The organism is Nocardioides aequoreus (assembly GCF_000720335.1).
Lineage (GTDB): Bacteria > Actinomycetota > Actinomycetes > Propionibacteriales > Nocardioidaceae > Marmoricola > Marmoricola aequoreus.
The window spans coordinates 395,286-450,210 of sequence record NZ_JOJN01000001.1; the positions used below are offsets into that span (position 1 = coordinate 395,286).

The window sequence follows — 54,925 nt, forward strand, 5'->3', positions numbered from 1 at the left end:
GTCCCGGGCGCGCACCGCGACCTGCTCGGCGCCGTTGGAGTGACCGTCGAGACCGGGCTTGCCGACCAGCAGTCGCAGCCGCCCGCCCAGCTCCTCGCCGGTGCGTCGCACCTGCTCGCGGACGTCGGTCAGCTCCTGGCCGCCGTCGGCGAGCCCGACCGCGCCGGAGACCCCCGTCGGGGCGCGGAACTCGCCGAAGACCTCGCGCAGCGTCCCGGCCCACTCCCCCGTGGTCGCTCCGGCCCGCGCCGCCGCCAGCGTCGCCGGCATCAGGTTGACGTCGGTCTTGGCCGCCTCGGCCAGCGCGGCCAGCGCGGCCTCGACGGCGTGCTGGTCGCGCTGGGCGAGCCAGTCCTCCAGCGCGGCCACCGCCGCGCGCTCGGCCTCGGGGTCGGCGGCCTGGATGGCGGTGTCGAGGTCGGCGGTGAGCGGCGACGGCTCGGTGGTCTCGTAGCGGTTGACCCCCACGACGACCTCCTCGCCGCTCTCGATGCGGGCGCGCCGGGCGGCGTGGCTGCTGACCAGCTCCTGCTTCATGTAGCCCGACTCGACGGCGGCGATCGCGCCGCCCATCGCCTGCACCCGGTCGATCTCGGCGCGCGCGTCGTCGACGAGCCGGGCCACCCGGGCCTCCACGACGTGCGAGCCGTCGAAGAGGTCGTCGTACTCGAGCAGGTCGGACTCGAAGGCCAGCACCTGCTGGAGCCGCAGCGACCACTGCTGGTCCCACGGGCGCGGCAGGCCGAGCGCCTCGTTCCACGCGGGCAGCTGCACGGCGCGCGCCCGGGCCCCCTTGCTCAGCGTCACGCCGAGCATCTCCAGCACGATGCGCTGCACGTTGTTCTCCGGCTGCGCCTCGGTCAGGCCCAGCGAGTTGACCTGCACGCCGTAGCGGAAGCGGCGCATCTTGGGGTCCTGGACGCCGTAGCGCTCGCGGGTGATCTCGTCCCACAGCTGCACGAAGGCGCGCATCTTGCACATCTCCTCGACGAAGCGCACGCCCGCGTTGACGAAGAAGGAGATCCGGCCGACGACCTTCTCGAAGTCCTCCTCGGAGACCTGGCCGGAGTCCTTGACCCGGTCGAGCACCGCGATCGCCGTGCACAGGGCGTAGGCGAGCTCCTGCGTCGGCGTCGCTCCGGCCTCCTGCAGGTGGTAGCTGCAGATGTTGATCGGGTTCCACTTCGGGATCTCGTTGACGGTGTAGGCGATGACGTCGGAGATCAGCCGCAGCGAGTGCTCCGGCGGGAAGACGTAGGTGCCCCGGGAGAGGTACTCCTTGATGATGTCGTTCTGCGTGGTGCCGGCCAGCTGGGCGGCGACCTCGCGCGGCTCGAGCTCGGGGTTCTGCTCCTCCGCGACCACCTGGTAGAGCGCCAGCAGCCACATCGCCGTGGCGTTGATCGTCATCGAGGTGTTCATGCCCGTGAGCGGGATGTCGGCGAAGAGGCGACGCATCTCGCCCAGGTGCGGCACCGGGACCCCCACCTTGCCGACCTCGCCCCGCGCGAGGGGCGAGGTCGGGTCGTAGCCGGTCTGGGTCGGCAGGTCGAAGGCCACCGAGAGGCCGGTCTGCCCCTTGGAGAGGTTGGTGCGGTAGAGCTTGTTGGACTCGGTGGCCGAGGAGTGACCGGCGTAGGTCCGCATCACCCACGGCCGGTCCTTGGGACCGCGCTCGCTGCTCATGGCCCGAGGTTAGGGCGCATTCACCGGCCGCGACATGTCGATGTCAGATCAGTCACACCCGGCACATCTCACAGCGGGCGCTCCCGTGGGGGCGGTCGTCACACCGGTGCGACGGGGGCGGCCTCCGCGGCCGGCTCCTGCGGGGGCTCCAGCGGCAGCACCGAGCGCAGGTGGGTCAGGTGCAGCAGCCGGCGTACGCCGGTGCTCGCCCCGCGCAGCACCACCCGCCCACCGCGGCGGCCCGCCACCCGGTTGGCCACGGCCAGCAGCTTGAGCGTCGTCATGTCGACCGAGTCGACCGCGGTGATGTCGACGACGACGGTGCCGCCCACCTGGTCGATGAGGTGGTAGAGCCGCTCGCGCAGCTCGGCCGTGCAGCGCACGTCGAGCGCGCCACGCACCACCAGCACGTCACCGTCGTACGAGAACTGCATCCGCCCCACCCCTTCCACCATGAGTACCACTCGGGTGGGGCTCCCGGCGCGCGACTTTCCGCAAGCGCTGCCAAACCGAGACCTGGGGACTAGCCGGACGCGACCGGATCGCCCTCGAGGCGGCGTACCCCGGCACCGACCCCGGCCAGGGTCTCGGCGAACCACGGGTAGCCGCGGTCGACGTGGTGACCCTCTGCGACCACCGTGCGGCCCTGCGCGGCCATGCCGGCCAGCACCAGGGCGGCCCCGGCCCGGATGTCGTGGGCGACCACCGGCGCGCCCGAGAGCTCCGGCACGCCCCGCACGACCGCGTGGTGACCGTCGGTGCGCAGGTCGGCGCCGAGCCGGGCGAGCTCCTGGGCGAACATGAAGCGCGCCTCGAAGACGTTCTCGGTGATCATGGCGGTGCCGTCGGAGACGGCGGCCAGCGCCATCGCGAAGGGCTGCAGGTCGGTCGGGAAGCCGGGGTAGGGCAGCGTTGCGACGTCGAAGGCGCGCAGCCGCTGCTCGCAGCGCACCGTGAGCGCGGCGTCGTCGAGGTCGACGGAGAGCCCCGCGCCGACCAGCTTGTCGAGCACCAGCTCGAGGTGGTGGGCGCGACCGCCCTCGACACGCAGCGCCCCGCCGGCGATCGCGGTGGCGAAGACCCAGGTGCCCGTGACGATCCGGTCGGTCACGGTGTGGTGCTCGACGGGGGTGAGGCGGCGTACGCCGTCGACCTCCAGGGTGGAGCCGGAGATGCCCTCGATGCGGGCCCCCATGGCCACGAGCATCTGGCACAGGTCGACGATCTCGGGCTCTCGGGCGGCGTTGTCGATGACCGTGTGGCCCTCGGCGAGCACCGCCGCCATCAGCAGGTTCTCGGTCGCCCCGACCGACGGGAAGTCGAGGTAGAGCGAGGTGCCGTGCAGGCCGTCGGGACCGACCTCGGCCACCACCTGCCCGTGCTCGATGCGCACCCTGGCCCCGAGGTCGACCAGGCCGCGCATGTGCATGTCGAGGCCCCGCGAGCCGATCGCGTCACCTCCCGGCAGCGCCACGCTGGCCCGCCCGCAGCGGGCGGTGAGCGGGCCGAGCACGGCGATCGACGCGCGCAGCCGGCGCACCAGGTGGTACGGCGCCTCGTGGCCGAGGTCCTCGGGCACCTCGATGACCACGCGCCCCGAGCCGGAGCCGGCCGTGCCGTCGACCTCGTCGGGGAAGGTGATCTCGACCCCGCAGCCCAGCTGCGTCAGCAGGTCGCCCATGACCACCACGTCGAGGATGTGCGGCACGTTGTGCACCACGCTGCGACCCGGGGCCAGCAGCGCCGCGGCCATCAGCTTCAGCGCGGAGTTCTTGGCGCCCCCCACGTGCACCGTGCCCTCGAGCGGTCGGGTCAGCGGCCCCCCGGAGACGACCTCGAACCCGCTCATCCCGCGAGACTAGCGAGCAGCCGCTCCGCCTCGCGCGGGTGGCGGAGCACCAGCACGGGTGGACCCTCGGCGGCCTCGCACATCGCCCGGGTCGCCGCGCGCTTGCGGGGCAGCGCGCGCACGTGCCAGCGCAGGATCGACTCCGGGCCGAGCGCTCGGCGCAGGGTCTCGACGTTGCCGTGGCAGACCCGCTCACGGGTCACGACCCGGCGCACGGTGCGTCGCAGCAGGCGGCCCAGCGAGACGTGGGCGGCGTAGTCGAGCGCGACGACCACCTCGGCCCGGGCGAGCACCAGCGGGCGCACGCTCGAGTAGGCGGTGTCGAGGATCCAGCCCTCCCCCGCGACGATCCGCTCGACCTCGGCCCGCAGCCGCTCGTGCGGTGACTCGACCCACCCGGGTCGCCACGCGAGGTGGTCCATGTCGGTCCAGGGGAGGTCGAGGTGCTCCCCCAGCGCCGCCGCCAGCGTCGACTTGCCCGCCCCGGTCACCCCGTGGAGCAGGATCCGCCGGGCTCCCCCGAGCTGCTGCGTGACCGGCACCGGGTCAGGGTGCCACGTCAGCCGGCCAGGTGCCCCAGGTCGGAGTGCTCGCACGAGCAGGTCTCGCGCGCCAGCGACCAGCCGCGGCGTACGACGGCCTCGTGGGCGCAGCGCAGGCCGTGCCACTCGTGCGCGCAGTGCTCGCAGTGCATGCGACGGCCACCTCCTGGTCGGTCCGAGATCACCTACCCAACCGGACGGGTTCCCACCTGACCAGGTGGACGGGCCGCGAGGTTGCTCACACACGCCGTCGGCGTGGGGCGTACGGCGCCGCCTCCTAGGGTGAGCGCATGGTGAACCTGACGCGGATCTACACCCGCACCGGCGACGGCGGCCGCACCCGGCTCGGCGACATGAGCGAGACCACCAAGCTGGACCTGCGGCTGCAGGCCTACGCCGACGTCGACGAGACCAACGCCCACCTCGGCGTCGCCCTGGCGACCGGCGGCGTCGAGGACGACGTCGCCGCCGTGCTCCCCCACGTTCAGAACGACCTCTTCGACGTCGGTGCCGACCTGTGCACCCCCGTGGTGAGCGACCCGGCGTACCCCCCGCTGCGGATCGAGCAGGACTACGTCGACCGCCTCGAGGGCTGGTGCGACGCCTACAACGAGGGTCTCCCCACGCTGCGCTCCTTCATCCTCAACGGCGGCACGCCCGCCGCCGCCCAGCTGCACGTCGCCCGCACCGTGTGCCGCCGCGCCGAGCGCTCCGCCTGGGCGGCCTTCGAGACCCACGGCGAGCAGATGAACCAGCTCGCGATCACCTACCTCAACCGCCTCAGCGACCTGCTCTTCATCCTCGCCCGCCACCTCAACCGCGAGCAGGGCGACGTGCTCTGGGTCCCCGGCGGAGAGCGCGGCTGACCGCGCCGGCTCAGCCCCCGGCGCCGGCCCCGCGCGAGCCGGGAGGGCCGGCCTCGAGCCAGGACGAGAGGCCCGTGAGGGAGTCGGCGGCCAGGGCGAGCTCGAGCTCGCCGTCGCGGGTCCTGCAGCGGATCACGACCTGGTCGGCGTACAGCATGTGCCGCTCGTCCGGGCTGCGGAGCCGCTGCCCGAGGAGCACCAGGTCACGACGCTGCCAGACGCGGCTGGGCGAGGGGCTCGGGGAGAAGATCCGGAACCACTCGAGCGAGTCGGCGCGGTAGCGGCCGAGGCCGAGCGCCCAGCCGCCGTCGTCGCGCACGCTGAGCTCGAAGGTGCCGCCACGACGCTCGAGCAGCCGGCGCCTCAGGACGAGCCCGACACCGACGAGGAGGACCAGGAGCAGCACGGCGCCAACCGCGTCGAGCAGCCACAGCCACCAGGTCATCCGCACCTCGTTCCGTCGCCGACGGGTTCCCCTGGGCTCAGGGTAGGAGATGCGCGAGAACGCACGAGGGCCGCCCCGGTGCGACCGGGGCGGCCCTCGTGTGTGGTGCGGGTCAGCTGCTCCGCTCGGCGGCACGCACGCGCGCTTCGAGGCGGCGTACCTCGGTGCGCGCCTCGTCGTCGCCCTCGCCCGCCTCGTGGGCCCGCTCGAGGTCCTGACGTGCCTTGGAGAGGTCGATGTCGTGCGCCATCTCGGCGGTCTCGGAGAGGATGGAGACGCGGTCGTTGGCCACCGACAGGAAGCCGGAGTCGACCGCAGCCACCCAGGTCTCGCCGTCGGTGGTCTGCACGTCGACGACGCCCTCGACCAGCAGACCGAGCAGCGGCGCGTGCCCGGTGAGCACGCCGATGTCACCCTCGGCCGTGCGCGCGATCACGCGGTCCGCCTCCCCCGACCACACGAGGCGGTCGGCGGCGACGAGCTCGACGTGCAGGCTCACGACGACTCTCCGGTCTGCTTCTGGATCTCGGCCCAGCGGCGCTCGACGTCGTCGAGGCCACCGCACATGAAGAAGGCCTGCTCGGCGACGTGGTCGTACTCGCCGTCGGCGATCTTGTTGAAGGCCTCGATCGTGTCGGCCACGGGGACCGTGGAGCCCTCGATGCCGGTGAATTGCTTGGCCACGTAGGTGTTCTGCGAGAGGAACCGCTGGATCCGGCGGGCCCGGCTGACGATGATCTTGTCCTCCTCGGACAGCTCGTCGACACCGAGGATCGCGATGATGTCCTGCAGCTCCTTGTTGCGCTGCAGGATCTGCTTGATGCGGATCGCGCAGTCGTAGTGGTCCTTGCCGATGTACTGCGGGTCGAGGATCCGCGAGGTCGACGTCAGCGGGTCCACCGCGGGGTAGATGCCGAGCGAGGCGATCTCGCGCGAGAGCTCCGTGGTGGCGTCGAGGTGGGCGAAGGTGGTCGCGGGCGCCGGGTCGGTGTAGTCGTCGGCCGGCACGTAGATCGCCTGCATCGAGGTGATCGAGTGACCACGCGTCGAGGTGATCCGCTCCTGGAGCACGCCCATCTCGTCGGCCAGGTTGGGCTGGTAGCCCACGGCCGACGGCATCCGGCCGAGCAGCGTGGAGACCTCGGAGCCCGCCTGGGTGAAGCGGAAGATGTTGTCGATGAAGAGCAGCACGTCCTGGTTCTGCACGTCGCGGAAGTACTCCGCCATCGTCAGCGCGGACAGCGCGACCCGCAGCCGGGTGCCCGGCGGCTCGTCCATCTGGCCGAAGACGAGGGCGGTCTGGCCGATGACGCCGGCCTCCTCCATCTCCACGATCAGGTCGTTGCCCTCACGGGTGCGCTCGCCGACGCCGGCGAAGACCGACACACCGCCGTGGTCCTTGGCGACGCGGGCGATCATCTCCTGGATCAGCACGGTCTTGCCGACCCCGGCGCCGCCGAAGAGGCCGATCTTGCCGCCGAGCACGTAGGGCGTCAGCAGGTCGATGACCTTGATGCCGGTCTCGAACATCTCGGTCTTGGCCTCGAGCTGGTCGAAGGCCGGAGCCTTGCGGTGGATGCCCCACCGCTCCTTGACGTCGTACTCCTCCCCCTCCTCGAGGTTGAGCACGTTGCCGAGGGCGTCGAAGACGTGGCCCTTGGTGATGTCGCCGACGGGCACCGAGATCGGGCCGCCGGTGTCGCGCACCTGGGCACCGCGGACCAGGCCGTCGGTGGGCTTCAGCGAGATGGCGCGGACCATGCCGTCGCCGATGTGCTGGGAGACCTCGAGGGGCAGCACCGTGGTCTGGCCGCCGAGGGTGACCTCGGACTCGAGCTTGTTGTAGATCTCGGGCATCTCGTCGGACGCGAACTCCACGTCGACGACCGGGCCGATCACCCGCGCGATGCGGCCGACACCGCCCTGTCCCTCGTTGGTCTGGGTCTCTTCTGCAGTCGCAGTCATCTGTGTCTCACTCACTTCCGGCCGTGGCGTCGGCGAGCGCGTTGACGCCTCCGACGATCTCGCTGATTTCCTGGGTGATGCCGGCCTGGCGGGCCTGGTTGGCGATGCGGGTGTACTTCTTGATCAGCTCGTCCGCGTTGTCGGTGGCCGACTTCATCGCCTTCTGGCGGGCGGCGAGCTCGGAGGCGGCCGCCTGCAGCAGGGCGAAGAAGATCCGGCTCTGCACGTAGCGCGGCAGCAGCCCGTCGAGCACCTCGGACGGCGAGGGCTCGAACTCGTAGAGGGGCAGCAGCTCCTCCCGGGACGGCTTGTCCTCGCCCTCGACGACCTCCAGCGGCAGCAGCCGCACGGTCGTCGGCTCCTGGGTCAGCATCGAGCGGAAGCGCGTGAAGACCACGTGCACCTCGTCGACGCCCGCGAAGGAGACGGTGCCACCGTCGACCTCGCGCTCACCGGTCTCGTCGTCGTCGAGAAGGAACGCGTCGATCAGCGCCTGCCCGATCTCACGGGCGACCTCGTAGTGCGGCTGGTCGGAGTGACCCGTCCAGGCCTGCACCACCGAGCGGTTGCGGAAGCGGAGGTACGCCTCGGCCTTGCGGCCGCTGACGTAGGTCTCGATCTCCTTGCCCTCCTCGCGCAGCTTGCTCGCGAGGCGCTCGTACTCCTTGAGCACGCTGGAGGAGTAGGCCCCGGCGAGCCCGCGGTCGCTGGTCACGACCAGCACGGCGGCCCGCTTGGGGTCCTCGCTCTCCGTGGTCAGCGGGTGGTCGACGTGGGAGAAGGTCGCCACCGCGGAGACGGCCCGGGTCAGCTCGCGGGCGTACGGCGCTGCCGCCTGCGCCCGCTGCTGCGCCTTGATGATCCGGGACGCAGCGATGAGCTCCATGGCACGCGTGATCTTCTTCATCGACTCCGTCGACTTGATCCGCGCGCGGTACTCACGCAGCGATACGGCCATCAGCGATCACCCCCTGGGTGTGGCTCTCGGGTCACGACGGGTCAGCCCCGCTTCTGCTTGACGATCTGCTCCTGCTCGACGTCCTCGTCCTCCAGCGCCTCGGCCTCGGCCTCGTTGCCGGGCTTGATCGAGCCGCCCTCGGAGGTCTCGAACTGGTCGAGGAAGGAGTCGTAGGCGGCGGCGAGGCCGTCCTCGTCCTCGAACTTCTGGCTCTCGCGGATGCCCGCGAGGATGCCGTCGTGCGAGCGGTGCAGGTAGTCGAGGAACTCGTGCTCGAAGCGGAGCACGTCCTCGGTCGGCACGCGGTCGAGCCGGCCCGAGGTGCCCAGCCACAGCGACACCGTCATGTTCTCGATCGGGTACGGCGAGTACTGCGGCTGGCGCAGCAGCGCCATCAGCCGCTGGCCGCGGTCGAGCTGCTGGCGCGAGGCCGCGTCGAGGTCGGAGGCGAACATCGCGAAGGCCTCCATCGCGCGGAACTGCGCCAGGTCGACCTTCAGCGAGCCGGTGACCGCCTTCATCGCCTTGGTCATCGCGGCGCCGCCGACGCGCGAGACCGAGACGCCGACGTCGATCGCCGGGCGCTGGTTGGAGGCGAAGAGGTCGGACTGCAGGAAGATCTGGCCGTCGGTGATCGAGATGACGTTGGTCGGGATGTACGCCGAGACGTCGTTGGCCTTGGTCTCGATGATCGGCAGACCCGTCATCGAGCCCGCGCCCATGTCGTCGGAGAGCTTCGCGCAGCGCTCCAGCAGGCGGGAGTGCAGGTAGAAGACGTCGCCGGGGTAGGCCTCGCGGCCCGGCGGGCGACGCAGCAGCAGCGAGACCGCACGGTAGGCCTCGGCCTGCTTGGTGAGGTCGTCGAAGATGATCAGCACGTGCTTGCCGTCGTACATCCACTGCTGGCCGATGGCCGAGCCGGTGTACGGCGCGAGGTACTTGAAGCCGGCGCTGTCGGACGCGGGGGCGGCGACGATGGTGGTGTACTCCAGCGCACCGGCTTCCTCGAGGGCGCCGCGCACCGAGGCGATGGTCGAGCCCTTCTGGCCGATGGCGACGTAGATGCAGCGGACCTGCTTCTCGGGGTCGCCGGACTCCCAGTTGGCCTTCTGGTTCATGATCGTGTCGATCGCGATCGTGGTCTTGCCGGTCGCGCGGTCGCCGATGATGAGCTGCCGCTGACCGCGGCCGATCGGGGTCATCGAGTCGATGGCCTTGATGCCCGTGGCGAGGGGCTCGTGCACCGACTTGCGCTGCATCACCGTGGGGGCCTGCAGCTCCAGCGCACGGCGGGTGTCGCTCTCGATCTCGCCGAGGCCGTCGATGGGGGTGCCGAGCGGGTCGACCACGCGGCCCAGGAAGTTGTCGCCCACGGGGACCGAGAGGATCTCGCCGGTGCGCTTGACCTTCTGGCCCTCCTCGATGCCCTCGAAGTCACCGAGGACGACCACACCGATCTCGCGGGTGTCGAGGTTCAGCGCCAGGCCGAGGGTGCCGTCCTCGAACTCCAGGAGCTCGTTGGCCATGGCGGAGGGCAGTCCGGCCACGCGGGCGATGCCGTCACCGGCCTCGGCGACGGTGCCGACCTCCTCCTTGCTGGCGGCGTCGGGCTGGTAGTCCGACACGAAGCGCTGGAGCGCGTCGCGGATCTCCTCCGGACGGATGGAAAGCTCCGTCATTTTCTTCCCTACTCTCTGGTGCGATCGATGAAGGTGTGGGGGCCGGCCGAGGGTGGTGGCGGGATCAGCCGGCGAGCTTGCGTCGGGCCTCGTCGAGGCGGGCGGAGACGGTGCCGTCGATGACGTCGTCACCGATCTCGACGCGCATGCCGCCGAGGACCTCGGGGTCGACCACGACGTCGAGGTGCACCTGCCGGCCGTAGCTGCGCGACAGCGCGCTCTGCAGCCGGTCGCGCTCGCCGTCGGCGAGCGGCTGGGCCACCCGCACGGTGGCGACCCGCTGGTCGCGCACCGACGCCGCGACCCGCTCGAAGGCCTCGAGGGCGAGCGAGACGTTGCGGTAGCTGCCGGCGAGGGCCTGGCGGGCCAGGCGCCGGGTGGCGTCGAGGGTGCGACCCGACAGCAGCTGCTCGAGCAGCGCACCCTTGTCGGCCGCGCTGCGGGCCGGGTCGCCGAGCGCTGAGCGCAGCTCGCCGTCGCCGTCGACCAGGCGGCGCACCGCGAAGAGCTCGTCGGCCAGCCGACCCGCGTCGTCGTCGGAGGACCGGACCACCGCGATGACACCGAGGTGCTCCAGGGCGTCCGCGAGGTCACGCGGGCGGGTCCACCGCCGCTGGACGGCGTCGGTCACGATGCCGAGCGCCGTCTCGGAGACCTTGCCCTCCAGCACCGAGCGCAGCAGGCCGGCCTTGGCCGACCCCTCGGTGGAGACGTCGGTCGCGACCCGCCGCAGCGCGGGCTCCGAGCGCAGCAGGCCGGCGACCGCGAAGAGGTCGTCACCGGTCCGCGCGGCGTCCGCGCCGCCGACACCGTCCACGTGGGAGGTGAGGGCGTCGAGGGCGTCGGCGGAGGCGCCACGCAGGTCGGCTGCCATTACGCGTCGCTCCCCGCGCCGCGCGACTCCTCGTGGAGCTCCAGGTCGGCCAGGAAGCGGTCGACCACGCGCGTGGAGCGGTCGTCGTCCTCGAGGGCCTCGCCGACGATGCGACCGGCCAGCGAGGTCGCGAGCGTGCCGACCTCGGCCCGCAGGGAGGTGAGCGCCTGCTGGCGCTCCGCCTCGATCTGCGCCTTGCCGTGCTCGACGATGCGGCTGGACTCGGACTGCGCCTGCTCCCGCATCTCGGCGACGATCTGGGCGCCCTGCTCGCGAGCCTCCTCGCGGATGCGCGCGGCCTCGTGACGGGCGTCGGCCAGCTGCGCCTCGAGCTCGGCGAGCTTGGCGTCGGCCTCGGCCTGCTTGGTCTCGGCGGAGGCCAAGCCGCCCTCGATGGCCGAGGTGCGCTCGGCGAAGGCCTTCTCGAAGTTCGGCACGACGAACTTGCGGATCGCGAAGAACACGATCGCGAAGACGATCAGGCCGAGGATGACCTCGGAGAGGACCGGCATCAGGGGGCTGTGACCCTCCGCTGCCATCGGGACAGGCACCAGGCTTGTCACGTCCATGTCAGGGCTCCTAGGGGTTGCGTCGTCAGAGTGGCAGGACGAACGCGAGCGCGACGGTGATGATGAACAGCGCCTCGGCGAGCACGAAGCCCAGGATGGCGATGGACTGCAGCCGGCTCTGCGCCTCGGGCTGGCGGGCGACGCCGGAGATGAACGCGGCGAAGATCAGGCCGATGCCGACACCGGGGCCGATGGCCGAGAGGCCGAGACCGACCAGGTTGATGGAGCCTTCCACGGCTTTTTCCTTTCGTCGTTCGGCACCGGAACTGGTGCCGACTTATCTGGCGAGACTTGCGGGGTGTGCAGTTGTGGAACGCGGGCTGCGCGAGCCTCAGTGCTCGTCGGCGAGGGCCTCGCCGATGTACATCGAGGTCAGCAGCGTGAAGACGTAGGCCTGCAGGAACATCACCAGCGCCTCGAGGAAGCTGACGCCGATGCCGAGACCGAAGGAGAGGATGCCCACCGCGCCGTAGAGCAGGTTGCCGCTGGAGAGCAGCGCAGCGCCACCGGTGGCGAAGAGGATCAGCAGCAGGTGGCCGGCGAACATGTTGCCGAAGAGTCGCAGCGTCAGCGTGACGGGGCGCACCAGGATGTTGGAGAAGAACTCCAGCGGCACCAGCAGGATCAGGATCGGGCCCTTGACGCCGCCCGGCATGGTCGCGTGCTTGAAGTAGCCGAGCACGCCGTGCTTCCACATGCCCACGCCGATGTAGGTGAACCAGGCGATCAGCGCCAGCGGGACGATGTAGCCGATGCGCGAGAAGGTCGGGAACTGCAGGAACGGGATGATCCCGTAGTAGTTGTTGACCAGGATGAAGAGGAAGAGCGAGAACAGGTAGGGCACGAACTTCATGAAGTGCTCGCTGCCGATGTTGTCGCGGGCCAGCGTGTTGCGCACGAAGCCGTAGACCGCCTCACCGGCGAACTGCAGCCGCCCCGGCACGACCGCGGACTTGCGGGACGCGGCGTAGGTGAAGCCGATGATGATGACCGCCGAGAGGACGATCAGCAGCATCGACTTGGTCAGGCCGAACCCGGCGACCTCCGCCCACGGCGGGAGCTCGAAGCTGCCGGGACCGGGGGCCACGAACTCGCCGCCCTCGCCGGAGGCGGCGAGGGGCTGCACGGCGGTCGGGGCCTGGATCACGTCGAGGACGCTCACTCTCTCTCCTCAGTCCTGCGCTGCTGGTGCTCGTCGAGCGGCGTGCCCAGGAGGCCGTACCGCTTCAAGGTCATGTAGATGCCGAGGCCGGCGCCCACCAGGATGCCGACGGCCACCAGGAACGAGGTCCCCCACCATCGGTCCAGCAGCCAGCCCAGGAATCCGTAGAACGCCACGCCCGCGACCACGTAGCCGAATGCCTGCCAGGGGTCGCCTCCACCCTGTCTCGGCGTCTGCTCGGGGTCGGTGCCGGCAGACAGGGGCTCCTGCTGTGACATCGCGCTCCGGACAATAGCAGTGGTGGGGACTCACGTCGTACCCACCTCCGGGCCGGCGGACGCGTCCTCGGGGGAGGTCGTGCGAGCCGTGTCGGAGGGGAGGTCGAAGTAGGGCTGGCGCGAGCGCATCAGGCCCCTGACCTGCAGCGCGAGCCAGACCACGGTGGTGGCGATCACGGTGCCGCCCAGCCACGGGCCCGCGACGGCGTCGCGGGCCTCCGCGGAGCTCTGCAGCACGACGTACGCCGCGAGCAGCAGGACCACCTGCAGGGTGTAGGTCATCAGCGCCACGACGAGGGACATCGCGGGCGACACCTCCGTCACCCAGGCGAGCACGACGCTGCCCAGGCCGAGGGAGGCGCAGGTGAGCACGACACCGACCAGCACGCCCCAGACACCCGGGGCGCCGGTGGTGACGGCGGCGGCGACACCGAGGACCAGCCCGATCGCGACCGTGACCAGCACCGGGGTCCAGCCCCGGCGGGGCGCCCTCGTGGGGCTGCCCTGGTCTGCGGCGGTCGTCGTCATCGGCGGCCTCATCTGCGTCGTCGGGCCCCGCTGCGTGAGCGGGAACCAGGCGGTCGTCGGTGCTTGTGAAAAGTAGCACAAGCGCTGCTCGGGCCGCCAATCGCGCGGGCCCGCCTCACCCCTGCAGCGCTTGCGGACGCTGCACCCGGGGCACCACGAAGGTCAGCACGACGGTGAGGACCAGCCCCGCGGCGAGGGTCCCGTAGGTGAGCGGACCGCGGTAGAGCCCGATCAGCACGCCGCCGAAGGCCACCAGCCCCGCCCACAGCCACATGATGAAGACGGCCCGGCGCTGGCTGTGGCCGATCTCGAGCAGCCGGTGGTGCAGGTGCTCCTTGTCGGGCTGGTAGAAGGCCTGCCCGCGGCGCGTGCGGCGCAGCACCGCCAGCACGAGGTCGACCAGCGGCACCAGCAGGATGGTGATGGGCAGCAGGATCGGCAGCAGCAGGATCAGCGTCGAGTCGCCGGTCCCGCCGTCGCGCTCGACCGTCACCGTGGCGAACTGCCCGGTCAGCGTGAGCGCCGACCCGGCCAGCACCAGGCCCAGCAGCATCGAGCCGGAGTCACCCATGAAGATCCGCGCGGGGAAGAAGTTGTGCGGCAGGAAGCCGGCACAGGCGCCGCCCATCGCGGCGCAGAGCACGGCGGCGGTGATCGCGAGCGTCTCGCCGTTGAAGGCGGCCAGGGAGTAGGAGAAGACGAAGAAGGCACCGGCGCCGATCAGCACGACCCCGCCGGCGAGGCCGTCGAGGCCGTCGACGAAGTTGACGGCGTTCATGGTGCCGACGATGAGCACGACCGAGAGCAGCTGGGCCTGCGTCGGGTCGAGGGTGAGCTGTCCGAGACCGAGCCACTCCGGGGTGTTGAGCGAGTAGAGCCGGACCTCGTTGAGCACCAGCACCCCGGCCGCCAGGATCTGGCCGCCGAGCTTGGTCAGGGCGTCGAGCTCGATCAGGTCGTCGACCACGCCGACGAGGCAGATCATGGCGCCGGCGGCGAGCACCCACATCGAGTCGTGCAGCACGGTCGGCTGGGAGGTGGAGAGGAAGGGCAGGTGGAAGGCCAGCAGGAGCCCGGCCGCCAGCCCACCGAGCATGGCCACTCCCCCGAAGTACGGGATCGGCGTGGCGTGGACGTCGCGGTCGCGGACCCGCGCCACGGCGCCGGAGCGGATCGCCGCCTCGCGGGCGACCACGCACAGCAGGTAGCTGACCGTGCTCGCCACCAGGAAGACGGCCAGGTACTCACGCACCCCGGGTCACGCCTCCCCGGCGTCCCTGTGGGGGTCGCTGCCGGCCTCGCTGCCGGGGTCGCCGTCGGGGTCGCCGAGCTCCTCGGTCGAGGCGCCGAGGCCCTCGAGCAGCCGGCGGAGCTCGGCGAGTGCGAGCGCGCCCTCGCGCAGCACACGGGGGGTCTCGGTGGTGCAGTCGAGGATGGTGGAGGCGAGCCGGTCTCCGGGCTGCTCGCCCCGGGGGCCGCCGTCGAGGATCACCGCGACGGCGTCGCCGAGCATCTCCTCGGCCTCCTGGGCGGTCGAGGCCGCCGGGCGCCCGGTGAGGTTGGCCGACGAGACGGCCAGCGGCCCGGTGCGGCCCAGCAGGTCGAGCGCCCCCTCGTCGTCGGGCATCCGCACGGCGACCGTGCCCATCGTCTCGCCGAGGTCCCAGCGCAGCGAGGGCTGCTCGCGGCACACGACCGTCAGCGGGCCGGGCCAGCACTCCGCGACCAGGCCCTTAACCCAGGCCGGCACCTCGGTGGTCAGCGCGTCGAGGGTCGTCGGGGTCGAGACGAGCACGGGCGGCGGCATCTCACGACCGCGACCCTTGGCCTCCAGCAGCCGGCGCACCGCGTCGGCGTCGAAGGCGTCGGCCCCGATGCCGTAGACGGTGTCGGTGGGCAGCACCACGAGCCGCCCCTTGCGGCAGGAGCTGACGGCGGCCGCCAACCCGCGCTCGCGGGACTCGGGGTCGGAGAGGTCGTAGAGCTCGGCCACGCCGCTCATGGTGCCAGTCGCGCCGTCACGAAGCGTGGACGACCTGCCAGGTCGCGGTGGTCGCGCACGTCGCGCCAGCGTCCGGTGGCGGCGAAGACGGACACCGCGCTGCTCCCCTGCACGTCGGCGTGCTCGGCCCCCACGACGCCGCCGGGACGCAGCAGCCGGGCGGCCACCCGCTCCAGCACGCGCATCGCGTCGAGGCCGTCGTCGCCCGACCAGAGCGCGAGTGCCGGGTCGTGGTCGCGGGCCTCGGGAGCCACCCCGTCGTAGGCCTCCAGCGGGACGTAGGGCGGGTTGCACACCACGACGTCGACGCCCCCGTCGAGGTCGCCGAAGGCGTCGGCCATGTCGCCGAGCCGCAGGTCGACCCCCGTGCCCTCGAGGTTGCGCTCGGCCCAGCCGTGGGCCGACGGGTCGAGCTCGACCGCGTGGACCTCGGCGCCGGGGACCTCGTCGAGGACGCTGCGTGCGATCGCACCCGAGCCCGTGCACAGGTCGACGACGACGACACCCGGGCCGGCGTGCTCGATCGCCCAGCCGGCGAGCAGCTCGGTCTCGGGACGCGGGCAGAAGACGCCCGGCCCGACGACCAGGTCGACGTGGCGGAAGGAGGTGGTGCCGGTGAGGTGCTGCAGCGGCTCGCGCGCGCTGCGGCGCGCGACCAGGGCGCCGTACGCCGCCTCGTCGGCGGGGGCAACCGCGTCGACCAGGGGCAGCTGGCCGCGGGTGGTGGCCAGCACGTGGGCGAGCAGCTCGGCGGCGTCGTGCTCGGGGCTGGCGACCCCCGCCGCGGCGAGCCTCGCGGCGGCGTCGCGCACGAGGGCACGCGCCGTCACGATCGCGCTCACTCGCCGAGCGCCTCGAGCCGGGCGGCGGTGTCGGCCTCGACGCTGGAGTCGACGACGGCCTGCAGGTCGCCGTCGAGCACCCGGTCGAGGTCGTAGGACTTGTAGCCGGTGCGGTGGTCGGAGATGCGGTTCTCCGGGTAGTTGTAGGTGCGGATCCGCTCGGAGCGGTCGACGGTGCGCACCTGCGAGCGCCGGGCGTCGCTGGCCTCGGCGTCGGCGGCCTCCTGCGCCGCCGCGAGCAGCCGGGCCCGCAGGATCCGCATCGCCTGCTCGCGGTTCTGCAGCTGCGACTTCTCGTTCTGGCAGCTCACCACGATGCCCGAGGGCAGGTGGGTGATGCGCACGGCGGAGTCGGTGGTGTTGACGCTCTGGCCGCCGGGTCCGCTGGAGCGGAAGACGTCGATGCGCAGGTCGTTGTCGTCGACCACGACGTCGACCTGCTCGGCCTCGGGGAAGACGAGCACGCCCGCGGCGCTGGTGTGGACGCGGCCCTGGCTCTCGGTGACCGGCACCCGCTGCACGCGGTGCACGCCGCCCTCGAACTTCAGCAGGGCGTACGGCGCCTCGCCCGGCTCGGGGGTGCCCTTGGCCTTGACGGCCACGGTCACCGACTTGTAGCCACCGAGGTCGGACTCGGTGGCGTCGAGCACCTCGGTGGTCCAGCCGCGGCGCTCGGCGTAGCGGGAGTACATCCGCAGCAGGTCGGCGGCGAAGAGCGCCGACTCCTCCCCGCCCTCGCCGGACTTCACCTCGAGCAGGACGTCCTTGCCGTCGGCGGGGTCGCGCGGCACCAGGAGGTGGCGCAGCCGCTCCTCGGCCTCGGCGCGGCGGGCCGCGAGCTGGGTGGCCTCGGCCGCGAAGGCCTCGTCCTCCCCCGCCAGCTCACGGGCGGCCTCCAGGTCGTCGCCGAGGCGCTGCCACTCCGCGTGCGCGCGCACGACGGCGCCCAGCTCGGCGTACCGCTGGCCGAGCCGTCGGGCCAGCACCGGGTCGCTGTGGACGGCCGGGTCGCCCAGGCGCTCCTCGACCTCGGCGTACTCCCGCTCGAGCGCGGAGACGGCGTCGAACACGGATCGCTCCCGCCTACCTGTCGGTCCCGCCAGCCAGCTGGCGGGTCGGCCACGTGCCTGCTCGGGGAGCAGGTGGGAAGTGCTGGTCGCACCGGTGACCCGCTGGGACCAGCACCTCCGCGCGAGCTACTTGGCCTGCTTCTTGGCGTAGCGAGCCTCGAAGCGGGCGACGCGGCCGCCGGTGTCGAGGATCTTCTGCTTGCCCGTGTAGAACGGGTGGCAGTTGGAGCAGACCTCGGCGCGGATCTCGCCGCTGGCCTGGGTGCTGCGCGTGGTGAACGAGTTGCCACAGGTGCAGCGCACCTGGGTCTCGGTGTACTGCGGGTGGATGTCCTTCTTCATGGTGTCCTCTCACGAGTGGAGCACCGGGTCGCACGGCGGTCAGGACGGACCGTCGGCGTGAACCGGCGCCAGCGGAGAAGTCTGCCACCCGCAGCGCCTGCGGCGCGAATCGTGGGCGGCGGACCTCGACGGTGGGCTCAACGCCACGCCCGCGCGATCTGTTCCGCGCCCGCGTGGGCCGCGCAGGGCGCCTCCGTGGGCGCCTCCGTGGGCGCCGTGGCTCCGTGGCTCAGCGGCGGGCGAGGACCGCGGACACGCGGGAGGCCAGCTCGCGGGGGCTGAAGGGCTTGACGATGTAGTCGTCGGCGCCCGCCTCGAAGCCCTGCTCGATGTCGCTCTCCTGGGCACGCGCGGTCAGCATGATGATCGGCAGACCGTCCATCGCGGCGTCCTGGCGCAGGGCGCGGGCGGCGTCGAGGCCGCTCATGCCGGGCATCATCACGTCGAGGATCACCAGGTCGGGCTTCTCGGCCGTGCAGGCCTCCACGGCGGCCGCACCGTCGCCGACCGGCACGACGTCGTGCCCGCCGTGCCGGAGCTTGAAGACGACCAGCTCGCGGATGTCCGCGTCGTCGTCCGCGATCACGATGCGCGCCATGTCACCCGTGCTTTCTCGTCGTGTCTTCCGCAGGACAGCATATCTACACCAGTGCCGTCTGCGTGGGCATATCGGACGGTGCTCCGGCCCGACATCCTCCCTCGGACGACGCGCGCCGCCGTCATCGGCCGCTCGCGCGTCTCACGGGTCGGACGCCGCCGCTCAGAGCCGGTGGTCCCGCTGCACCTGGCGCAACAGCTCCAGGTTGGTGGAGGTGCCACGCATCCGCTCCAGCAGGGTCTCGAGCGCCGTCGCGTCGTCGGACGCCGCCAGCGAGCGCCGCAGGTCGGCCAGGATCGCCAGCTCCTCCTCGCCCACCAGGTGCTCGGCGTGCCGGGTCCCCGACCTGACCGCGTCGACCGCGGGCGAGAGCTGCTTCTCGGCGAGGTCGCTGCGCAGCCGCAGCTCGAGGTTGCCGCTGTCGCGCAGCTCCTCGAAGAGGACCTCGTCGATGCTGGAGCCGGTCTCGACGAGTGCGGTCGCGACGATGGTCAGCGAGCCGCCGTTCTCCACGTTGCGCGCCGCCCCGAAGAACCGCTTGGTCGGGTAGAGCGAGCCGATGTCGACCCCGCCCGGCAGCGTGCGCCCGTTGCCCGTCGCGGAGAGGTTGTAGGCGCGGCCGAGCCGGGTCAGCCCGTCGACCAGGAGCACGACGTCGTGACCCAGCTCGACCAGCCGCTTGGCCCGCTCGAGCGCGAGCTCGGCCACCAGGGTGTGGTCGGACGGCGGGCGGTCGAAGGTCGAGCTGATCACCTCACCCTTGACCGAGCGCTCGAAGTCGGTGACCTCCTCGGGACGCTCGTCGACCAGCACCATCATCAGGTGGCACTCGGGGTGGTTGGTGGTCAGCGCGTGCGCCATCGCCTGGAGCACCGCGGTGCGGCCCGACCGCGGCGGGGCGACGACGAGACCACGCTGTCCCTTGCCGACGGGAGCCACCAGGTCGACCACGCGGCCGACCAGCTCGCCGGGGGCCGTCTCCAGGCGCAGCCGCTCGGAGGGGTGCAGCGGCGTGAGCTTGGCGAAGTCGACGCGGTGGACGGCGACGTCGGGGTCGCCGCCGTTGACGCTGTCGATGCGCACGAGCGGGTTGAACTTCTCGCGGCGCTCCCCCTCCCGGGGCTGCCGGACCTGGCCGGCGACGGCGTCACCGCGGCGCAGGCCGTGCTTGCGGACCATCGACATCGAGACGTAGACGTCCTCGGACCCGGGCAGGTAGCCGCTGGTGCGCACGAAGGCGTAGTTGTCCATCAGGTCGAGGATCCCGGCGCAGGGCGCCAGCACGTCGTCCTCGAGGATCTGCAGGTCGGGCTCGCGACGGTGGCCGCCCTGGCTCCCGCTCGAGGCGCTCTGGCCGCCGCTCTGGCCGCCGCCCTGGCTCGACTGCTGCGGCTGGTTGCCCTGGCGGTCGCGACCGCGACGCCGGCGGTTGCGCCGGCTGCCGCCCTGCTCGTCGTCGTCGTCGTTCTGGCGGTCGTTCTGGCGCTCGTTCTGCCGGTCGTTCTGGCGGTCGCTCTGCCGGTCGTTCTGGCGCTCGTTCTGGCGGTCGCTCTGCCGCTGGCTCTGGCGGTCGCCCTGCCGCTCGTTCTGCCGATCGTTCTGGCGGTCGCTCTGCCGGTCGCCCTGCCGGTCGTTCTGGCGGTCGTTCTGGCGGTCGCCCTGCCGGTCGTTCTGGCGCTCGTTCTGACGCTCGTCCTGGCCGTCCGACTTCCTGCCCTGCATGCCCTGGCCGTCCTGCTTGGGCTGGCCGTCCTGCTTGGGCTGGCCGTCCTGCCTGCCCTGGCCGTCCTGCTTGGCCTCGCCGTCCTGGCGGCGTGCCTGCTGCCGGCGCTCGCGACCCTGCTCGGGCTGCTGCTGGTCCGACGACGCGGGCCGCTCCTCGCGCTCCCGCTCGGCGACGGGGGCGGGCTCCTGCGACGGCGCCGTGGCCTGCTGGGCGCGACGCTCCCGGCGCTCCGCGGCCACGGCCTCGGCACCCGCCGGCTCGGCGCGGTCGGGCGACGGGGCGGCGGAGCGACCGCCCTGGCCCCCGGACTGGTGGGCCTTGATGGCCTCGACGAGCTGCCCCTTGCGCAGGCCGGAGACCCTCAGGCCGAGCCCGGAGGCGATCTGCTTGAGCTCGGGGAGCAGCATGCCCTCCAGGCCCGCCTTGCGGCGGCCGCTGGCCGGGGGCGCGTCGGTGCTGCCGGCGGTCGTGTCGGCGGTGTCGGTCATGCGGGGTCCTCCCCCGGACGGGGCCGCGGCAGACGCCTGCGGCCGTTGCAGGATGGATCAGGTCCGGTGCACCGACCCTCGCCGCCACGAGCAGCGGGAGCGGGGAGCACCCGCGACCGGCGGTACGCGGTGGGCGGTGCGACGTCACGTGGCATCGGGCGGCGCTGAGGCCGCACCGGACGTGTCGCGGGCGTCACGCTAGCACGCGCGCTCCTGGTCCCCCGGCGGCCTGCTCGAGGGTGAGCCACCCGTCGGGGGCGGTCTCGCGGACCAGGTCGACCTGCTCCTGCTCGGAGTACCAGACGTGCTTCTCGTCGTCGCACACGAACGCCAGCACCGTGGGACCCGCGCCGGAGATCACCGCCGGCACGCCCAGGGCGCGCAGCGCCGCCACCAGGTCGAGGGAGTCCGGCATGGCGGGACGGCGGTACTCCTGGTGCAGGAAGTCCTGCGTCGCGAGCAGCAGCACCCGCGAGGAGGGGCGACCCGCGCTGCCGACGAGGTGGGCGCCGAGCAGCGCGGCCCGGCCGGAGTTCTGCGCCGCGACGGCGTGCGGGACCGAGTCGGGCAGCAGCCCCCGGGCCAGCTCGGTGCGGACGCCGTGGGGCGGCACGACGACGACCACGCGGCCGGTCACCTCGTGCACGGTCGACCACACCTCGTCACCCCGCTGGCCGCAGATCGCCAGGCCCCCGAGCAGCGCCGGCGCGACGTTGTCGGGGTGCCCCTCCATCTCGGCCGCGAGCGCGAGCAGGTCGGGTCCGGCCGAGCGCACGTCGGCGGCGAGCAGGGCCCGCGCGAGCACCAGGCCGCCCACGATCGCCGCCGAGGAGCTGCCGAGCCCTCGGCTGTGCGGGATCCGGTTGGTGCAGTGCAGCCGCAGCCCCGGGGGCTGCACCCCCACCTCCTCGAAGTAGCGGCGCATCGCCCGGACCACGAGGTGGGTCTCGTCGAGGGCGACGTCGCCGGCGCCCTCGCCGTCGACCTCGACCACCAGCCCGGCCTCGGTGACCTCGCCGACCAGGGTGTCGGTGAGCTCGAGGGCCAGACCGAGGCAGTCGTAGCCCGGGCCCAGGTTGGCGGTGGTCGCGGGCACCTCGACGGCGACGGGGCCCTCGGTCCAGGTGGCGCCGTCGCGCGGACCGGCACCGCTCACGGGATCGCTCACGCGGCGGGCCTCAGCGCAGGCCGGCGGCCTCGGCCGCCGCGTCGACGTCGGCGTCGCACACGGTGTCGACGAGGTCGGTGAAGGTCGAGAGCGCGGTGTCGACGTCCTTGAGGCCGTGGCCCGTCACCGTGACCACGATCCGGCGGCCGTCGTGGCGCACCCCCTCCGAGGCCTCGAGCAGCAGACCGGCCACCCCGGCGGCCGAGGCGGGCTCGACGAAGACGCCGTCGCGCGAGGCCAGCTGGTGCTGCGCGTGCAGGATCTGGTCGTCGTCGACCGCGCGGAAGCTGCCTCCCGACTCCTCGGCGGCGGCGGTCGCCAGCGACCACGAGGCCGGGTTGCCGATGCGGATGGCCGAGGCGACCGTCTCGGGGTCGCTCACGGGGGCGCCGTGCACCAGCGGTGCCGCGCCGGCGGCCTGCCAGCCACGCATCACGGGGCGACGGGTCGCCTCCCCCGCCTCGTGCGCCTCCCGGTAGCCCAGCCAGTACGCCGAGATGTTGCCGGCGTTGCCGGTGGGCAGCACGTGCAGGTCGGGGGCGTCGCCGAGCGCGTCGACGACCTCGAACGACGCGGTCTTCTGGCCCTGCAGCCGCATCGGGTTGACCGAGTTGACGAGCGAGACCGGGTAGTGGTCGGCGAGCCCGCGCGAGAGTCGCAGGCAGTCGTCGAAGTTGCCGCGCACCATGATCACCTGGGCGCCGTGCACGATCGCCTGGGCGAGCTTGCCGGCCGCGATCTTGCCCTGCGGCACCAGCACCAGCGGCTTGACGCCCGCGCGCGCGGCGTACGCCGCCATCGACGCCGAGGTGTTGCCGGTGGAGGCGCAGACCACGGCCTGGGCGCCCTCCCCGACGGCGACCGAGAGCGCCACGGTCATGCCGCGGTCCTTGAAGGACCCGGTGGGGTTGTCGCCCTCGACCTTGAGCCACACCTCGCCGCCCGTGACCTCGGAGAGCCACGGCGAGTCGACGAGGGGGGTGCCGCCCTCGCGCAGCGTGATGGTCGGGGTGTCGGCGGGGATGTCGAGGCGGTGGCGGTACTCCTCGAGCACGCCCCGCCACTGCCGCGTGGTGGTCCCTCCGGTCACGCCGGTCGTCCCCGTCATTCCGACTCGCCCTCCACGCGCATCACCGAGGAGACGTCGCGCACGTGCGGCATCCCCCGCAGCGTCTCGACGGTCGCGGCGAGGTCGGCGTCGCTGGCGCGGTGGCTGACCACGACGAGCTGCGCGTCGTCGCCCCGGCCCTCCTGCCGCACGGTCTGGATGGAGACGTCGTGCTCGGCGAAGGCCAGCGCGACCGCCGCCAGCACGCCCGCCTTGTCGTCGACGTCGAGCTGCACGTGGTAGCGGGTCTCGGTCTGCCCCATGTCGAGCACCGGGAGGTCGGCGTACGCCGACTCGCCCGCGCCCCGCACGTCCTCGCGCCGGTTGCGGGCCACCGTGACGAGGTCGCCCATGACCGCGCTCGCCGTCGGGGAGCCGCCGGCGCCCGGGCCGTAGAACATCAGCTGGCCGGCCGCCTCGCTCTCGACGAAGACGGCGTTGTAGGCCTCGCGCACGCTGGCCAGCGGGTGGCTGCGCGGGATCATCGCGGGGTGGACCCGCGCCGAGACCGCGGGGCCGTCGGGGCCGTCCTCGAGCGCGCAGATCGCCAGGAGCTTGACCACGCAGCCCATCTCGGCGGCGGAGGCCACGTCGGCGGCGGTCACCTCGGCGATGCCCTCGCGGTGCACGTCGGCGGCGGTCACCCGGGTGTGGAAGGCGAGGCTGGCCAGGATCGCGGCCTTGGCGGCGGCGTCGAAGCCCTCGACGTCGGCCGTGGGGTCGGCCTCGGCGTAGCCGAGTGCCTGCGCCTGCTCGAGCGCGTCGTGGAAGCCGGCCCCGGAGGTGTCCATGGCGTCGAGGATGTAGTTGGTGGTGCCGTTGACGATGCCCAGCACCCGCGTCACCTGGTCGCCGGCGAGCGACTCGCGCAGCGGCCGCAGGATCGGGATCGCGCCGGCGACCGAGGCCTCGTAGTAGAGGTCGCGCCCGGCCTCCTCCGCCGCGGCGAAGAGCGTGCTGCCGTCCTCGGCGAGCAGCGCCTTGTTGGCCGAGACGACGCTCGCGCCGTGGGCCAGCGCGCTGAGGATCAAGCCGCGCGCCGGCTCGATGCCGCCGATCAGCTCGACCACGACGTCGACGTCGTCGCGGGCGACCAGCGCCTCGGCGTCGGTGGTCAGGAGCGACTCGGGCAGCTCGACGTCGCGCTGCAGCCCCAGGCGGCGTACTGCGACGCCGACCAGCTCGACGGGCGCGCCGACGCGCGCCGCGAGGTCGTCGGCCTGCTCGAGCAGCAGCCGGGCGACCTGCGACCCGACGACGCCGCAGCCCAGCAGGGCCACCCGCACCGCGTTGTTCTCGTTCACGTTCTCAGCCATCGCGGGCCAGTCTCGCACCCCGGGACCCCCGAGCACCGGACACGTCCGGTGCTCGGCACCTCAGTCGGTGGGGTCGACGTCGAGGGCCAGCAGGTCCTGCACCGTCTCGCGGCGTACGACGACGCGCGCCCGGCCGTCGCGCACCGCGACGACGGCGGGTCGGGGCACGTGGTTGTAGTTGCTTGCCATGGAGCGGCAGTAGGCGCCGGTGCCCGGCACGGCGACGAGGTCGCCGGGCGCCACGTCGCCGGGCAGGAACTCGTCCTTGACCACGATGTCGCCCGCCTCGCAGTGCTTGCCGACCAGCCGCGAGAGCAGCGGCGGCGCCTCGGAGGCACGGCTGGCCAGGGTGCAGGAGTAGTCGGCGTCGTACAGCGCGGTGCGGATGTTGTCGCTCATGCCGCCGTCGACGGAGACGTAGGTGCGCACGGCACCGCCGTCGAGCTCGACGGCCTTGACCGTGCCGACCTCGTAGACCGTGCACACGGCCGGACCGACGATGGCGCGTCCCGGCTCGATGGACAGGCGCGGCACCTCCAGCCCGCGGGCGCGGCACTCGTCGTCGACGATCTTGCGCATCTCGGTCGCGAGCTGAGCGGGGTCGGACGGGTCGTCCTGGGTGGTGTAGGCGATGCCGAAGCCGCCGCCGAGGTCCATCTCGGGCAGCTGCACGCCCAGCTCCTCGGAGACCTGCTGCTGCAGGGCGAGCACCCGCCGGGCCGCCACCTCGAAGCCGGAGGAGTCGAAGATCTGCGAGCCGATGTGGGAGTGCAGCCCCAGCAGCTCCAGCCCGGCGGCGTCCTGCACCTGACGCACGGCGGCGAGGGCGTCGCCGCTGCTGATGGAGAAGCCGAACTTCTGGTCCTCGTGGGCGGTGGCGATGTACTCGTGGGTGTGCGCCTCGACGCCCGCCGTGACCCGCACCATCACGCGCGCCTGCCGACCCGTCTGCGCGGTGAGCCGCTCGAGCCGCTCAATCTCCTGGAAGGAGTCGACGACGATGCGGCCGACCTGCAGCTCGAGCGCGGTGCGCAGCTCGGCGTCGGACTTGTTGTTGCCGTGGAAGCCGACGCGCTCCATCGGGAAGCCGGCGCGCTCGGCGACCGCGAGCTCGCCCGCGGTGCACACGTCGAGGTGGAGCCCCTCCTCCTCGACCCACCGCGCGACCTGGGAGCAGAGGAACGCCTTGCCGGCGTAGAAGACGTCGAAGCCCGCGAAGGCGTCGCGGAAGGCGCCCGCCCGGCGGCGGAAGTCGACCTCGTCGAGCACGTACGCCGGCGACCCGTGCTCCGCGACGAGGTCGGTCAGCGCCAGGCCGCCGACGTGGAGCACGCCGTCGACCTTGCGGGCGGTCGTCGACCACAGCTGCGGGACCAGCACGTTGACGTCGGCGGGGTCGCGCAGCCACGCGGGGCCCCTGACGGAGACGGCCGCGTGGGCCCAGCCGGCTTCGTGTGCGCGCACCCCATCAGCGTAGCGACGGCCATGGGCTTGACTGCGCGGGTGACGACACGTGGACCGAGCGCCGAGGAGCTCGCCGGACCGGACGCCGCGACCCACCTCGCGGCGCTGCGCGCGCAGGGGCCCGTGGTCCGCGTCGACGCGGTGGGCGGGTGGCTCGTGACCGGGTACGCCGCCGCGGTCGAGGTGATGCGCGACGCCGAGGCCTTCACCGTCGACGACCCACGCTTCAGCACCGGCCGGGTGGTGGGTCCGAGCATGCTCTCCACCGACGGCGCCGAGCACCGCCGGCACCGCCGGCCCTTCGCAGCGGCGTACCGGCCGAGCCGGGTGGAGCAGCGCCACGCGACGGCGACGCGGGCGCTGGCCGACGACCTGCTCGCACGCGTGACGCCAGGGGGCGGCGCCGACCTGCGGCCGGCGCTGGCCGGACCGCTCTCGGTGCAGGTGATGGCCCGCGTGCTCGACCTCGTCGACGTCGACGCCGACACCGTGCTGGGCTGGTACGCCGCCCTGGTCGACGCCGTCTCCGACCTCAGCGCGGGCCGCACGCCGGGCCCGGCCGCGGATGCCGCCATGACCCAGCTCGCCGAGCAGCTGCGGCACAGCACCGGGCACGACAGCGTGCTCCGCGGGGCCGGCGCCACGCTCTCGCCGGCCGAGGTCGTCTCCGACGCCGCGGTGATGCTCTTCGGCGGCATCGAGACCTCGGAGGGGATGATCCTCAACGCGGTCTCGCACCTGCTGGGGCAGCCCGGTGTGCTCGACCTGGTGCGCGACGACGCCGGCGCCGCCACGGCGGTGGTCGAGGAGTCGCTGCGGCTGGAGCCCGCCGCCGCCGTCGTCGACCGCTACGCCACGCGCGACGTCTCGCTGCACGGCGCCGCGGTGGCCCGCGGCGACCTGCTGCGGGTCTCGCTGGCGGCCGCCAACCGCGACCCCGAGGTCTTCGCCGACCCCGACCGCTTCGACCCGCACCGACCCCGGCTGCGCGACCAGCTCGCCTTCGCCCGCGGTCCGCACACCTGCCTGGCGATGGACCTGGCGAGGCTCGAGGCGCGCGTCGCGGTGCAGGCGGTCGCCGCGCTCCCCGGCGTACGGCTGGTGCGGGCGGAGCCCCCCACCGGTCTGGTCTTCCGCAAGCCCGGCCGCGTGGAGGTGGCCTGGGAGACCGCTACATCCGGTCCGGCGCGCTGACGCCGAGCAGGCCGAGGCCGTTGGCGAGCACCGTGCGGGTCGCCTGCACGAGCAGCAGCCGGGCGCGGTGGAGGTCGGTCGTCTCCTCGTCACCCCTGGGCAGCACGCGGCAGCTGTCGTAGAAGCGGTGGTAGGTGCCGGCGAGCGACTCCAGGTAGCGGGCGACGCGGTGCGGCTCGCGGAGGTCGGCGGCGCTGGCCACGACCTTGGGGAAGTCGGCGAGCGCGCGGAGCAGCTCGCCCTCCTTCTCGTGGTCGAGCAGCTCGGGGTGCGAGGCGGCCTCGACGCCGAGGTCGGCCGCGTTGCGCAGCAGGCTCGCGACGCGGGCGTGGGCGTACTGCACGGTGAAGACCGGGTTGTCGCTCGACTGTCGGGTGATCTGCTCGATGTCGAGCGTCAGCGGGGAGTCGGCCGGGTAGCGCGCCAGCGAGTAGCGCAGTGCGTCGACGCCGATCAGGTCGACCAGCTCGCCGAGGGTGACGATGGTGCCGGCGCGCTTGGAGAGCCGCACCTCCTCGCCACCGCGCACGATCTTGACCAGCTGGCCGATCGGCACCTCGATGTTGCGCTCGGGGTCGTCGCCGGCGCAGGCCACCATGGCCTTGAGCCGCCCGACGTAGCCGTGGTGGTCGGCGCCGAGGAGGTAGAGGCACACGTCGAAGCCGCGCTCGCGCTTGTTGACGTAGTACGCCGCGTCGGAGGCGAAGTAGGTCAGCTCGCCGTTGCTGCGCCGCAGCACCCGGTCCTTGTCGTCGCCGAAGGCGCTGGTGCGCATCCACAGCGCGCCGTCGGCCTCGAAGAGGTGACCCTGCTTCTCGAGCACCTCGAGCGCGTGCTCGACCGCCCCCTCGTCGTGCAGCTGCCGCTCGGAGAACCACACGTCGAAGTGGGTGTTGAAGGACTCGAGCTGCTGCTGCTGCTCGCGCAGCTGCAGCGCGTAGCCCGCCTCGCGGAAGGCGACGGTGCGCTCCTCGCCCTGCAGCTCCAGGATCCCGGGGTTGGCCTCGACCACCTGGCGGGCGAGGTCGGCGACGTACGCCCCGTGGTAGCCGTCGTCGGGCACGGGCAGGCCGAGCGCCGCGGCCTCGAGCGAGGCGCCGAAGAGGTTCATCTGGTTGCCGCGGTCGTTGATGTAGAACTCGCGCGTCACCTCCGCACCCGCCGCGGCCAGCACCCGCGCGATCGCGTCGCCGACCACCGCCCAGCGGGTGTGGCCGAGGTGCAGCGGACCGGTGGGGTTGGCGGAGATGAACTCGACGTCGAAGCGCTGGCCCGCCAGCACCTGCGAGGCGCCGTACGACGCCCCGGCCTCGACGACCGCCGCCGCCACCTGGCCCTGCGCGCCCGCCTCGACGCTGATGTTGAGGAAGCCGGGTCCCGCGACCTCGACGTCCGCGACGCCGGGCGCCTCCCGGAGCTGCTCGGCGAGCTGCTCGGCGAGCGCCCGGGGCGCGACCCCGGCCCGCTTGGCCAGCTGCAGCGCCACGTTGGTGGCGTAGTCGCCGTGGCTGCGCTGGCGCGGCCGCTCGACGGTGACCTCGCTCGGAACGCCGTCGGGCAGGGTGAGACCACCTGCCTCGACGAGGGTGGTGAGGGCCTCGACGACGGCCTCCGACAGCTGCTGGGGAGTCACGGCCCCAGGGTATCGGCGGCACCGGTTGCCAGGACGGGCGGAGTGCCCGGTACTGTTCGGGGTCGCGCCGCGGACACGTCCGTGGCGCTGGCCTCCGTAGCTCAGGGGATAGAGCACTGGTTTCCGGTACCAGGTGTCGCAGGTTCGAATCCTGCCGGAGGCGCCCCCGCACCTCGCCGAGACGTCACTCCCTGACCCGCGAGACGTCACTCCGTGACACTCGAGACGTCACTCCCTGACGTCCCAGCCTCACGGCGGTCAGGCAGTGACCTGTCGGCCGTCAGGCAGTGACCTCTCGGCGGTCAAGCACTGACCTCTCGGCGGTCAGGGAGTGACGTCTCGGCGGTCAGCCGCGGAAGACCTGGGCGACGTAGACGCGGCCGGTGGAGGACGAGCGCCAGGCGTCGATGCCGATGCGGCCGTGCTGGCGCGAGAGGATGTTGCGGCGGTGGCCCGGGGACTTCATCCAGCGCTTGACCAGGGAGCGCGCGCTCATCCCCGAGGAGCCCCAGGCGACGTTCTCGGCCGCGCGGCTGGCGTGGCACTTGCGCATCACGGGGCGCAGCTGCTGGTGGTAGAGCCGGTCACGGGAGGCCATCCGCTTGGTGTGGCGGTAGGCGAAGCGCTTGACGCACTCCCGCATCTGCAGCGCCCGGAGGCCGCGCTTCTTGCGCTCGACGTTGGTCCAGTGCAGGACCTGCTGGTCGAAGCTGGCGCTGACCTTGCGGGCGCCGGACGCCGCCTCGGCGGGTGGCGCCGTCAGCGTGGTGACCGGGACGAGAGCGGCGACGACGGCGAGGGCCGCGACGACGACGGTGACGAGTCGAGGCATGCCACCGGTCCCGGGACCGGTGGAGACGAGGATCGACATGGTGGTTGGTACTCCTGACGTGGGCCCCCCGCGTGCAGTGCATGGCAACTCCGGTGTCGTGGGTGCGGTCCTCCTCCGGGCCGGCAGCGACGGGCACGGCGGTCTCGGGGGCGAGAACGCCGCCGTGCACTCTGGCCCATGGCTGTTGCGCGCGGGTCACCGGGGTGGGCGAAAACCCTCCATACCGGTCATCAGAGACGACGAGGACGCCGGGCCTGCGGCGTGTGCCGCGGGCCCGGCGTCGTCAGAGCGGTGGGGAGTCAGCCGCCGAAGACCTGGCCGGCGTAGACCCGGCCGGTGCGCGAGGAGCGGAAGGCGTCGACGCCGATGTACTTGTACTTCTTGGCCAGCATGTTGGCGCGGTGGCCGGGCGAGAGCCGCCACATGCGGACGGCCTGCCGGCCCGTCATCGAGGGCGATCGGTAGGCGATGTTCTCCCCCACCGTGCGCATGCCGCACTTGTTCAGCACCGGGCGCAGCGCCTGGTGGTAGAAGGCGTCGCGGGCCGCGAGGCGCTTGGTGTGCCGGTAGGCGAAGCGCTCGATGCAGGTCCGCGGCTTCAGCGGCTTCAGGCCGTTGCGCTTGCGGACCACGTTGGTCCAGTAGACGACCTGGGCGTCGAAGTCGGCACTGACGTGACGTGCCCCGGAGCCGGCGTGGGCCGGCGCGGCGACCACCGTCGCGGGCACCGCGAGGCCGGCCAGCGCCACCAGGGTGGCGGTCACGGTCACGACGAGTCGACGCAGGGCGGAGCTGCCGCCGCCGTGCACCATGTGGGTCCGCATTGCTGTTCCTCCTTGAGACCGGTCCCCCGACTGGAATAGGACAAGCCTGGCATATGCGGACGGATAACGCATCCTTTAGTTCACAAAATGTCCGATTCTGACCACATCGCGGGACGTCGCCTCACGACACCGCGCGCTGGCTACGCACGCGTACGGACCGCGGTTCCCTGCGCGCACGCGGGGGGACTAGCCTTGAGGTGGTCATCCACCCCTGCTTGGAAGAGGCGAAGCGAGCCGTGCCGGACTCATCCGAAGACACCGCACTGTCTGGATTCGGAGCCAACGAATGGCTCGTCGAGGAGATGTACGAGCGCTACCGCAAGGACCCCCAGAGCGTCGACAAGGTGTGGTGGGACTTCTTCGACAAGGACGGCGCTCCCGGCGGCAACGGCAACGGCGTCAGCAAGGCCGCCGACGCGGACCAGGAGGCCCCGCGAGCCGCCTCCGAGGCACGGACCGAGAGCGAGGCGGCTGAGCAGGAGCCGGTGCAGCAGAAGGCCGAGAAGAAGGTCGAGCAGAAGAAGGCGGAGCAGAAGTCCGAGCAGCCGGCCAAGCCGAGCACCGCCGACACCCGCTCCTCGGCCACGAAGGCCGCCGAGCGCAAGGCGGCCCCGAAGAAGTCGGCTCCCACCACCGCGAAGTCCCCGGCCACGGGCGACTCCGGCAGCGACGGCGACAGCGTCCCGGCCAAGGCGGAGCCCACCTACACCGTGCTCAGAGGCGCCCCGGCCCGCACGGCGGCCAACATGGACGCCAGCCTCACCGTCCCGACCGCCACCAGCGTCCGCTCCGTGCCGGTCAAGCTGCTGTGGGACAACCGCATCGTCATCAACAACCACCTCGCCCGGGCACGCGGCGGCAAGGTGTCCTTCACCCACCTCATCGGCTTCGCGCTGGTCAAGGCGCTGCGCTCGATGCCGGAGATGAACGTCGGCTTCGACGTCGTCGACGGCAAGCCCACCCTGATCACTCCGGCGCACATCAACCTCGGCCTGGCCATCGACCTGCCCAAGGACGACGGCACCCGCCAGCTGCTCGTGCCGAGCATCAAGGCCGCCGAGGACATGGACTTCGCGCAGTTCTGGACGGCGTACGAGGAGCTGGTGCGCAAGGCGCGCAACGGCAAGCTCACCGTCGCCGACTTCCAGGGCACCTCGATCAGCCTGACCAACCCCGGCACCATCGGCACCAACCACTCGGTGCCGCGCCTGATGAAGGGCCAGGGCGCCATCCTCGGCGTCGGCTCGATGGAGTACCCGCCGGCCTTCCAGGGGGCCTCGGAGGAGACGCTGACGCGCAACGCGATCAGCAAGGTCATGACGCTGACGTCGACCTACGACCACCGCGTCATCCAGGGCGCGCAGAGCGGTGAGTTCCTGCGCCGCATGCACGCGCTGCTGCTCGGCGAGGAGGGCTTCTACGACGAGATCTTCCGGGCACTGCGGATCCCCTACGAGCCGATCCGCTGGTCCAACGACATCTCGGCCAACCACGACGACGAGATCAGCAAGCAGGCGCGCATCCTGGAGCTGATCCACGCCTACCGCGTGCGCGGTCACATGATGGCCGACACCGACCCGCTGGAGTACAAGCAGCGCAGCCACCCCGACCTCGAGGTCGAGAGCCACGGCCTGACGCTGTGGGACCTCGACCGCGAGTTCGCGACCGGCTCCTTCGGCGGCGAGCGCCGCTTCATGAAGATGCGCTCCATCCTGGGCATCCTGCGCGACTCCTACTGCCGCACCGTCGGCATCGAGTACATGCACATCCAGGACCCCGAGCAGCGCCGCTGGATCCAGGAGCGGGTGGAGCAGCCGCACCGCAAGCCCCCGCGCGAGGAGCAGCTGCGGATCCTGCTCAAGCTCAACCAGGCCGAGGCCTTCGAGACCTTCCTGCAGACCAAGTTCGTCGGCCAGAAGCGCTTCAGCCTCGAGGGCGGCGAGACCACGGTCGCGCTGCTCGACGAGATCTGCGAGGCGGCCGCCGAGGCGGGGCTCGACGAGGTCACGATCGGCATGGCCCACCGCGGCCGGCTCAACGTCCTGGCCAACATCGTGGGCAAGAGCTACAGCCAGATCTTCCGCGAGTTCGAGGGCAACATCGACCCCCGCACGGTGCAGGGCTCCGGCGACGTGAAGTACCACCTGGGCGCCGAGGGCGAGTTCGTCAGCGACGCCGGCGACAAGGTCAAGGTCTCGGTCGCCGCCAACCCCTCCCACCTCGAGGCCGTCGACCCGGTGCTGGAGGGCATCGCCCGCGCCAAGCAGGACGTGCTCAACCAGGGCGAGGCCTTCCCGGTGCTGCCGCTGCTGGTGCACGGCGACGCGGCGTTCGCGGGTCAGGGCGTGGTGGCGGAGACGCTCAACCTCAGCCAGCTCCGCGGCTACCGCACCGGAGGCACGGTGCACCTGGTGGTCAATAACCAGGTCGGCTTCACCACCTCCCCCGCCGCCTCGCGCTCCTCGCTCTACTGCACCGACGTCGCCCGGATGGTGCAGGCGCCGATCTTCCACGTCAACGGCGACGACCCCGAGGCGTGCATCCGCGTCGCCCGGCTGGCCTTCGAGTACCGCCAGGCCTTCAACAAGGACGTCGTCATCGACCTGGTCTGCTACCGCCGCCGCGGCCACAACGAGGGCGACGACCCGTCGTACACCCAGCCGCTGATGTACGACCTGATCGAGCAGAAGCGGTCGGTGCGCAAGCTCTACACCGAGTCGCTCATCGGTCGTGGCGACATCACGCTCGAGGAGGCCGAGCAGGTCCTCAAGGACTACCAGCAGCAGCTCGAGCGCGTCTTCACCGAGGTGCGCGAGGCGACCTCGACGCCGCAGGGCTGGACCACGGTGCCGGACTACCCCGAGAAGACCAACGAGGAGTTCACCACCGCGATCCCGCCGGAGACCCTCAAGCGGATCGCCGACGCCTACGTCTCGGCCCCCGAGGGCTTCACGGTGCACCCCAAGGTGCTGCCGCAGCTGCAGAAGCGCTCGGCGTCGATGACCGACGGGCCCATCGACTGGGGCTCCGGCGAGATCCTCGCCATCGGGTCGCTGCTGATGGACGGCCGCACCGTGCGCCTGGCGGGGCAGGACTCCCGGCGCGGCACGTTCGCGAGCCGCTTCGCCACGATCATCGACCGCAAGAACGCGCAGGAGTGGACGCCGCTGTCCAACCTGACCGAGGACCAGGCGAAGTTCTACGTCTACGACTCGCTGCTCTCCGAGTACGCCGCGCTGGGCTTCGAGTACGGCTACTCGGTGGCCCGGCCCGACGCCCTGGTGGCGTGGGAGGCGCAGTTCGGCGACTTCGTCAACGGCGCCCAGACGGTGATCGACGAGTTCATCACCTCCGGCGAGACCAAGTGGGGCCAGCAGTCGGGCGTGGTGCTGCTGCTGCCGCACGGCTACGAGGGCCAGGGGCCCGACCACTCCTCGGCGCGCATCGAGCGCTTCTTGACCATGGCGGCCGACGAGGCCTTCGTGGTGGCGCAGCCGTCGAGCCCGTCGAGCTACTTCCACCTGCTGCGCCGGCACACGCTCGACCGCCGGCACCGGCCGCTCATCGTCTTCACGCCGAAGTCGATGCTGCGCCGCAAGGAGGCGGCCTCGCAGCCCGCGGAGTTCACCAGCGGCACCTTCCAGCCGGCGATCCCCGACGCGGCGGTCGACCCCGCCAAGGTCGACACGCTGCTGCTCTGCAGCGGCCGGGTGACCTGGGACCTGGTGGTGGAGCGCACGAAGCAGCAGGGCGAGGACCTGACGACCGCGATCATGCGGGTCGAGCAGCTCTACCCCAACCCCACCGAGGACGTGCAGGCCGAGATCGACCGCTTCCCCAACCTGCGTGACGTGCGCTGGGTGCAGGACGAGCCGGTCAACATGGGTCCCGCGCCGCACCTGCGGCTCAACATGTTCCCCGCGCTCTCGCAGCCGGTGGAGGTCATCTCGCGCCAGGCCTCGACCTCCCCGGCGGTCGGTCAGGCCAAGCGCCACCAGGAGGAGCTCAAGACGCTGCTCGGGCAGGCCTTCGCCGAGCCGTCGTCGCAGGCGGAGCAGAAGTACTAGGACCGGTGTACTTCACCGACCGCGGCATCGAGGAGCTGCTGCAGCGACGGGGCGAGGAGCAGGTGGGGATCGCCTGGCTCGCCGACCGGCTGCAGGAGTTCACCGACGTCCACCCCGAGCACGAGGCGGCCGTCGAGCGGCTGGCCACCTGGCTGGCCCGGCTCGACGACCCCGACGACGACCTGGAGTAGCTGGCCCCGAGGTCGCTCAGACCTCGGGGGCCTCGTCGTGGTCGCCCTGGTCGTGGTCGCCCCGGTCGTGGTCGCGCAGCGCGCGCTTGGTGGAGTCGCGGATCTCGAAGATCTCGGTGGCGAAGCCACCCAGCGCGCGGGCGACGTCGGTCACGGCGCCCGTCACGATGCCGGTCACCGTGCCCACCGCCTGCGCGGCGGCGGTGACGCCGTCCTGGACGGCGTCCTTGCGGATCTCGCTCTTGCTCAGCTCGTCGGGCACGCGGACCACCTCCTGCTCGTGCGGCCAGTGTGGCGCACGGGTGGCTCAGGCCGCGATGGGCTCGGTCACAGGGCCCTGCGCCGGCTCGCCGTCCGTCGACGTACGCCGCGTCGGCAGCGCGAGGCGGCAGATCTTCTTGGCGACGCTGAAGAGCTGCCGGTGCAGCGGGCCGGTCGTGTACTCCAGCCCGTAGCGCGCGCAGAGGTCGCGGATCTCGGGGGCGATCTCGGGGTAGCGCCGCGCGGGCAGGTCGGGGAAGAGGTGGTGCTCGATCTGGTGGGAGAGGTTGCCCGACAGGAGGTGGAGGAGCGGGCCGCCGGAGATGTTGGCCGAGCCGAGCACCTGGCGGTAGTACCAGTGACCGCGCGACTCCTCGGGCTTGCCGTCGGCGTCGACGGTGTCGAGGCACTCCTCCTGCGTGAAGGTCTCGGCGCCGGCCGGGAAGTGGCCGCAGAAGATGATGTTGAAGGCCCACACGTTGCGCACCAGGTTGGCCGCGGCGTTGCCGGCCAGCGTCAGCGGGAAGAGCGGTCCGGTCAGCGCCGGGAAGACGACGTAGTCCTTGAGCGCCTGGCGCTTGACCTTGCGCATGATCCCCGCGTGGAGCGCCTTGTTCTCCTCCAGCTTGCGGGTGCCGCTGACGATGTTCTCGACCTCCAGGTCGTGCATCGCCACGCCCCACTCGAAGAAGACCATCAGCAGGAAGGCGTAGAGCGGGTTGCCGAGGTAGTAGGGGTGCCACTCCTGGCCCTCGTCCATGCGGAGGACGCCGTAGCCGATGTCGCGGTCCTTGCCGAGGATGTTGGTGAAGGTGTGGTGGATGTAGTTGTGGCTGTACTTCCACTGCTCGCTGGGGCAGACGTTGTCCCACTCGTACATCCGCGACGACAGGCCGGGGTCGCCCATCCAGTCGTACTGCCCGTGCATCACGTTGTGGCCGATCTCCATGTTGTCGAGGATCTTCGACAGCGAGAGCGCCGCGACGGCGAGTGGCCAGGCGGGCGGCAGGTACATCAGCGCGCGGCCGGCGACCTCGAGCTTGCGCTGCGTGGCCACGATGTCGCGGATGTACGCCGCGTCGTCCTCGCCGAGGTCGGCGATGACCCGCTGGCGGATCGCGTCGAGCTCCTCGCCGAAGGCCCGAAGCTGCTCGGGGGTGAGGTGGACCTTGCCGGTGGGAGTGCCGGTCGTGGTGCTGGTCGGGGTGCTGGTGCTGGTCATGGGGTGTCCCTTCGCTCGATCGGTCGGATCGGTGGGCTGGTGGGTCAGAGGTCGACGGCGCAGTCGCCGACGGGGGCGGAGACGCAGATGCGCACGTCCTCGTCGGGCAGCGAGGACTCCTCGCCGGTGAGCACGTTGCGCACGGTCCCCTCGCTCTTGCGGGAGACGCAGGAGAAGCAGATGCCCATCCGGCACCCGAACTCCGGGGTCAGCCCGAGGGCCTCGGCCTGCTCCAGCAGGGAGGCGCCGGTGTTGGCCGCGCCCGCGCCGCTGCGCGTGAAGCTGACCTCGCCCTCGGCGGAGCCCCCCGCGCCGGGCACCGTGGTGAGCTTGAAGTGCTCGGTGCGCAGTCGGGGGCTCCCGGCGTAGGCGTCGACGACGAGCTGCATCATCCCGGCCGGGCCGCAGGCCCAGGTGTCGGTGTCGCGGAAGTCGGGCACCAGGCGCCGCAGCGCGGCCTCGCTGAAGACGTCGTCGCCGTGACGCAGGTGCACCCGGACGCCGTTGTCGGCCCACGCGATGCGCTGCAGCTCCTCGGCGAAGATCTGGTCCTCCGCCGAGCGCGCGTAGTGCAGGAAGGTCACCTTGCGGCCGGCGTGGCCGTCGTACCCGTCACGGAGCAGGGTGCGCACGTGCGACATCGCCGGCGTGATGCCGGAGCCGCCGGTGACGTAGAGCAGGTGGTTGTTGGTGGGGGTCGCGGGGCTCTCGGTGAGCGTGAAGTCGCCCTGCGCCTGGCTGAGGTGCACCACCAGGCCGGGCTGCGCCTCCTCGACGAGGTAGCGGCTGACCAGGCCCTCGGCGTGGGCGCGCACCGTGAGCTCGATCGGCTCACCGGGCTCGGACGCCGCGGAGGCGATGGTGAAGCAGCGCGTGGTGCGGCGGGCACCCGGAACCTCGACCCCGACCTGCACGTGCTGCCCGGCGCGGTGGCCGCGCCACGTGGCGGTGGGCTGGAGCCGGATCGTCGCGACGGGGTGCTCGCCACGGGTCTCGCGACGGACCTCCAGGACCTGCGCCCGCACCTCGCGGGCGGCCCACATCGGGTTGACCAGCTCGAGGTAGCGGTCGACGTCGTGGGGGGTGGTGAGCGCCGCCAGGGTCTTGGACCCGAGCACGCGCTGGACCAGGGTGGCGGTGGGCATCGGTCCTCCAGATTTTGGTGAACGCTTGTGCACTCAACCGTGCCGTCGACGGCGCCGGAGGTCAAGCAGGTACGACGGTGACGCCCGCCACGGCGCCCCCCACGAAGCCCGTCAGCCCGGCCGGCGCGGGCCCCGACGCGACCGGGATCACACCGCTCGTAGGGTCGGGCGCATGGCACGCACGGTCTTCGCAGGCGGACAGGTGTACGACGGCACGACCGCGGCGGCGGCGCCCGGCGAGGTGGCCGTCGAGGACGGACGGGTGGTCGAGGTCGGCACCGACCTCGACGGCGACGAGCGCGTCGACTGCGCGGGCGGCTACGTCGCCCCGGGCTTCTTCGACTGCCACGTGCACGTCACCCTCGACGCGCCCAGCCTGATGCGGATCCTCGAGACGCCCTTCAGCCTGCAGTTCTACAGCGCCGCGGCCAACCTCGCGACGACGCTGCGCACCGGCATCACCACGGTGCGCGACGCCGGCGGCGCCGACCTCGGCATCCGCACGGCCCTGGAGCGCGGCATGATCCCCGGCCCGCGGCTGCAGGTCGCCATCACCATGCTCAGCCAGACCGGCGGGCACGGCGACGACTGGCACGTCTGCGGCGGCGACGCGCCCTTCATGGTCACCCACCCGGGCCGGCCGAGCGGCCTCGTCGACGGGCCGCACGCCGTGCGGCAGCGGGTGCGCGAGCTGGTCCGGGCCGGCGCCGACGTGATCAAGGTGGCCACGACCGGTGGGGTGCTCTCCCCCAACGACGACCCCCGCCACGCGCACTTCCGTGACGACGAGATCCAGGAGATGGTCGCCGAGGCGCACGCCGCGGGCATCGAGGTGATGGCGCACGCCCAGGGCACCGAGGGGATCCAGGCGGCGGTGCGCAACGGCGTCCGCTCGATCGAGCACGGCATCTACCTCGACGACGAGACCGTCGACCTGATGGTGCAGCACGGCACCTGGCTGGTGCCGACGCTGCACGCCCCCCGCGCGGTGATCGCCGCGGCCGACGCGGGCGTGCCGATCCCGCGCGCGGCCGTGGAGAAGGCCCACCAGGTCGCCGAGGCGCACGTCGCGAGTGTGCGGCTGGCCCACGAGGCGGGGGTGCGCATCGCCATGGGCACCGACTGCGGGGTCGGACCTCACGGCACCAACCTCGAGGAGCTGGGCCTGATGACCGAGGCGGGACTCTCCCCCCGCGACGCCCTCGAGGCGACGACGGGCTCGGCCGCCGACCTGCTCGGCGTCGGATCAGACCGCGGCCGGATCCGGCCCGGCCAGCGGGCCGACCTGGTCGTCGTCGACGGCGACCCCGACGACGTGCGCGGCCTGCGCGAGCGGGTGCGCCGGGTCTACCTCGACGGGCGCCTGGCGCACCGGGCGGACGACGCGACCGCCGCCACCGCGGCCGACCCCACCCCCTGACGGGGCCATATGCTCCTTTCATGACACCAGCGGTCGCGGCGGGCGGCCCCGGGGGGCACGGCGCGGGCGCACAGGCCCGCCCGGAGTCGCGGGGCGAGCGCAAGGAGCGCACCCGTCGCGCCATCATCGAGGCCGCGCTGACCCTCTGCGAGGACAGCAGCCTGGTGGCGCTCTCGCTGCGTGCGGTGGCCAAGGAGGTCGGCATCGTGCCGACCGCCTTCTACCGCCACTTCGACTCCATCGAAGACCTCGGGCTGGTGCTGGTGGAGGACTCCTTCGCCTCGCTGCGCGCGATGCTGCGCGACGTCCGGGCCACCGACCCGCAGTTCCGCGACATCATCGACCAGTCGGTGAGCGTGCTGGTCGAGCACACCCGCGAGCGCCACGCCCACTTCGAGTTCATCTCCCGGGAGCGGCGGGCCGGCCCGCCCGCCGTGCGCGAGGCGATCGGTCACCAGATCGAGCTGGTGGAGCGCGAGTTGGCCACCGACCTGGCGCGGCTGGTGCCGCCCAGCTGGACCGGCGAGGACCTGCGGGTGCTCTCCAACCTGATCGTCACGCTGATGGTCGGCATCACCGAGGCGCTGCTCAGCGCGGCCCCCAGCGAGGAGACCGAGGTCGCCGACCGCGCCCGCACCCAGCTGCGGATGCTGCTGGTCGGCGGCCTGCAGTGGCGCTCGCGCGCCGACTGAGCGGCGACCGGCGGCTCCGGCTCAGGCGGCCTCGGCCACGGGCTCGCCCGTGCGGTCCTCGGCGGCGCGGCGACGGTGGCGCACCAGGGCGAGGACGACGACCAGCGTCACCACGCCCACGACCGCCCCGCTGCCGAAGGCCCAGCGGATGCCCTCGACGCCGGCGTCGTGCTCGCTCCCGCCCGACTGGAGCACCGCAGCGGTGCGAGCGGTCATCACCGAGATCGCGGCCGCGGTGCCGACGGCGCCGGCCACCTGCTGCAGCGTGCCCAGCAGCGAGCTGCCGTGGGAGTAGAGGTGCGGCGGGAGCGCTCCGAGGCCCATGGTGAAGAGCGGGGTGAAGAGGCCCGCCAGGCTGACCATCAGCAGGACGTGCAGCGTGAGCAGGCCCCACGTCGCGGCGTACGGCAGCAGCAGCGCGAGGCCGGCCGAGGCCGCCAGCAGGCCCACTGCCCCCGGGATCACGAGCGGCCGGGGGCCGAGCCGGTCGTAGAGCCGGCCGACCCGCGGGCCGAGCAGGCCCATGGCGATGCCGCCGGGCATGACCAGCAGGCCGGTGGCGAGCGGGCTGAGCCCCCGCTGCTCCTGCAGGTGCAGCGGCAGCAGGATCATCGCGCCGAGCATGGACATGAAGCCGAGCGACATCGCGGCGAGCGACAGGGCGTACGTCGGGATGCGCAGCGTGCGCAGGTCGAGCAGCGGCTCGCCGGAGCGGGCCAGGGCGCGCTGGCGCAGGACGAAGACGACCACGCCGACCACGCCCGCGGCCGCGGCGACGTACGCCGTGCCACCGCCCGCACCCTCGCCGAGCTCGCTCAGGCCGTAGACCAGGCCGCCGAAGCCGATCGCGGCCAGCGCGACGCTGACCAGGTCGAGCGGGTGGGGTCCGGTCTCGCCGACGTCGACGAGGTGGCGCAGCCCGACGGCGGTGATGACGCCGGCGATCGGCAGCACCAGCACGAAGATCCAGCGCCACGACAGCTCCTGCAGCACGAAGCCCGACACCGTCGGGCCGAGCGCGGGGGCGACCGAGATCGCGAGCGTCACGTTGCCCATCACGCGGCCGCGGTCGGACTCGTGGACGATCGACATCAGCGTCGTCATCAGCAGCGGCAGCATCACCGCGGTGCCGCTCGCCTGCACGACCCGGGCCACGAGCAGGACGCCGAAGGTGGGGGCCAGCGCGGCCGCGAGCGTGCCGACGCTGAAGGTGACCATCGCCAGGGCGAAGACCTGCCGGGTGCGCAGCCGCTGCAGCAGCCACCCCGTCGTCGGGATGACCACGGCCATCGTCAGCATGAAGACGGTGGTGAGCCACTGGGCCGCCGAGGCGTCGACGTCGAAGTCGGCCATGAGAGCCGGGATGGCGTTGACCATCGTGGTCTCGTTGAGGATCACCACGAAGGTGGCTGCCACGAGCCAGCGCAGCACGCCGTAGTCGCGGGAGCCCTCGGCGGCGGCGCCGTCGAGGTCGGTGGTCTGGGCGTCGCCCGCTCGCATGGGAGGTCCTTGCTGCTCGCTGGTCACGGTCACGCAGGGGAGACCGCCGTCCTGGGCCGAACTCATCGACCACGGCGATCATTCCCCGGGCCGCGGCCCGGCGCGAGCGAGTTGTCTGCGCGCCCTAGCTGAACCAGCCGCCGACCGTGCTGCCCACGTCGGAGGCGAAGTCGCCGATCGCCTCGCCGGTGTCCTGGAGCGCCTCGACGCCCGAGTCCCACGCCTCGCCGACGTCGGGCCCGTTCTCGAAGAGCGAGTCGATCGCGCCGTCGGCGAAGATCGCGACGCCGGCGCCGACGACGGTGCCGACCACGGCCCCGACGGCCGTGCCCACGCCAGGCACCACCGAGCCGAAGGCCGCGCCCATCGCGGCGCCCGTGCCGATGGTGGCGAGCGCGCCGGCACCTGCACCGATGCCGGCACCGAGGGCGAAGGAGGCGCCCTGGCTGACGATGATCTGCTCGGTGGTCTCCCCCTCCTGGTAGTCGTTGTAGATCCCCAGGCCGAGACCGACCGGACCCAGGATGCGTCCGAGTCCGCGCACGACCCGCGCGCCCCGACCCGTCGGGCCACCCCGGGCGGCCTCGGCGTCGTCGAGGAGCTGCTGCGCCTCGTTGAGCCGGCCCTCGATGGCCAGGCGGTCGGCCTCCAGGCGCGCCTCGTCGAGGGTCTGGAAGATGAACCACTTGCGCTTGAGGTAGCGGTCGGGATTGGCCTGCAGGTCGTCGATGAGCCGGGAGGCCTCGTCGAGCAGGTCCTGGGCGCGCACCTGCAGCCGGGAGGAGTGGTTGATCCCCAGACCGGCGAGCACCCCCGCCGCGGAGTCGCCGAGGATGTCGCCGACGGTGGCGATCCAGGCCGCGTGCTGGCCGGGCAGGTACTCGTCGTTGAGCGAGTTGCACGCCGCGGCGTAGGCCCGGTCGACGCGCGCCGCCTCGGTCGAGGCGGCGTTGTAGGCGGCGATGAGGTCCTGGTGGTCGTCGTACGCCGCCACGCGCTGGTTGTGGGCCTCCACCTCGGCGTCGGTGCCGGTGAAGTCGTCCGGCGGCCGGGCGGGGCCGGGCCCCGGGTCCTGCACGACGGTGCCCGCCACGGTCAGGCCGGCGTCGCGGGCGGTGGTGCGCACCTCGCGCATGTCCTCCTGGCAGCGCCGCAGGTCGCCGGCGAAGTCGTCGAGGTCGTCCGCCATCGCGCGGCAGGCGGACTCGAGGTCGTCGACCCGGTCGCGGGCGCGCTTCATGGTGCCGGAGAACTCGTCGCCGGCTGTGCTCAGCCAGGACGCGTCGGCGTCGCGGCGGGCGCCGTTGAAGGCCTCGCCGGCGCCGTCGAGCTGGGGGGCGAGCGACTGCCGCAGCCAGGTGGCCGCGCCCTCGATGCCGCCCGGCGAGCCCTCGATGCGGGTCTCGACGCCGCTCACTCGTCCATCACCGACTCGATCTCGGAGAGCGTGGCGGAGGACTCGGCGTCGGCCCGCCCGTAGTAGTCGCTGCAGGTGCGCACCAGCTCGGCCGCCCCCTGCAGCGCCTCGGAGGTGTTGCCCGCGCTGTTGACCACCTGGCTCAGCATGCTCGCGACGACGGCGCTCATCGGGCCGGCGTCGACGTTGCTCGGGACGCCACCCTCGAGGTCGTCGAGCCCGGTGGCCGCGGCGTCGAGGCTGCTCGCGATGCCGGCCAGCACCCCGCGGTCGACGTCGATGCTCACGGCGCCACCTGCTCGCGGTCGCCGTCCCCCTCGACGTCCCCCTCGCCGAGCGCCGGCGAGACGTCGACGAAGAGCAGGTCGTACGGCGTCTGGTCGTGCACCTTCTGGAGGGTGGCGACGTCCATCAGCACCCACGGGTGGCCCGCGAGGTAGAAGTCGTCGAGGCGATCGGGGGCCGAGTAGGTGTAGAGGGCGGTGCGGCCGTCCTCCACCTGGTGCATCACGACCCGGCGCTGGGCGGGGTCGGACTCGTCGGTGGTCGGCACATAGACGACCGGGGGCATCTGGGGGCGCACGGGCTCGCTAGTCGACACGACCACATTGTGCGACCGCGCGCGGCTTCTCAAACCTCGCGTCGGCGACGGCGGCGCTCGGCCACCGAGGCACCGGTGGCGCCCACACCGGCACGGCCCTGCAGCCAGGTGGCCAGGGCGTCGGCGCTGTGGCCCATCAGCGAGCAGTCGACGGCGAGCACGTGGTCGGGCTGCAGCAGCCGCCGGCCGCCCCACAGCCGCGGGCACCGGGTCTCGACGTCGACGGGCCGCTCGGAGCGCACCATCAGCCGCTCGGAGCCGGACCCGGCCCAGACGCGCTCGACGTCGGCGAGCGCGACCGAGCGCCGCCCCCGTCGCGACTCGTGCACCACGCGGTCGTCGGTGACCCACAGCGCCTCACGGTTGCGTCGGCCGGTCAGCGCGAGCACCACGAGTCCGGCGAACCACGCGGCGACCACCGCCGGCGGGATCGCCCACACGAGCGGATCGGTCGCGGCCTGCGAGCCCAGCACGACGAGGACGACGCCGAGCGAGACCAGGGCGACGTCCATGACCCGGGAGAACCACCAGTGCGGCCCCCAGGACCGCACCACCGACGCGGGCCGGCCCCCGATCGTGCCGTCCTCCAGGGTGGGCAGCCGGCGGGTGACGGCGAGGGCCAGGCTCAGCGCGGCCGAGGCGACGGCGCCGGCCACGGCGTACCAGAAGAGCGCCCGCATGGCGGGGAGCTCGGCGTCGAGCGCGCGCACCAGCGCGGCGAGCAGGCCGGCTCCCACGGCCAGGCCGGCGTAGGCGAGCACCTCGGCCCACTTGCCGCGGCCACCGAAGGTCCGCTCCGGCGGCGGGGACACCGACGCGCTCACGGCCGGCTCAGCTTGAGGTCGGGCACGGTGGCGTCGCGCGGGAGGTCGAGCACGTGCAGCGCGGCGTCGGCGACGGTCGAGGGCTGGATCCACGCCGTCGGGTCGTACGCCGCACCCTCTGCGTCGTGCACCTGCTCCTGCATCGGGGTCGCCACCCGGCCGGGGTAGAGCGAGGTGACCCGCACGCCGTGCTCCTGCTCCTCCTGGCGCAGCGCGTCGGCGAGCGCCTTGAGCCCGTGCTTCGACGCGGCGTACGCCCCCCAACCGCCGCGGGCGTTGAGCCCGGCGCCGGAGTTGACGAAGACGTAGGTGCCCGCGGCCGCGCGCACGGCCGGGAGCGTGAGCCGGGTGAGCTCGGCGGCGGCCACCAGGTTGACGGTCAGCTGCCGCTGCCACGACGCGACCTCCAGCTCCGCGACGGTGCCGAGGCCCACCACCCCCGCGGAGTGCACCACGGAGTCGAGCCGGTCGGGCAGCCCGAGGGAGGCCAGCGACGCCGGGTCCTCCAGGTCGCCGACCACGGTGGCCGCTCCCTCCCAGCGCGCCCGCAGCTGCTCGGCCCGCTCCGCCGAGCGCGCCAGGAGCACGAGGTCGTCGCCTCGTGCGTGGAGCCGGTCGGCGAGGACCTCGCCGATGCCCGAGCCCGCACCGCTGAGCAGGTGGCGCCTCCCGGGGACGACCGGGTGGCTCATCGAGTGAAGACGATCTTGCCGAAGACGTCGCCGTCAGCCATCGCGGCGAAGCCCTCCGCTGCCTGCTCCATCGGCAGCACCCGGTCGATCACCGGCGAGGTGCCGGTCGCGTCGAGCAGCGTGGCGAGGGCGGCGAGCTCGCTGCGCGTGCCCATGGTCGAGCCGACCACCCGCAGCTGCAGGAAGAAGATCCGGGTCAGCTCGGCGTCGTCGAGGTCGGGTCCGCTGGTGGTGCCGCTGGTGACGATCACGCCTCCGGGCCGCAGCGAGCGGACGGAGTGCGACCAGGTGGCCTTGCCGACGGTCTCGATGACCCCGTCGACCTTGACGGGCAGCCGGGCACCCGACTCGTAGACCTCGTGGGCCCCCAGCTCCAGCGCCCTGGAGCGCTTGCCCTCGTCGCGGCTGGTCGCGAGCACGCGGAGGCCACCGGCACGGGCGAGCGCGATCGCGGCGGTCGCGACCCCGCCGCCGGCACCCTGCACGAGCACGGTGTCGCCGGCGCGCAGCCCGCCCCGGGTGAAGAGCATCCGGTAGGCGGTGAGCCACGCCGTGGGCAGGCACGCGGCCTCCTCGAAGGACAGCGAGGCCGGCTTCGGCACGACGTTGCCGCGCGGCACCGCCACCTTGTCGGCGAAGGCGCCCTGGTGGCGCTCGCTGAGCAGCGACCGCTTGGGGTCGAGGGTGTCGTCGCCGCGCCACGACGGGTCGTTGATGACGGCGTGCACCACCACCTCGTTGCCGTCCTCGTCGAGCCCGGCGGCGTCGCAGCCCAGGATCATGGGCAGCGACTCCTCGCGCAGGCCCACGCCGCGCAGCGACCACAGGTCGTGGTGGTTGAGCGAGGCCGCCTTCACGGTCACCGTGGTCCAGCCGTCGGGCACCTCGGGGTCGGGGCGCTCACCGACCACCAGGCCATCGAGCGGGCTGTCCTTGCTGAACGAGTCTGCGTACACGGCGAACATGGGGCGACCGTACCCACTGCGGCGCCGCGCGCGCCGCGGGCCTCAGCGGCGGGCGACCCCGTCGGCCCTGGCGGCCGCCGCCACGGCCGCGGCCACCTCGGGCGCCACGCGCGGGTCGAAGGGCGACGGCACGACGTAGTCCTCGCGCAGGTCCTCGCCCACGATCTCGCACAGCGCGTGGGCCGCGGCGAGCTTCATGCCCTCGGTGATGGCCGAGGCCCGCACGTCGAAGGCCCCGCGGAAGATGCCGGGGAAGGCCAGCACGTTGTTGATCTGGTTGGGGTAGTCGGAGCGGCCGGTCGCCACGACGCGGGCGTGCCGGTGCGCGACCTCGGGGTGCACCTCGGGGTGCGGGTTGGCCAGGCCGAAGACGATCGAGTCGGGGGCCATGCTCGCCACGATCTCCTCGGGCACCGTGCCCCCGGAGACGCCGATGTAGGCGTCGGCCCCCGCCATCGCGGAGGCCAGGTCGCCGGGGTCGGAGGTGCGGCCGGCGGTGAGCTCGGCGAGCGCGCGCTTGGAGGGGTTGAGGTCGTCGCGGCTGGTGTGGATGACGCCCTGGCGGTCGGTCACCGTCACCCGGCCGATCCCCGCGGCCAGCAGGATCTTGGTGACGGCGACGCCGGCGGCCCCGGCTCCGCCCACGACCACGCTGGTGGTGGCGGCCAGCCGGCCGGTCAGCCGCAGCGCGCCCTCGAGCGCGGCGAGGGCGACCACCGCGGTGCCGTGCTGGTCGTCGTGGAAGACGGGGATGTCGAGCCGGCGCTTGAGCGCCTCCTCGATCTCGAAGCAGCGCGGGGCCGAGATGTCCTCGAGGTTGATGCCGCCGAAGCTGGGGGCCAGTCGCACCACCGTCTCGACGATCTCGTCGACGTCCTGGGTGTCCAGGCAGATCGGGACGGCGTCGACGCCCGCGAACTGCTTGAAGAGCACCGCCTTGCCCTCCATCACCGGCATCGCCGCCGAGGGACCGATGTTGCCCAGGCCGAGCACGGCGGACCCGTCGGTCACCACGGCCACGGTGTTGGAGGTCCAGGTGTAGTCGAGCGCCAGGTCCGGCTGCTCCGCGATCGCCTCGCACACCCGGGCGACGCCCGGGGTGTAGGCCATCGCGAGGTCCTCGGGGCCCTCCAGAGGCGCGGCCGAGATCTCCATCTTGCCGCCGCGGTGGAGCTCGAAGACGGGGTCGCCGGTGAAGGCGTCGGCCGGGCCGTCGGTGGGGCTGTCGATGGGGGTGCCGGTGGTGGTGCTGGAGGGGACGGGCTCGGTGGGGACCATGCGGGAGGACTCCTGGTGGCGGGGCGGATCAGCGGGCGCGGAGCTCGACGCACGGTGCCCGGGTGCGGGCGGCGGAGCAACGCGGAGGCGGGGTGTGACCCGGGCTCATGGTCGCACAGGGCGCGCGCGCAGCCGACGTGGGCGTGGCCACACCCGCACCGGCACGACGCCGACCACGACCGCCGCGCCGGCCGACCAGCTGTCGCGGCCCTCCACCGGGTTGTCGCGCGCGACCCACCAGCCGTCGGCGTCCGGGTGCTCGAGCCGCTTCACCGCCAGCACCCCGTCGCGGAAGCGCACCACGGCGAGGGCGCCGGGGCGGGGCACGGCGGCGTACCGCACCCAGAGGCGGTCGCCGTCGCGCAGCGTCGGCTCCATCGACCTGCCGCGCACCACCGCGATCCCCCACCGCTGGCCACGCATCAGCCCACCGCTCCTCGGGTACCTGCTGGGACGGCGCACGCCGACCGCAGTAGTGTCACAGACAGCCACGGCGCGGTCCGTGCGCCATCTCCGACCGACTGTCAGCCGAACCCGAGGAGACACCGGATGTTCCAGCACCTGCTCGCCCCCACCATCGAGGTCTCCGCGCACTGCGACCTCCCGTGCGGGGTCTACGACCCGGCGCAGGCCCGCATCGAGGCCGAGTCCGTCAAGGCGGTCATCACCAAGGCGCTCGACAGCGACGACGCCGACTTCCGCACCCGCGCGATCCTCATCAAGGAGCAGCGCTCCGAGCTGGTCAAGCACCACCTCTGGGTGCTGTGGACGGACTACTTCAAGCCCCCGCACTTCGAGAAGTACCCGCAGCTGCACCAGCTGGTCAACGAGGCCACCAAGCTGGCCGGCGCCTCCGGCACCAAGGGGGAGCTCGACGTCGCCAAGGCCGACGAGCTGCTGGCCAAGATCGACGAGATCGCCGAGATCTTCTGGGAGACCAAGAAGGGCTGAGCGCACTCTGCGCCGACTCCTGCGACGCCCCCCGCCGCCCCTCCGGGCGCGGGGGGCGTCGTGCGTCCCGGCCCTCGTGGCACGAGGCCGCGTGGTGGCCCCGGGCGTTTGCCAGCGGGGCGGGAGGAGGACGACTAGGGTGGGCCTCGCTGTTCGCATGCGTCACTCCCGTCCCCCTCAGGAAGGCAACATGCGCACCAGGTCCGACGTCGAGCTCCGACTCCCCGCCGAGTCGGCGTACGTCGCCGTGCTGCGCATGACCACGGCCGGGCTCGCCGCCCGGCTCGACTTCACCCTCGACGACATCGAGGACCTGCGGATGGCCGTCGGCGAGGCCTGTGCGCTGGTGCTCGAGCACGCCGACAGCGAGGGCGACCTGCGGGCGTCGTACGACCTGAGCGACGGGTCGATCCGCGTCTCCATCTCGGCCGGGGCCGCCCGCGGGGCCGACCCCGACGAGGACAGCTTCGGCTGGCAGGTGCTCACCGCGCTGACCAGCGACGTGCTGACCCACCGCGAGGGCTCCGAGCTCTGGGTCAGCTTCAGCGTCCGCTCCAGCATCTCGGCCTGACGCCGTGGCGGGTGGCGTCGTGGGTCCCCGGGTCGACGGGGTCGACCACCGCGCCTCGAGCCGCGCGCTCTTCGCCGAGATGTACGCCGAGACGACCTCGGTGGCCCGCCGGCGCGAGTGCCGCGAGGCGCTGGTGCACCTGCACCTGCCGCTGGTGGAGCACTGCGCCCGGCGCTTCCGCAACCGCGGCGAGCCCTTCGACGACCTGGTGCAGGTCGGCACGATCGGGCTGATCAAGTCGGTCGACCGCTTCGACGTCTCGCGCGGGGTGGAGTTCTCGACCTACGCCACCCCGACGATCATCGGCGAGATCAAGCGCTACTTCCGCGACAAGGGCTGGGCCATCCGGGTGCCGCGACGGCTCCAGGAGCTGCGCATGGCCATCACGAAGGCCACGGCCGACCTGTCGCAGGACCTGGGGCGCTCCCCCACGGCGCGCGAGATCGCCGACCACCTCGGCCGCGAGGTCGAGGAGGTGCTGGAGGGGCTGGAGTCGGCCAACGCCTACTCGACGGTCTCGCTCGACGCGGGCGACGGCGACCCCGACTCCCCCGCCAGCCTGCTGGAGAACCTCGGCGCCGACGACGAGGCGCTGGCGCACGTCGAGGTGCGCGAGTCGATCAAGCCGCTCATCGAGCTGCTCCCCCAGCGCGAGCGGCGCATCCTGCTGCTCCGCTTCTTCAAGGGGATGACGCAGAGCCAGATCGCCGCCGAGATCGGCGTCTCGCAGATGCACGTCTCCCGGCTGCTCAACCGCACGCTGGAGCAGCTGCGCAGCGAGATGCGCGAGGTCGGCTGAGCCCTCGGACTAGCCCGCGTCCGCGTCGCGCACCGTCTCGATGGCCAGGATCGAGCGTGGGTGCAGCAGGCCCGCCAGCACGGCCGTGGCGGCCACGACGAGCGCGACCGAGACCTGCCAAGTCTCCCGGAAGTTCCACGCCAGGCCGAGCCACACCAGCTGCGCGAGCAGCACCGGCCCCCGCGCCCACGGCCGCACCCGGCTCAGCCCCCACGCGCACAGCAGCAGCGCCGCGCCGCACAGGGTGAAGAAGACGGTGGTGCTCAGGCCCAGGACCAGCCGGTCGGGGACGACGGAGAGCGCCTCGGCGACCGCCCCGAGCACCACAAGGAGTCCCTGGACGAAGGTGAGGCCGGCCGCGGTCACCAGCGGGGCCGGCGCCCCGGGGCCACTCACCGGACCACCCGCTGGGCTACTCTCGGGGCCACTCGGCTCACCAGGCTCGGACTCCACGTCACGACCCTAAGCCTCGGGGCACGTGCTCGCCCCGCGGGGACAGCGACGACGGATTCGGTGGCGCAGGGCGTCAGGGAGGGCTGGACCCGTCCGTCCGGGCAGGTGTGATCCACTATTCCCGGACGGTCTGTGACCCACCTGACCTGTCCCAGGGGTTGTGTCCCGCGCGCGGAGTTGCCAGGCTGGTCTTCGTGCGCCCGATCACAACCTGGTCCGGCGTGCCTACCCGGTCCTCACATCGCCGCTGACCGGGACATCTAGTGAAGACTTTCACGAGCTAGCCGGAGGACACCCTCACCCATGGATTGGCGCCACCGTTCCGCATGCCTCGATGAGGATCCGGAGCTGTTCTTCCCCATCGGCACCACGGGACCGGCGATCATGCAGGTCGAGGAGGCCAAGCAGGTCTGCCGTCGCTGCGACGTGCGCGAGCAGTGCCTGGCGTGGGCCCTCGAGGCCGGCCAGGACCACGGCGTCTGGGGCGGGATGAGCGAGGACGAGCGTCGCGCGCTCAAGCGCCGCAACGCGCGCGCCCGGGTGCGCACCGCCTGAGCCCACCGCCGCTGCCACCTACGGCACCGGGACGGTGACCTCGGCGCGGGTCCCCGGACCGTCCTCACGTGGCAGCAGCCGCAGCGACCCGCCGAGCTCCTCGACCAGCGTCCGGACGATCGAGAGCCCGAGGCTGGTCGACGCCTCCAGCGAGAAGCCGGCGGGCAGCCCGCCCCCGTCGTCGACGACGGCCAGCCGCAGCATGCCGTCGGCCCGCCCCGCGCGCACGGTCACCGAGCCCGGCTCCGCGACGGGCGAGCCCTCCGGGTAGGCGTGCTCCACGGCGTTCTGGAGCAGCTCGGTGAAGACCATCGCCAGCGGCGTCGCGACCTCCGCGTCGAGCGCGCCGAAGCTGCCCTCGCGGCGCGCGCGCACCGGCCGCGCCGTCGAACCGACGTCGGCCACCAGGCGCGTCAGCCGGTCGGCCACGTCGTCGAAGTCGACGCTCTCCTCGAAGGCCTGGCTCAGCGTCTCGTGCACGACGGCGATCGAGCCCACGCGGCGTACGGCCTCCTCCAGCGCCAGGCGTCCCTCCGGCGCGCTCAGGCGCCGCGCCTGGAGCCGCAGCAGCGCGGCCACGGTCTGCAGGTTGTTCTTCACCCGGTGGTGGATCTCGCGGATGGTGGCGTCCTTGGTGACCAGCTCGCGCTCGCGGCGCCGCAGCTCGGTGACGTCGCGCAGCAGCACCAGCGCCCCCGTGCGGCTCCCGGCCGGGGCGAGCGGCAGCGACCGCGCCACGATCGTGGCGGCGGCGTTGCCCAGCTCGGTGTCACCGGGGGCGCGGCCGCCGAGCACGCCGGTGACGACCTCCTCGTCGACGCGCATCGCGGGCGGCACCAGCTCGCGGGTCACCTCGGGCAGCGACCGCGCCGTGAGGTCGCCCACGAGGCCGAGCCGGCGGTAGACCGAGAGCGCGTTGGGGCTCGCGTAGACCACGCGTCCCTCGGCGTCGAGACGCAGGAAGCCGTCACCCACGCGGGGGCTGTCGGCGTGGTCGGTGCTGTCGTCGGGGTGCGGGAAGCCGCCGCGGGCGATCATCTGCGAGAGCTCGCTGGCCGCCTGCAGGTAGGACAGCTCGAGCCGGCTGGGCGTGCGCACGCCCTGGAGGTTGGTGCTGCGCGCCACCACCGCGATCAGTCGCTCGCCGCGGCGCACCGGGATCGCCTCCACGCGCACCGGCACGTCGTCGCGCCACTCCGGGTCGCCCTCCCGCGCGATCCGGCCGTCGCGCAGGGCGGCGTCGACCAGCGGACGCCGGCCCACGGCCATGAAGTTGCCCACCACGTCGTCGACGAGCGCCGTGGGTCCTGTGGTGGGCCGCATCTGCGCACCCGCGTAGTAGCCCGACCCGTCGGCGGCCGGGAGCCACAGCACCAGGTCGGCGAAGCTGAGGTCGGCGACGATCTGCCAGTCGGCGACCAGGCGCAGCAACCATGCGACGTCGTCGTCGCCGAGGTCGGTGTGGGCTCGGGCGAGCGGTCGCAGCGACGGCACCACGACAGGGTAGAGACCACTGCCTGCTACTGGCGGGTAGGGATACCCTCGGCCGCATGACCCAGGCTCCCGAGGACACCACGACCGCGTCGGCCGACGGCCCCGTCGAGGCCCATGCCGGCAAGCACGCCGTCGCCGTCGCCCGCGCGCAAGGCGTCGAGACGATGTTCACCCTCTCCGGGGCGCACGTCTTCCCGATGTACGACGGCGCGGTCACGGCCGACCCCCCGATGCGCATCCTCGACGTCCGCCACGAGCAGACCGCGGCCTTCGCCGCCGAGGCCACCGGCAAGCTGACCCGCACCCCCGGCCTCGCGGTGCTGACCGCCGGACCCGGGGTCACCAACGGTGTCAGCGCCATCGCGCAGGCGCAGTTCGCCGGCTCGCCCATGGTCGTGGTCGGCGGGCGGGCGCCGTCCAACCGCTGGGGCAGCGGCTCGCTGCAGGAGCTCGACCAGCCGCCGATCGTCGCGTCGGTCTCCAAGCTGGCGCGCACCATCCACACCGCGGCCGAGGTCGCCGACGGCTTCGACGAGGCCTTCACCTCCGCCGGCTCCTCCCACCGCGGACCGGTCTTCGTCGACGTGCCGATGGACGCCTTCTTCGACACCGCCACGACGGCGCGACCCGTGCCGGCCGCCCGGCAGCGACTGGAGCCCGACCCCGACGCGCTGGCGGACGTCGTCCGCCTGCTCGGGGAGGCGCGGCGTCCGGTCCTGGTGCTCGGCACCGACGTCTGGGCCGACGGGGCCGAGGAGGCCGCGCTGCGCCTGGTCGAGGACGCCGGCCTGCCCACCATCACCAACGGCATGGGCCGCGGGCTGGTGCCCGGCGGCCACCCGCTGCTGGTGACCAAGGCGCGCGGCGCCGCCTTCAACGGCGCCGACCTCGTGGTGGTGGTCGGCACCCCCCTCGACTTCCGCCTGGGGTACGGCGTCTTCGGCGGCAAGGACGGGGCCACCCCCGCCCGCGTGGTGCACCTCGCCGACTCGCCGGGCCAGCTCTCCGGCCACGCCGAGCTCGCCGGACGCGCCGCCGGCGACCTGACCCTCGTGCTCGACGCCGTCCGCGAGGGCGTGCTCGGCCTCTCGCGGCGCCCCGACTGGCAGGGCTGGGTCAGCGAGCTGCAGGACACCGTGGGCGCCGCCGCCGAGCGCGACCGTGAGCTGCTCGCGGCCGAGGCCGACCCGATCCACCCCGCGCGGATCTACGGCGAGCTGGTGCCGCGGCTGGCCGAGGACTCGGTGGTGATCGGCGACGGCGGCGACTTCGTCTCCTTCGCCGGCAAGTACGTCGAGCCGCAGCGCCCCGGGGGCTGGCTCGACCCCGGTCCCTACGGCTGCCTCGGGGCAGGCATGGGCGGGGCCATCGCCGCACGGCTGACCCGCCCGTCGGCCCAGGTCGTGCTGCTCTACGGCGACGGCGCCGCCGGCATGTCGCTGATGGACGTCGACACGCTGGTGCGCCACGACCTGCCCGTCGTGATGGTCTGCGGCAACAACGGCGCCTGGGGGCTGGAGAAGGGGCCGATGCAGATGCTCTACGGCTACGACGTCGCCGCCGACCTCACCCCGCGCACCCGGTACGACGAGGTGGTCACCGCCCTCGGCGGCGCCGGCGAGACCGTCACCGACCCGCGGCAGATCGGGCCCGCGCTCGACCGGGCCTTCGCCTCCGGCGTCCCCTACCTCGTCAACGTCATCACCGACGTCGAGGCGGCGTACCCGCGCAACACCTTCGGCATCTGAGGTCGTCGTGCCGCCCCTGGTCACGCGCGCGGCGTCCGACGACGTCGCCGAGGCCGCCCGCATCACCGTGGCGGCGTACGTCGGCACCTACGTCGCCGCCGACGACGCCTACGTGGCCCACCTCGAGGACGCGGCGGGGCGCGCGACGGAGGCCGAGCTGTGGGTCGCGCGACTCGAGGAGGGCGGACCCGTCGTCGGCTCGGTCACCTTCTGCCCGCCCGAGTCGTCGATGCGCGAGATCGCGCGCGACGACGAGGCGGAGTTCCGGATGCTGGCCGTCGACCCCGTCGCCCGCGGGCGCGGGGTCGGCGAGGCGCTGGTGCGGCACTGCCTCGAGGAGGCGCGCCGCCGCGGGCTGCTCGGCGTACGCATGTCGACGATGGCGCAGATGACCAGCGCCCACCGGCTCTACGAGCGACTGGGCTTCGAGCGCGCCCCCGACGACGACTGGTCGCCCACCCCCGGCGTCCACCTGCTCGCCTACGCCCGCCGAGACGTCACTCCCTGACCGCCGAGGAGTCACTCCCTGGCAGCCGAGAGGTCATTGGCTGACCCGAGAGGAGTCACTCCCTGACCGCCAGGGTCCCGAGACTGCACGCCAGTGACCTCTCGACGGTCAGGGAGTGACCTCTCGGCGGGAAGCCTGTGACCTCTCGGCGGGTCAGGAGAGGCGGGAGAGGAAGCGCTCGGTGCCGACGACGACGCGGCTGACCTCGCCGGAGCCGACCAGGCGGCCGCCCTGCCGGGCGGCGACGGAGAGGCGCACCAGGCGGCCGTCGACGTGGACGACGGAGGCGCTCACCTCGACCTCGGCCCCGACCACGGACGGCGCCTGGTGCTCGAGGGAGACGCGGGTGCCGACGCTGGTCTCGCCGTCCTCCAGCGCCGGCTCGAGCGCGGCACACGTGGCGGCCTCGCACCACGCCAGCAGCACCGGCGTGCCCAGCACGGGCAGGCTCCCGGAGCCGACCGCCGCGGCGGTGTCGGCCTCGGCGACGGTGCGCGTCAGCGTGGCGGCGAGGTCGGTGGTGATCCTCACGGCTGGCTCACCTCGAAGGTGTCGGTGGAGCCGTCGGCCTCGGTGATCGTGACCTCGCCGAAGACGACGTACGACGCCAGCGCACCGCGCGCCGGCGGCACCAGGCCCCGGCACCCCCCGACCCGGAAGGCCAGCGCCACAAGGTCCATCGCCTGCTGCTCCTCCAGCCGCAGCGGCGAGGCGCTCAGCGCGAAGACCTCGTGCTCGACGCCCCAGGCGCGCACCTGCTCAGCGGTACGCCGCAGCGGCGCCAGGATGGTCTCGTTGTCCCACGACCAGACGAACGTGCCCGAGTCGGGGCTCCAGGAGCCGAGCACCTGGGCCGGCGCGGTCGCCGTGCGCTCGCCGAGGTCCCACCGGACCAGGCCCTCGCGCTGGTCCAGCGTCCAGCGCGTCTCGTCGCCCAGGCCCCAGCGCTCGTGGTGCACGCGGATGCTCTCCAGGATCATCTCGTGGCCCTGGACCAGGAGCTGGCCGAGATCGGGGGCGGGATCGCTCATGACCCGATCCTCTCAGCACGCACACGAGCCCCGGACCACCTGGTCCGGGGCTCGGGTAGCTCGTCTGACCCGAGGGTCAGGCGTTGGGGCGCTTGCCGTGGTTCGCGCCCTTCTTCTTGCGCGCGCGGCGCTTGCGGCCGGTCTTGCCCATGGGGTCCTCCTGGGTGCTGGGACGGCGTCCATGGTCCCAGGTCGCGACCACGGGGCCTAATCGGGGCCCTACTCGCTGCGGATCTCGACCCGCACCTGGTCGATGGAGACCATGACGCGCTCACGCAGACCGTCGGGCGCCTGCTCGGAGCAGGAGCGGCGCACCAGGGTCTTCACGGTGCGCTCGAGGTCGTAGCGGGCCAGGCAGGGTCCGCACTCCTCGAGGTGCTGCTCGATCTGGCTGCAGTCGGCCTGGTCGAGCTCGTTGTCGAGGAAGAAGAAGACCCGACCGAGCACCTCGGAGCAGTCCTGGGCGTTGGGCTCGCTCATCGTGCACCCCCCTTCGCCTCGATGGTCGCCTCGGGCAGCAGGTCGTTGTCGC

General features: G+C 72.8%; 61 protein-coding genes and 1 tRNA gene (2 of these 62 only partly in view). 13 read left to right on the forward strand and 49 right to left on the reverse strand.

Features of this window, described 5'->3' with window-relative positions:
* The 5 genes from IG63_RS0101845 to IG63_RS23775 all read right to left on the reverse strand — a co-directional run.
* On the reverse strand, positions 1-1,686 hold the 5' portion of the coding sequence (locus tag IG63_RS0101845; RefSeq protein ID WP_030482679.1) for a protein meaA. The gene continues 324 nt to the left of window position 1, outside the view; 1,686 of the gene's 2,010 nt are visible here — the first part of the coding sequence; the start codon lies at positions 1,684-1,686; the stop codon falls past the left edge of the window.
* A gap of 98 nt (positions 1,687-1,784) precedes the next feature.
* Entirely contained in the window at positions 1,785-2,120 is a 336-nt protein-coding gene (locus IG63_RS0101850) for an STAS domain-containing protein (RefSeq protein WP_051706038.1), read from the reverse strand.
* An 89-nt stretch (positions 2,121-2,209) separates the two neighbouring features.
* The gene (gene murA, locus IG63_RS0101855) at positions 2,210-3,535 is read right to left on the reverse strand and encodes a UDP-N-acetylglucosamine 1-carboxyvinyltransferase (protein ID WP_030482681.1); all 1,326 of its coding nucleotides are present in this window, start codon (positions 3,533-3,535) and stop codon (positions 2,210-2,212) included.
* Positions 3,532-4,077 (reverse strand): P-loop NTPase family protein, encoded by a 546-nt coding sequence (locus tag IG63_RS0101860; protein ID WP_030482682.1) that lies wholly within the window; start codon positions 4,075-4,077, stop codon positions 3,532-3,534. The genes murA and IG63_RS0101860 overlap by 4 nt, the downstream gene beginning before the upstream one ends.
* Before the next feature lie 17 nt (positions 4,078-4,094).
* A complete protein-coding gene (locus tag IG63_RS23775; RefSeq protein ID WP_281174259.1) occupies positions 4,095-4,229 on the reverse strand; it encodes a hypothetical protein in 135 nt (44 codons plus the stop codon).
* Positions 4,230-4,367: 138 nt separating this feature from the next.
* Between IG63_RS23775 and IG63_RS0101870 the strand changes: the two genes are divergently transcribed.
* Positions 4,368-4,943, forward strand: a complete 576-nt coding sequence (locus IG63_RS0101870) for a cob(I)yrinic acid a,c-diamide adenosyltransferase (protein WP_030482683.1) — start codon at positions 4,368-4,370, stop codon at positions 4,941-4,943.
* 10 nt (positions 4,944-4,953) lie between these two features.
* Here the strand turns inward: IG63_RS0101870 and IG63_RS0101875 are convergent, their stop codons facing one another.
* The 22 genes from IG63_RS0101875 to lysA all read right to left on the reverse strand — a co-directional run bounded on the left by IG63_RS0101875 (position 4,954) and on the right by lysA (position 25,525).
* A complete protein-coding gene (locus IG63_RS0101875; protein WP_051706039.1) occupies positions 4,954-5,388 on the reverse strand; it encodes a DUF2550 domain-containing protein in 435 nt (144 codons plus the stop codon).
* A gap of 112 nt (positions 5,389-5,500) precedes the next feature.
* Complete coding sequence (locus IG63_RS0101880) at positions 5,501-5,887, reverse strand: F0F1 ATP synthase subunit epsilon (protein ID WP_030482685.1); 387 nt, start codon at positions 5,885-5,887, stop codon at positions 5,501-5,503.
* Complete coding sequence (atpD, locus tag IG63_RS0101885; protein WP_030482686.1) at positions 5,884-7,353, reverse strand: F0F1 ATP synthase subunit beta; 1,470 nt, start codon at positions 7,351-7,353, stop codon at positions 5,884-5,886. The genes IG63_RS0101880 and atpD overlap by 4 nt, the downstream gene beginning before the upstream one ends.
* Before the next feature lie 7 nt (positions 7,354-7,360).
* Complete coding sequence (locus IG63_RS0101890) at positions 7,361-8,311, reverse strand: F0F1 ATP synthase subunit gamma (RefSeq protein ID WP_030482687.1); 951 nt, start codon at positions 8,309-8,311, stop codon at positions 7,361-7,363.
* Positions 8,312-8,352: 41 nt separating this feature from the next.
* Entirely contained in the window at positions 8,353-9,990 is a 1,638-nt protein-coding gene (gene atpA / locus IG63_RS0101895) for a F0F1 ATP synthase subunit alpha (RefSeq protein WP_030482688.1), read from the reverse strand.
* A gap of 64 nt (positions 9,991-10,054) precedes the next feature.
* Positions 10,055-10,864, reverse strand: coding sequence for a F0F1 ATP synthase subunit delta (locus IG63_RS0101900; RefSeq protein WP_051706040.1), 810 nt, complete (start codon positions 10,862-10,864; stop codon positions 10,055-10,057).
* A complete protein-coding gene (locus IG63_RS0101905) occupies positions 10,864-11,433 on the reverse strand; it encodes a F0F1 ATP synthase subunit B (RefSeq protein WP_036194149.1) in 570 nt (189 codons plus the stop codon). The genes IG63_RS0101900 and IG63_RS0101905 overlap by 1 nt, the downstream gene beginning before the upstream one ends.
* A gap of 25 nt (positions 11,434-11,458) precedes the next feature.
* Positions 11,459-11,668: an ATP synthase F0 subunit C gene (gene atpE / locus IG63_RS0101910; RefSeq protein WP_030482691.1), complete on the reverse strand. Its 210-nt coding sequence runs from the start codon at positions 11,666-11,668 to the stop codon at positions 11,459-11,461.
* A gap of 96 nt (positions 11,669-11,764) precedes the next feature.
* A complete protein-coding gene (gene atpB, locus IG63_RS0101915) occupies positions 11,765-12,595 on the reverse strand; it encodes a F0F1 ATP synthase subunit A (protein WP_245604254.1) in 831 nt (276 codons plus the stop codon).
* A complete protein-coding gene (locus IG63_RS0101920; protein WP_084596490.1) occupies positions 12,592-12,873 on the reverse strand; it encodes an AtpZ/AtpI family protein in 282 nt (93 codons plus the stop codon). Before IG63_RS0101920 ends, atpB begins: the two co-directional genes overlap by 4 nt.
* Positions 12,874-12,903: 30 nt before the next feature.
* Positions 12,904-13,401: a Cg1360 family ATP-synthase-associated protein gene (locus IG63_RS0101925; protein WP_157209978.1), complete on the reverse strand. Its 498-nt coding sequence runs from the start codon at positions 13,399-13,401 to the stop codon at positions 12,904-12,906.
* A gap of 115 nt (positions 13,402-13,516) precedes the next feature.
* Positions 13,517-14,653, reverse strand: coding sequence for a glycosyltransferase family 4 protein (locus tag IG63_RS0101935; RefSeq protein ID WP_036194151.1), 1,137 nt, complete (start codon positions 14,651-14,653; stop codon positions 13,517-13,519).
* 6 nt (positions 14,654-14,659) lie between these two features.
* Positions 14,660-15,394 (reverse strand): L-threonylcarbamoyladenylate synthase, encoded by a 735-nt coding sequence (locus tag IG63_RS0101940; protein ID WP_245604256.1) that lies wholly within the window; start codon positions 15,392-15,394, stop codon positions 14,660-14,662.
* Between the two features lie 5 nt (positions 15,395-15,399).
* Positions 15,400-16,245 carry a peptide chain release factor N(5)-glutamine methyltransferase gene (gene prmC / locus IG63_RS0101945; protein ID WP_084596491.1) on the reverse strand — a complete coding sequence of 282 codons (846 nt, stop codon included), beginning with the start codon at positions 16,243-16,245 and terminating at the stop codon, positions 15,400-15,402.
* Positions 16,242-17,315: a peptide chain release factor 1 gene (gene prfA, locus IG63_RS0101950; protein WP_030482698.1), complete on the reverse strand. Its 1,074-nt coding sequence runs from the start codon at positions 17,313-17,315 to the stop codon at positions 16,242-16,244. Before prfA ends, prmC begins: the two co-directional genes overlap by 4 nt.
* Positions 17,316-17,441: 126 nt before the next feature.
* Complete coding sequence (rpmE, locus tag IG63_RS0101955) at positions 17,442-17,657, reverse strand: 50S ribosomal protein L31 (RefSeq protein WP_030482699.1); 216 nt, start codon at positions 17,655-17,657, stop codon at positions 17,442-17,444.
* 229 nt (positions 17,658-17,886) lie between these two features.
* A complete protein-coding gene (locus tag IG63_RS0101960; RefSeq protein ID WP_030482700.1) occupies positions 17,887-18,255 on the reverse strand; it encodes a response regulator transcription factor in 369 nt (122 codons plus the stop codon).
* A 162-nt stretch (positions 18,256-18,417) separates the two neighbouring features.
* On the reverse strand, positions 18,418-20,469 hold the full coding sequence (rho, locus tag IG63_RS0101965; RefSeq protein ID WP_030482701.1) for a transcription termination factor Rho: 2,052 nt from the start codon (positions 20,467-20,469) through the stop codon (positions 18,418-18,420).
* 193 nt (positions 20,470-20,662) lie between these two features.
* On the reverse strand, positions 20,663-21,637 hold the full coding sequence (gene thrB / locus IG63_RS0101970) for a homoserine kinase (RefSeq protein WP_245604258.1): 975 nt from the start codon (positions 21,635-21,637) through the stop codon (positions 20,663-20,665).
* Between the two features lie 10 nt (positions 21,638-21,647).
* A complete protein-coding gene (thrC, locus tag IG63_RS0101975; RefSeq protein ID WP_030482703.1) occupies positions 21,648-22,727 on the reverse strand; it encodes a threonine synthase in 1,080 nt (359 codons plus the stop codon).
* Positions 22,728-22,741: 14 nt separating this feature from the next.
* Positions 22,742-24,061, reverse strand: a complete 1,320-nt coding sequence (locus IG63_RS0101980; protein ID WP_030482704.1) for a homoserine dehydrogenase — start codon at positions 24,059-24,061, stop codon at positions 22,742-22,744.
* A gap of 60 nt (positions 24,062-24,121) precedes the next feature.
* Entirely contained in the window at positions 24,122-25,525 is a 1,404-nt protein-coding gene (gene lysA / locus IG63_RS0101985) for a diaminopimelate decarboxylase (RefSeq protein WP_030482705.1), read from the reverse strand.
* A 39-nt stretch (positions 25,526-25,564) separates the two neighbouring features.
* On the opposite strand from lysA, the gene IG63_RS0101990 reads away from it, so the two are divergent.
* The gene (locus IG63_RS0101990) at positions 25,565-26,719 is read left to right on the forward strand and encodes a cytochrome P450 (RefSeq protein WP_030482706.1); all 1,155 of its coding nucleotides are present in this window, start codon (positions 25,565-25,567) and stop codon (positions 26,717-26,719) included.
* Here IG63_RS0101990 and argS read toward each other — a convergent pair.
* The gene (gene argS / locus IG63_RS0101995) at positions 26,697-28,352 is read right to left on the reverse strand and encodes an arginine--tRNA ligase (protein WP_030482707.1); all 1,656 of its coding nucleotides are present in this window, start codon (positions 28,350-28,352) and stop codon (positions 26,697-26,699) included. The two genes, IG63_RS0101990 and argS, sit on opposite strands and share 23 nt — an antisense overlap.
* 90 nt (positions 28,353-28,442) lie before the next feature.
* Between argS and IG63_RS0102000 the strand changes: the two genes are divergently transcribed.
* A tRNA-Arg gene (locus tag IG63_RS0102000) sits at positions 28,443-28,515 on the forward strand.
* A 183-nt stretch (positions 28,516-28,698) separates the two neighbouring features.
* Here the strand turns inward: IG63_RS0102000 and IG63_RS21235 are convergent.
* On the reverse strand, positions 28,699-29,223 hold the full coding sequence (locus IG63_RS21235) for a CAP domain-containing protein (RefSeq protein WP_030482708.1): 525 nt from the start codon (positions 29,221-29,223) through the stop codon (positions 28,699-28,701).
* A 260-nt stretch (positions 29,224-29,483) separates the two neighbouring features.
* The gene (locus IG63_RS0102010) at positions 29,484-30,008 is read right to left on the reverse strand and encodes a CAP domain-containing protein (RefSeq protein ID WP_030482709.1); all 525 of its coding nucleotides are present in this window, start codon (positions 30,006-30,008) and stop codon (positions 29,484-29,486) included.
* Positions 30,009-30,244: 236 nt separating this feature from the next.
* Here IG63_RS0102010 and IG63_RS0102015 point away from each other — a divergent pair, with 236 nt between their 5' ends.
* Positions 30,245-34,075, forward strand: a complete 3,831-nt coding sequence (locus IG63_RS0102015) for a multifunctional oxoglutarate decarboxylase/oxoglutarate dehydrogenase thiamine pyrophosphate-binding subunit/dihydrolipoyllysine-residue succinyltransferase subunit (RefSeq protein ID WP_030482710.1) — start codon at positions 30,245-30,247, stop codon at positions 34,073-34,075.
* Positions 34,076-34,080: 5 nt separating this feature from the next.
* Complete coding sequence (locus IG63_RS0102020; RefSeq protein WP_030482711.1) at positions 34,081-34,266, forward strand: DUF6104 family protein; 186 nt, start codon at positions 34,081-34,083, stop codon at positions 34,264-34,266.
* A gap of 16 nt (positions 34,267-34,282) precedes the next feature.
* On the opposite strand, the gene IG63_RS20330 is transcribed toward IG63_RS0102020, so the two are convergent.
* From IG63_RS20330 to IG63_RS0102035, 3 genes are read right to left on the reverse strand one after another with little or no spacing between them, the layout of a single operon-like run.
* Positions 34,283-34,528: a hypothetical protein gene (locus tag IG63_RS20330; protein ID WP_030482712.1), complete on the reverse strand. Its 246-nt coding sequence runs from the start codon at positions 34,526-34,528 to the stop codon at positions 34,283-34,285.
* Between the two features lie 45 nt (positions 34,529-34,573).
* Complete coding sequence (locus tag IG63_RS0102030; protein ID WP_051706043.1) at positions 34,574-35,749, reverse strand: fatty acid desaturase family protein; 1,176 nt, start codon at positions 35,747-35,749, stop codon at positions 34,574-34,576.
* A 44-nt stretch (positions 35,750-35,793) separates the two neighbouring features.
* Complete coding sequence (locus IG63_RS0102035) at positions 35,794-36,894, reverse strand: ferredoxin reductase (protein WP_030482714.1); 1,101 nt, start codon at positions 36,892-36,894, stop codon at positions 35,794-35,796.
* A 172-nt stretch (positions 36,895-37,066) separates the two neighbouring features.
* On the opposite strand from IG63_RS0102035, the gene IG63_RS0102040 reads away from it, so the two are divergent.
* Both IG63_RS0102040 and IG63_RS0102045 read left to right on the forward strand, forming a co-directional pair.
* Positions 37,067-38,314, forward strand: coding sequence for a metal-dependent hydrolase family protein (locus IG63_RS0102040; protein WP_051706044.1), 1,248 nt, complete (start codon positions 37,067-37,069; stop codon positions 38,312-38,314).
* A gap of 20 nt (positions 38,315-38,334) precedes the next feature.
* On the forward strand, positions 38,335-39,006 hold the full coding sequence (locus IG63_RS0102045; RefSeq protein WP_084596497.1) for a TetR family transcriptional regulator: 672 nt from the start codon (positions 38,335-38,337) through the stop codon (positions 39,004-39,006).
* Between the two features lie 21 nt (positions 39,007-39,027).
* On the opposite strand, the gene IG63_RS0102050 is transcribed toward IG63_RS0102045, so the two are convergent.
* From IG63_RS0102050 to IG63_RS0102090, 9 genes are all read right to left on the reverse strand, one after another.
* Positions 39,028-40,506, reverse strand: coding sequence for an MDR family MFS transporter (locus tag IG63_RS0102050; RefSeq protein WP_084596499.1), 1,479 nt, complete (start codon positions 40,504-40,506; stop codon positions 39,028-39,030).
* A gap of 124 nt (positions 40,507-40,630) precedes the next feature.
* Positions 40,631-41,923 carry a hypothetical protein gene (locus tag IG63_RS20335; protein ID WP_036194156.1) on the reverse strand — a complete coding sequence of 431 codons (1,293 nt, stop codon included), beginning with the start codon at positions 41,921-41,923 and terminating at the stop codon, positions 40,631-40,633.
* The gene (locus tag IG63_RS0102060) at positions 41,920-42,210 is read right to left on the reverse strand and encodes a hypothetical protein (protein ID WP_030482718.1); all 291 of its coding nucleotides are present in this window, start codon (positions 42,208-42,210) and stop codon (positions 41,920-41,922) included. The genes IG63_RS20335 and IG63_RS0102060 overlap by 4 nt, the downstream gene beginning before the upstream one ends.
* Positions 42,207-42,524 (reverse strand): SAV_915 family protein, encoded by a 318-nt coding sequence (locus tag IG63_RS0102065; RefSeq protein WP_157209979.1) that lies wholly within the window; start codon positions 42,522-42,524, stop codon positions 42,207-42,209. Before IG63_RS0102065 ends, IG63_RS0102060 begins: the two co-directional genes overlap by 4 nt.
* A 29-nt stretch (positions 42,525-42,553) precedes the next feature.
* Positions 42,554-43,348 (reverse strand): hypothetical protein, encoded by a 795-nt coding sequence (locus IG63_RS0102070; RefSeq protein WP_030482720.1) that lies wholly within the window; start codon positions 43,346-43,348, stop codon positions 42,554-42,556.
* Positions 43,345-44,040, reverse strand: coding sequence for an SDR family oxidoreductase (locus IG63_RS0102075; RefSeq protein WP_030482721.1), 696 nt, complete (start codon positions 44,038-44,040; stop codon positions 43,345-43,347). Before IG63_RS0102075 ends, IG63_RS0102070 begins: the two co-directional genes overlap by 4 nt.
* Entirely contained in the window at positions 44,037-45,005 is a 969-nt protein-coding gene (locus IG63_RS0102080) for a zinc-binding dehydrogenase (protein WP_030482722.1), read from the reverse strand. Before IG63_RS0102080 ends, IG63_RS0102075 begins: the two co-directional genes overlap by 4 nt.
* A gap of 42 nt (positions 45,006-45,047) precedes the next feature.
* Positions 45,048-46,283 (reverse strand): NAD(P)-dependent malic enzyme, encoded by a 1,236-nt coding sequence (locus IG63_RS0102085; protein ID WP_030482723.1) that lies wholly within the window; start codon positions 46,281-46,283, stop codon positions 45,048-45,050.
* Positions 46,284-46,388: 105 nt separating this feature from the next.
* A complete protein-coding gene (locus IG63_RS0102090; protein WP_030482724.1) occupies positions 46,389-46,706 on the reverse strand; it encodes a S24 family peptidase in 318 nt (105 codons plus the stop codon).
* A gap of 126 nt (positions 46,707-46,832) precedes the next feature.
* On the opposite strand from IG63_RS0102090, the gene sodN reads away from it, so the two are divergent.
* The 3 genes from sodN (at position 46,833) to IG63_RS0102105 (ending at position 48,604) form a co-directional block, all read left to right on the forward strand.
* Positions 46,833-47,234: a superoxide dismutase, Ni gene (gene sodN, locus IG63_RS0102095; RefSeq protein ID WP_030482725.1), complete on the forward strand. Its 402-nt coding sequence runs from the start codon at positions 46,833-46,835 to the stop codon at positions 47,232-47,234.
* A gap of 190 nt (positions 47,235-47,424) precedes the next feature.
* The gene (locus tag IG63_RS20340) at positions 47,425-47,805 is read left to right on the forward strand and encodes an ATP-binding protein (RefSeq protein ID WP_036194159.1); all 381 of its coding nucleotides are present in this window, start codon (positions 47,425-47,427) and stop codon (positions 47,803-47,805) included.
* Between the two features lie 4 nt (positions 47,806-47,809).
* Positions 47,810-48,604 carry an RNA polymerase sigma factor SigF gene (locus IG63_RS0102105; RefSeq protein WP_030482727.1) on the forward strand — a complete coding sequence of 265 codons (795 nt, stop codon included), beginning with the start codon at positions 47,810-47,812 and terminating at the stop codon, positions 48,602-48,604.
* A gap of 9 nt (positions 48,605-48,613) precedes the next feature.
* Here IG63_RS0102105 and IG63_RS0102110 read toward each other — a convergent pair whose 3' ends face one another.
* Positions 48,614-49,000, reverse strand: a complete 387-nt coding sequence (locus IG63_RS0102110; protein ID WP_157209980.1) for a hypothetical protein — start codon at positions 48,998-49,000, stop codon at positions 48,614-48,616.
* A gap of 360 nt (positions 49,001-49,360) precedes the next feature.
* Between IG63_RS0102110 and IG63_RS0102115 the strand changes: the two genes are divergently transcribed.
* On the forward strand, positions 49,361-49,612 hold the full coding sequence (locus tag IG63_RS0102115; protein ID WP_030482729.1) for a WhiB family transcriptional regulator: 252 nt from the start codon (positions 49,361-49,363) through the stop codon (positions 49,610-49,612).
* Positions 49,613-49,630: 18 nt separating this feature from the next.
* Here the strand turns inward: IG63_RS0102115 and IG63_RS0102120 are convergent, their stop codons facing one another.
* Positions 49,631-51,106: a sensor histidine kinase gene (locus tag IG63_RS0102120; RefSeq protein ID WP_030482730.1), complete on the reverse strand. Its 1,476-nt coding sequence runs from the start codon at positions 51,104-51,106 to the stop codon at positions 49,631-49,633.
* 56 nt (positions 51,107-51,162) lie between these two features.
* Between IG63_RS0102120 and IG63_RS0102125 the strand changes: the two genes are divergently transcribed.
* The gene (locus IG63_RS0102125; protein ID WP_030482731.1) at positions 51,163-52,854 is read left to right on the forward strand and encodes an acetolactate synthase; all 1,692 of its coding nucleotides are present in this window, start codon (positions 51,163-51,165) and stop codon (positions 52,852-52,854) included.
* Between the two features lie 7 nt (positions 52,855-52,861).
* Positions 52,862-53,362 (forward strand): GNAT family N-acetyltransferase, encoded by a 501-nt coding sequence (locus tag IG63_RS0102130; protein ID WP_030482732.1) that lies wholly within the window; start codon positions 52,862-52,864, stop codon positions 53,360-53,362.
* Between the two features lie 153 nt (positions 53,363-53,515).
* Here the strand turns inward: IG63_RS0102130 and IG63_RS0102135 are convergent, their stop codons facing one another.
* From IG63_RS0102135 to IG63_RS0102155, 5 genes are all read right to left on the reverse strand, one after another.
* Positions 53,516-53,893, reverse strand: a complete 378-nt coding sequence (locus IG63_RS0102135; protein ID WP_051706046.1) for a thioesterase family protein — start codon at positions 53,891-53,893, stop codon at positions 53,516-53,518.
* Positions 53,890-54,393, reverse strand: coding sequence for a DUF6882 domain-containing protein (locus tag IG63_RS0102140; protein ID WP_051706047.1), 504 nt, complete (start codon positions 54,391-54,393; stop codon positions 53,890-53,892). Before IG63_RS0102140 ends, IG63_RS0102135 begins: the two co-directional genes overlap by 4 nt.
* A 76-nt stretch (positions 54,394-54,469) precedes the next feature.
* Positions 54,470-54,544 carry a 50S ribosomal protein bL37 gene (locus tag IG63_RS23945; protein ID WP_369759046.1) on the reverse strand — a complete coding sequence of 25 codons (75 nt, stop codon included), beginning with the start codon at positions 54,542-54,544 and terminating at the stop codon, positions 54,470-54,472.
* A 68-nt stretch (positions 54,545-54,612) separates the two neighbouring features.
* Positions 54,613-54,873, reverse strand: a complete 261-nt coding sequence (gene rsrA / locus IG63_RS0102150; RefSeq protein WP_030482735.1) for a mycothiol system anti-sigma-R factor — start codon at positions 54,871-54,873, stop codon at positions 54,613-54,615.
* On the reverse strand, positions 54,870-54,925 hold the final stretch of the coding sequence (locus IG63_RS0102155; RefSeq protein ID WP_036194308.1) for a sigma-70 family RNA polymerase sigma factor. It continues 589 nt past the right edge of the window; only the last 56 of its 645 coding nucleotides appear in the window; the start codon falls outside the window, past its right edge; the stop codon is at positions 54,870-54,872. Before IG63_RS0102155 ends, rsrA begins: the two co-directional genes overlap by 4 nt.

What these genes read in the sequence shown, in the direction of transcription:
- IG63_RS0102050 (WP_084596499.1), bottom strand. Translation starts at nt 40,506, where the DNA reads ATGCGAGCGGGCGACGCCCAGACCACCGACCTCGACGGCGCCGCCGCC.
- atpD (WP_030482686.1), bottom strand. Translation starts at nt 7,353, where the DNA reads ATGACTGCGACTGCAGAAGAGACCCAGACCAACGAGGGACAGGGCGGT.
- murA (WP_030482681.1), bottom strand. Translation starts at nt 3,535, where the DNA reads ATGAGCGGGTTCGAGGTCGTCTCCGGGGGGCCGCTGACCCGACCGCTC.
- rho (WP_030482701.1), bottom strand. Translation starts at nt 20,469, where the DNA reads ATGACCGACACCGCCGACACGACCGCCGGCAGCACCGACGCGCCCCCG.
- IG63_RS0101900 (WP_051706040.1), bottom strand. Translation starts at nt 10,864, where the DNA reads ATGGCAGCCGACCTGCGTGGCGCCTCCGCCGACGCCCTCGACGCCCTC.
- IG63_RS0101960 (WP_030482700.1), bottom strand. Translation starts at nt 18,255, where the DNA reads ATGGCGCGCATCGTGATCGCGGACGACGACGCGGACATCCGCGAGCTG.
- IG63_RS0102085 (WP_030482723.1), bottom strand. Translation starts at nt 46,283, where the DNA reads ATGGTCCCCACCGAGCCCGTCCCCTCCAGCACCACCACCGGCACCCCC.
- IG63_RS0102040 (WP_051706044.1), top strand. Translation starts at nt 37,067, where the DNA reads ATGGCACGCACGGTCTTCGCAGGCGGACAGGTGTACGACGGCACGACC.
- IG63_RS0101920 (WP_084596490.1), bottom strand. Translation starts at nt 12,873, where the DNA reads ATGTCACAGCAGGAGCCCCTGTCTGCCGGCACCGACCCCGAGCAGACG.
- IG63_RS0101905 (WP_036194149.1), bottom strand. Translation starts at nt 11,433, where the DNA reads ATGGACGTGACAAGCCTGGTGCCTGTCCCGATGGCAGCGGAGGGTCAC.
- IG63_RS21235 (WP_030482708.1), bottom strand. Translation starts at nt 29,223, where the DNA reads ATGTCGATCCTCGTCTCCACCGGTCCCGGGACCGGTGGCATGCCTCGA.
- IG63_RS0102030 (WP_051706043.1), bottom strand. Translation starts at nt 35,749, where the DNA reads ATGACCAGCACCAGCACCCCGACCAGCACCACGACCGGCACTCCCACC.
- IG63_RS0101870 (WP_030482683.1), top strand. Translation starts at nt 4,368, where the DNA reads ATGGTGAACCTGACGCGGATCTACACCCGCACCGGCGACGGCGGCCGC.
- IG63_RS0102140 (WP_051706047.1), bottom strand. Translation starts at nt 54,393, where the DNA reads ATGAGCGATCCCGCCCCCGATCTCGGCCAGCTCCTGGTCCAGGGCCAC.
- IG63_RS0102010 (WP_030482709.1), bottom strand. Translation starts at nt 30,008, where the DNA reads ATGCGGACCCACATGGTGCACGGCGGCGGCAGCTCCGCCCTGCGTCGA.
- IG63_RS0102035 (WP_030482714.1), bottom strand. Translation starts at nt 36,894, where the DNA reads ATGCCCACCGCCACCCTGGTCCAGCGCGTGCTCGGGTCCAAGACCCTG.
- IG63_RS0102075 (WP_030482721.1), bottom strand. Translation starts at nt 44,040, where the DNA reads ATGAGCCACCCGGTCGTCCCCGGGAGGCGCCACCTGCTCAGCGGTGCG.
- IG63_RS0102045 (WP_084596497.1), top strand. Translation starts at nt 38,335, where the DNA reads ATGACACCAGCGGTCGCGGCGGGCGGCCCCGGGGGGCACGGCGCGGGC.
- atpA (WP_030482688.1), bottom strand. Translation starts at nt 9,990, where the DNA reads ATGACGGAGCTTTCCATCCGTCCGGAGGAGATCCGCGACGCGCTCCAG.
- IG63_RS0102080 (WP_030482722.1), bottom strand. Translation starts at nt 45,005, where the DNA reads ATGTTCGCCGTGTACGCAGACTCGTTCAGCAAGGACAGCCCGCTCGAT.
- IG63_RS0101925 (WP_157209978.1), bottom strand. Translation starts at nt 13,401, where the DNA reads ATGACGACGACCGCCGCAGACCAGGGCAGCCCCACGAGGGCGCCCCGC.
- sodN (WP_030482725.1), top strand. Translation starts at nt 46,833, where the DNA reads ATGTTCCAGCACCTGCTCGCCCCCACCATCGAGGTCTCCGCGCACTGC.
- IG63_RS0101890 (WP_030482687.1), bottom strand. Translation starts at nt 8,311, where the DNA reads ATGGCCGTATCGCTGCGTGAGTACCGCGCGCGGATCAAGTCGACGGAG.
- IG63_RS23775 (WP_281174259.1), bottom strand. Translation starts at nt 4,229, where the DNA reads ATGCACTGCGAGCACTGCGCGCACGAGTGGCACGGCCTGCGCTGCGCC.
- IG63_RS0102115 (WP_030482729.1), top strand. Translation starts at nt 49,361, where the DNA reads ATGGATTGGCGCCACCGTTCCGCATGCCTCGATGAGGATCCGGAGCTG.
- IG63_RS0101850 (WP_051706038.1), bottom strand. Translation starts at nt 2,120, where the DNA reads ATGCAGTTCTCGTACGACGGTGACGTGCTGGTGGTGCGTGGCGCGCTC.
- IG63_RS0102125 (WP_030482731.1), top strand. Translation starts at nt 51,163, where the DNA reads ATGACCCAGGCTCCCGAGGACACCACGACCGCGTCGGCCGACGGCCCC.
- rsrA (WP_030482735.1), bottom strand. Translation starts at nt 54,873, where the DNA reads ATGAGCGAGCCCAACGCCCAGGACTGCTCCGAGGTGCTCGGTCGGGTC.
- IG63_RS0101875 (WP_051706039.1), bottom strand. Translation starts at nt 5,388, where the DNA reads ATGACCTGGTGGCTGTGGCTGCTCGACGCGGTTGGCGCCGTGCTGCTC.
- IG63_RS0102090 (WP_030482724.1), bottom strand. Translation starts at nt 46,706, where the DNA reads ATGCGTGGCCAGCGGTGGGGGATCGCGGTGGTGCGCGGCAGGTCGATG.
- rpmE (WP_030482699.1), bottom strand. Translation starts at nt 17,657, where the DNA reads ATGAAGAAGGACATCCACCCGCAGTACACCGAGACCCAGGTGCGCTGC.
- IG63_RS20340 (WP_036194159.1), top strand. Translation starts at nt 47,425, where the DNA reads ATGCGCACCAGGTCCGACGTCGAGCTCCGACTCCCCGCCGAGTCGGCG.
- IG63_RS0101980 (WP_030482704.1), bottom strand. Translation starts at nt 24,061, where the DNA reads ATGGCTGAGAACGTGAACGAGAACAACGCGGTGCGGGTGGCCCTGCTG.